Genomic DNA, 55,807 nt, shown 5'->3' on the forward strand with positions numbered 1-55,807 from the left:
GTTTTGTCTCGCTCATGCTGTTTCCCATCAGTCCAACGCGTCCGGCGGAGCCCGCTTCACTCGTAGCAGGCCCGATCCGATTCACCAGCCGGCAAATGGCGCGTTGTGCGCAGGTCTCGACCGGGCTCGCACCGGCTGTCCGGCGGTTATCGACTGCTTAACGGCATTGCATACAACAGCGATCGATCGCTCACAAAATAGGCAAATCGATCTCAATCGGCTTCCGAGCGTTCCGGGACCGATCACCATTCTCACGTACATTCAATCATTTACGGAAGACTGATCGCCAAACATGCTCTGGCATGAAGCTTGCGACACTTCCCCCAAGCTCCGCCGTCAGGCGGCTGCGACAGGGACAGGCGGGCCGGACCCGCCGGAGGGAGCGAGCGATGGATTTTGGCAGGATTTCAAGAAGGCATTTATTGCAGGGCAGCGCCGCACTGGCGCTCGGCAGCACGCTCGGCATTCGGGGCGCGGCGGCAGCGGAAACCACGATCGGCTTCATCTATGTCGGGTCGCGCGACGACTACGGCTACAACCAGGCGCACGCGCAAGGAGCCGCGGCGGTGAAGAAGCTTCCCGGCATCAAGGTGGTCGAGGAAGAAAAGGTGCCGGAGACCGATGCAGTCGAGAAGACCATCGAGTCCATGATCAATCTCGACGGCGCCACGCTCATGTTCCCGACCTCGTTCGGCTACTACAACCCGCACGTCCTCAAGATGGCGGGCAAGTTTCCAAAACTGCGCTTCGAGCACTGCGGCGGCCTGTGGTCCGACAAGGACCCGAAGAACGCCGGCAGCTATTTCGGCTATATCGACGAGGCGCAATACATCTCCGGCATCGTGGCCGGCTATTCGACCAAGAGCGGCAAGCTCGGCTTCGTCGCCGCCAAGCCGATCCCGCAGGTGCTGCGCAACATCAACGCGTTCACGCTCGGCGCCCGGCTCGCCAATCCGAAGGCGACCACCCAGGTGATCTTCACCGGCGACTGGTCGATGCCGGTCAAGGAAGCCGAGGCTACCAACAGCCTGATCGACCAGGGCGTCGACGTGCTGACCTGCCATGTCGACGGACCAAAGACGATGGTCGAGAACGCCGCGCGCCGCGGCGCTCTCGTATGCGGCTATCACGTCAACCAGTCGCCGCTGGCGCCGAAGGCCTATCTCACCGGCGCCGAGTGGAATTGGGAGGCGCTCTACCCGAAATTCGTCAAGATGATCACCGCCGGCGAAGCGATCCCGAACTTCTATCGCGGCGGCCTCAAGGAAGAGATCGTCAAGGTGTCGCCCTATGGCGAGATGGTGTCCGCCGAGGCGCGCAAGCACGCCGACGACGTCAAGGCCAAGTTCATGGCCGGCGAGTTTACGATCTTCAAAGGCCCGCTCGTCGACAACAAGGGCAAGACGGTGATCGCGTCCGGCACCGATCGCGGCCAGCAGGATCCCGAGCTCGAGAAGATGGACTATCTCGTCGAGGGCGTGATCGGAGCCACCGCGTGACGACGGAAACGGCGGAATCGGTGGAGGCGGCCGGCATCGCTCCGGCCGCCGATCCCGGATTCCTCCAGCGCCACGGCGCGAGCATCGAATACATCCTGATCCCGGCCGCGGCGCTGGTCGGCGCGCTCGCGGTGTTCGGCAGCTTTGTCGCGCTCTACGGCAAGAACCCGCTCGATCTGTATTTCTACATGTATTACGGCGCGTTCGGCACCGCCTTCTCCTGGCAGAACACGCTGACCCGCGCCGCGCCGCTGATCCTGACCGCGCTGTGCACGGCGCTGCCGGCACAGCTCGGCATGGTGATCATCGGTGGCGAAGGCGCCCTTCTGATCGGCGCACTGTCGGCGACCGCGGCGGCGCTGGCGCTGCAGGGCGCGGCGCCGATCGTGGTGCAGATCGCCATGGTGATCGCGGGCATGATCGGCGGCGGCCTCTGGATCACGCTGTCGGGCGGCCTGCGGCAATATCGCGGGGTCAACGAGACGATCTCGAGCCTGCTGCTGGTCTATATCGCGCTTGCCATCCTCAACCATCTGGTCGAGGGGCCGATGCGCGATCCGGCGAGCCTCAACAAGCCGTCGACGCGCGAGATCGGCGCCGCCAACATGATCGGCACCATTCCCGGCACCGACGTGCATTGGGGCCTGGTGTTCGGCCTCGTCGCCGCCATCGCCGCCTACATCCTGATCTATCACACCACCTTCGGCTTCGCCGCGCGCGTCGCCGGAGGCAACATCCGCGCCGCCAAGATCGTCGGCCTCAGTGTCGGCAAACTGATCCTGACCGTGTGCTTCCTCGCCGGCAGCTGTGCCGGGCTGGCCGGCATGATCGAGGTCGCGGCCGTGCAGGGCCGCACCAACGCCAACCTCGCGGCGGGCTACGGCTTCACCGGCATCCTGGTTGCGTTCCTGGCGCGGCAGAATCCGCTGGCGATCATTCCGGTGGCGATCCTGCTCGGCGGCATCTCGGCCTCCGGCGGCCTGTTGCAACGCCGGCTCGGCCTGCCCGACGCCTCCGTGCTGGTGCTGCAAGGCATCATCTTCGTGTTCGTGCTGGCCAGCGACGCGCTCTACGGGCGCATCGGCTTCCTGAAGGGAAAGTCCTGACATGGCGGACGCATCGCTCGGCCTCTGGACCGTCCCGCTCGCCGTGTTCGGCGGCGCCATCCGCGTCTCGACGCCGTTCCTGTTCGTCAGCCTCGGCGAGTGCATCACCGAGCGAAGTGGCCGCATCAATCTCGGCCTCGAGGGCACGCTGGTGATGGGCGCGATGAGCGCCTACGGCATCTCCTATCTGTCGGGCTCGCCGTGGCTCGGGGTGCTCGCGGCCGGCATCACCGGCGCGTTGTTCGGCGCGCTGCATGCCGGCATCTGCTCGCTGCCGCGCGTCAACGACATCGCGGTCGGCATCGCGCTCATGCTGCTCGGCACGGGGCTCGCGTTCTTCCTCGGCAAGCCGCTGATCGAGCCGACGGCAGCCCGGCTGCCGGCGATCGATTTCGGCTGGTGGAGCGACATCCCGCAGGTCCGCGCGGCGCTGCGCATCAACGTGCTGTTCCTGATCGGCGTCGCGATCGCGCCGCTGCTCTATTGGGCCTTCAGGACCACGCGCTGGGGCCTCTTGATCCGCACCGCCGGCGAGAGCGCCGATGCGGCGCGCGCGATGGGCCATTCGGTGCTCTTGATCCGGTTGCGCGCCACCATGGTCGGCGGTTTCCTCGCCGGCATCGGCGGCTCGTTCCTGTCGCTGTTCTATCCCGGCAGCTGGAACGAGGGCCTTTCCTCGGGACAGGGCATCACGGCGGTGGCGCTGGTGATCTTCGCGCGCTGGGACCCGATGCTGTGCCTGTGGGCCTCGCTCGCCTTCGGCGGCGCGGCCGCACTCGGGCCCGCGCTGCAATCGGTCGGCATCACCTCCGGCTATCATTTGTTCAACGCCGCGCCCTACATCCTGACGCTCGCGATCATGATCATCACCTGCTCGCCGAAGCGCACGCTGACCGGCGCGCCCGCCGAATTGTCCATCACCCGATAGCATCTCGAAAGATCATTTCATGCCCGAGCGCTTCATCAAGTCCGAGCCCTACGCCTGGCCCTACAATGGCGATCTGCGGCCGCAGAATACCGCGCTCATCATCATCGACATGCAGACCGATTTCTGCGGCGTCGGCGGCTATGTCGACAAGATGGGCTACGACCTCTCGCTGACCCGGGCGCCGATCGAGCCGATCAGGAAGCTGCTCGCGGTGATGCGCGCGCAGGGCTTTCACATCATCCATACGCGGGAGGGGCACCGCCCCGACCTTGCCGACCTGCCCGCCAACAAGCGCTGGCGCTCGCGCCAGATCGGCGCCGGCATCGGCGACCCCGGCCCCTGCGGCCGCATCCTGGTGCGCGGCGAACCCGGCTGGGAGATCATTCCCGACCTCGCGCCGCTGCCGGGCGAACCTGTTATCGACAAGCCCGGAAAAGGCTCGTTCTGCGCCACCGACCTCGAACTGATGCTGCGGCTGCGCGGCATCGAGAACATCGTGCTGACCGGCATCACCACCGATGTCTGCGTTCACACCACGATGCGCGAGGCCAACGATCGCGGCTTCGAATGCGTGCTGGTCGAGGACTGTTGCGGCGCGACCGACAAGGGCAATCACGACCACGCGCTGAAGATGATCAAGATGCAGGGCGGCGTGTTCGGCGCGGTGACCAAATCCGCCGACCTGATCGGGGCGCTGTCGTGATCATCGGCGAGCCGCCCGCACCATCAGGCGCGTTCGGCGTCGACGCCATCGCCATGACGATGCGGTTCGGCGATTTTACAGCGCTCGACAATGTCGAGCTCAAGGTGCGTCCCGGCTCGTTCCACGCCCTGCTCGGTGAGAATGGCGCGGGCAAGAGCACGCTCGTCAAATGCATCATGGGCTATTACCACGCCACCGAAGGCGACATCCTCGTCGGCGGCCGCCAGCAGGCCATTGCCAATCCGAAGGACGCGCATGCGCTCGGGCTCGGCATGGTCTACCAGCACTTTACACTAGTGCCGGCGATGACGGTCGCCGAGAATTTGGTGCTGGCGCGCGACGACGTGCCTGCCGTGGTCGACTGGCGCAAGGAGAAGAAGGAGCTGGAGGCCTTCCTGGCGCGGATGCCGTTCAAGGTGCCGCTCGATGCAAAGGTCTCCGACATCTCCGCCGGCGAACGGCAGAAATGCGAGATCCTCAAGCAGCTGTACCTGAAGCGCCGCTTCCTGATCCTGGACGAGCCGACCTCGGTGCTGACGCCGGGCGAAGCCGACGAGGTGCTCGGCATGCTGCGCGCGATGGTGGTCGCGGGCGAGCTCACCATCCTGATGATCACGCACAAGTTCCGCGAGGTGATGGCCTTTGCCGACGAGGTGACCATCCTGCGTCGCGGCAAGCTTGCCGGCAGCGGCCGGGTCGCCGAGCTGACGCCGGACGAGATGGCCCGCACCATGATCGGCGCCGAACAGCTGACGGTACAACCGCCGCGCACCGGCGAGACCGGAGCGGCCCGGCTCGAGCTCGACAAGCTCACCGCGCTTGACGATGCCGGCGCGATTGCCGTGCACGGCGTATCGCTGACCGTGAAAAGCGGCGAGATCGTCGGCATTGCCGGCGTCTCCGGCAACGGCCAGCGCCAGCTCGTGGAGGTCCTGGCCGGCCAGCGCGAGGCCGAGAGCGGCGTGATCCGCGTCCAGGGCGAGACCTATGCGGCGAGCCGCGCGGAGATGCGGCGTTACAGGATGTCGCTGTTGCCGGAAGAGCCGCTGAAGAACGCCTGCGTCGGCGGCATGAGCGTCGCCGACAACATCGCATTCCGCGAGTTCGATCGCGCCCCGTTCGCGCGCGGCGGCTGGTGGCTGAACCGTGCCGCCTTCCGCAACGACGCCGAGCGCAAGATCAACCGCTACAAGATCAAGACCCGCACGCCGGAGACGCCGATCGCGGCGCTGTCGGGCGGCAATGTGCAGCGCGCGGTGCTGGCGCGCGAGCTTTCGGGCGACGTCGAGGTGCTGATCGCCGCCAATCCCTGCTTCGGGCTCGACTTCGCGGCGGTGGCGCAAATCCACGCCGAGATCATGGCCGCCCGCAACCGAGGCGCGGCGGTGCTCTTGGTCAGTGAGGACCTCGACGAGCTGCTGGAGCTGTCGGACCGGCTGGTCGTGATGTTCCACGGCGCGTTCGTGCATGAGGCCCGCGCCAGCGAGGCCGACCTCACCGAGATCGGCCGGCGCATGGCCGGCCACTAGAGCAAATCACGGATCAGTTGCGCGCCGGCGCCGCCGCGCGCTGCCGTGCCGGCGCGCCGCGCAGGAACGCCCGGCCGAAATCATCGACCGCGGGCGCCAGGATCGCCCGATCGCGCGGCAGCGCGTCTGGCATCTCGTCACGGATGAACGCCAGCAGCTTCTCGCGGATCTCGCAACGCAGGTCCCAGGATTGCGGTGCATTCCGTGCACTGATCAGCGCGCGCAGCTCGATGGTGCGCGGGTGGGTGTCGATCACCTGCAGATTGACCACCGCGCCGTCCCAGAGCCGCGACTCCTTCGCCGCCTGCTCCAGCCTTTTGCGGATCGCCGGCACGTCGGCGCTATAATCAACATGCAGCGCAATCGCACCGATCAGGGATTGCGCGTCGCGCGTCCAGTTCTGGAACGGGCGCTCGATGAAATAGGACAGCGGTACCACCATGCGCCGCCAGTCCCACAGCCGGATCACGACATAGGTTGAGGCGATATCCTCGACCCAGCCCCATTCGTTTTCGATGATGACCGCGTCCTCGATCCGGATCGGCTGGGTCACGGCGATCTGCACGCCGGCGATCAGATTGCTCAGCAACGGCCTTGCGGCAAGACCGACGATCAGGCCGGCGGCGCCGGCGGAGGCGAACAGGCTGACGCCGTATTGCCTGACCGAGTCGAACGTCATCAGCGCGGTGGAGACCGCGATGATGACGATCAGCGTGTCGGTGACCCGCTTGAAGACGCGCACCTGGGTGACGTGCTTACGTGCCAGGAAATTCTCGGCAACGTCGAGGCGAAATTTATCGAGATATCTAGCCGACGCCATGTCGACGGCGCGGATCGAGATCCAGCCGATCAGCGCGATGACGGCGACGCCGAAGAAATGGCTGAGTGTCAGCCGCAGCAGATCGTTGAGCGGCGCCAATGGCAACACCAGCGCGAGGGCGGCAAGACACAGCGCCAGCCGTGACGGACCGGCTGTCCGGTCAAGCAGCATCGGCGCGACGGAATTCTTTGGTCCCACCATGCGAAGGACGATGCGTTGCGCGATGGAGTGAACGACGAGCGCAACGGCGATCGCAGCCGTGATCAGGACGAGGCCGACCACCCAATCCGGAACCCAGCGAAATGTGTGTTCCAATCCGGTTACGATCTCCTGGACGTCTTGCATGAAACCCGCCTGCTCCCGCATTGCAGGCTGCTAACGCGTGGAATCCGGGATCGCTTCTGACGTCTGTGCAACGCAGCAATTCACCCGATGCAATTCGAATGCGCAGGATGTTGCGTCAATTCGGCTGGAGTGGCACCGCTAGCCGATCTCAAACGCTTCCGCGGCGAGATGCTTCATATTGGCGTGCCAATGCTCGGCGATCTGAAGCCGGGTCGGCGCCCAGACGTGCTCGTGCTTCTGGATGTAGTCGAGAAAGCGCATCAGCGCGGCGGCGCGGCCGGGACGCCCGACGACGCGGCAATGCAGACCGATCGACATCATCTTCGGTGAGGTTGCGCCCTCGGCATAGAGCACGTCGAAACTGTCCTTCAGGTAGGTGTAGAACTCCTCGCCGCCGCCGAAGCCCTGCGCGTTGATGAAGCGCATGTCGTTGGCATCGAGCGTATAGGGGATCACGAGATGCGGCTCGGTGCCGGCTGCCTTGATCCAGTACGGCAGATCGTCGGCATAGGAATCGCAGAGATAGCGCAGGCCGCCCGCCTCCATTAGAAGCCGCAGCGTGTTGATCGAGGAGCGGCCGGTGTACCAGCCGAGCGGCCGCGCGCCGGTCGCCTCGGCGTGCACGGCAATGGCGCGGGCGATCTCCTCGCGCTCCTCGTCCTCCGACATGTCCTTGTGCTCGACCCAGCGCAGGCTGTGGCTCGCGATGTCCCAGCCCGCCTCCTGCATCGCGGCGACGACGTCCGGATTGCGCTTCAGCGCCATCGCGACGCCGAACACCGTGGCCGGCAGCTTCCGCTCGGTGAATATCCGCCACAGCCGCCAGAAGCCGGCGCGCGCGCCATATTCGAACATCGTCTCGATATTGGCGTGCCGCCGGCCGACCCAGGGCTGCGCGCCGAGCACGTCGGACAGAAACGCTTCCGAGGCGCGATCACCGTGCAGGATGTTGTTCTCCCCGCCCTCCTCGAAATTGACCACGAATTGCACGGCGATGCGCGCCGCGTCGGGCCATTTCGGATCGGGCGGATTGCGGCCGTAGCCGCGGAGATCGCGCGGATAGCGGGCCTCGGTCACATCAGATTTCCTCGAAGCGGATGTTCTGCGCGCCCTTCCACAACACGGTCTTGCCGAACGCGGTGAGGTTCTCCAGCCCCGAGGTCAGCGTGATGAAGTGATTGCCGGCGAGCTGGCCCATCTTGCTGGCGAAGTGCACGCCGCCATAGGCGAGCAGGATCTCGGTCTCGCTGATGCCGCCCGGATAGAGGATGATCTGGCCCGGCGCCGGATAGCTGGTGTGGTTCTCGTAGGACACGCCGAAGTCGAGATCGCCGAGCGGCATCCAGACGCCCTCGCCGCTCCAGCGCACGTGGATCGCCTGGCTCTCGAACGGCATCGCCTTGCGGAACGCGGCGACCGTCTTCGGCGCCAGCTGCTCCTCGAAACGGGCGTCAAAGGTGAACTCGCCGGCGCGGACAATCAGTTTGCTCATCGATCTCTCGTGGGTGGGCTAAGAAGTGATGTCCCAACCATTGCCGCCGGCCCGGGCCGGACGCAAGGCCGATTCCGGCCCCGGAAGCCGGTTTTTCGCCGCGCGGCGGCCTCCAACGCAGATTTGAGCAGAGTTGCATTGCGCCGCGCCTTCCCGTTTGCGAGCCTGCGAGGGTACGTCGAACAGGGTGACCCTGATGACAACAAGCAGTCTGCACGGACATGTGGCGCTGGTGACCGGCGGATCGCGCGGCATCGGCGCGGCGATCGTCAAGATGCTGGCGGATGCCGGCGCAGCCGTCGCCATCAATTATCGCGAGCGCTCGGCCGAGGCGGAGACGCTAGCGAAGGGCATCATTGCCGCCGGCGGCCGCGCCGTCGCGATCGCCGCCGACGTCTCGGAAGCTGCCGCCGTCACCGCGCTGGTCCAGCGCGCCAAATCCGAGCTCGGCCCGGTCGACATCCTCGTCAACAATGCCGGGATCGCGATCGTCAGGGGTGTCGACGACCTCACCGAGGAGGATTTCGACCGCACCATCACGGTCAATCTCAAATCGGCGTTTCTCTGCACGCAAGCGGTGCTGCCGATGATGCGCACCCGGAAATGGGGCCGCATCGTCAACATCTCCTCCGGCGCGGCGCGCGGCGCCGGCTCGATCGGGCCGCACTACAACGCATCCAAGGCGGCGATGGAGGGGATGACCCGCGGCTATGCCGCACGCCTTGTCAAGGAAGGCATCACCGTCAACGCCGTGGCGCCGTCGCTGATCGAGACCGATATGATGAGGGGACAGAGCGAGCTGGTCAGCCGCATCCCGGTCGGCCGTTTCGGCACCGCCGAGGAGGTCGCGCAAGCCGTGATGCTGCTGGTCAACAATCCCTACATGACCGGACAGACCATCGCGATGAGCGGCGGCATGGCGTTCAACTAGGGCACGTACCATAAACACAGTGGCGTCATGCGATGAAGCTTACGTCCGCGTTGTCCTTGTAGCGGTCATTTGTGCAGCATCGGAACATGTCGCGATGGGCCATTTCCGGACTCTTGCATGGCAAGAGTCCCGCAAGATGACGGGCCAATTCAAATGTCCGCCCGGAGTGGTGCCTGCTACTTGCAACCGCGGCAAATCGTAAGCTTGCCCTTTAGTTTGTCATCGTCCCCGGGATCGACCGATTGCTGCCGAGAGACACGATCCGCTTCTTGATCGAGCTTGGGCTGCTTTGCCCGGTGTGACCTGACGGGTCGCGTCGTCCGGCTTGACGTGTCGTCGTCGATGCCGACGCTAAAACCATCGTAATCGGGGACCGGTCCAGCCGACGGCGGCGACCTGTCGATCACTTGTGCTGGCGAAGCGCTGCCTGACTCTACCGGCGTGTGTTCGACAGTGGCAGATCGTGGGGCAGTGGAGCGTGGCAAAGACTCCTTGGCGGCTCGGGGCAGTACCGAACTCTTAGCGGTCGCCGTCGGCGGCCAGACGCGGTTGGTTGCAGCCGGCGATGCCGATCCCTCGTCCGACGGCGGCGGCGCAAGCGAAAGCGGAGGGGAAAGCGAGGTCTGACATCTCGCGCTGTCTTGTGACCAAACTCCCGCCGTCAATAAACCAAGGGCAAGCAGTGTTGCGTTCTTCATTACTCGTCCTGCAAATCACCTGGAATGAAAGCATTGATCGCGTGACTCCTATCGCCACGCTTCGACAAGAATTTCCACATCTGACATGGCGATCAAAAATTGACGGAAGTTGGGAGCCATGGGCGGATACATGCGCGCTTTGGTCCACCCTCGTTACTGGCCCCACTGCCCACTTCGGGTCCAATCGCGACCGTTTGGCCCGGTCTCGGCAAGATCCGGTATGCACCTCACAGCGGACCGTTTGGCGGTCGGGTGCATTGATCGCGATGGGCCATCAGCGGTGGTTCAGCCTTGCCTCATCCCGGTAGCCCTCAAAACCAGGGCTCGACAGGCCTCCGGGCTACCAGGCTCCGGCCCAATTCGCGGGACCAACAACCCGGTGACGAAATACCCAAACCGGCATAGCATCCGCGCATTGGAGGCGATCATGTTCAACCCAACTCAAATTGTCATCCAAGCGTTTGTCGATCAGCTTAAGGGTACATACGGCCAAATCTACGGAATCCTCGAGCCCGCCTATCCGGACATCATCGGTTTCGTTGGGCGCCTCGCGTTGGAGAATATTGCCAATAGCGATGCGGCCTACCACGACATGAACCACACCATCATGGTGACGTTGGTCGGACAGAACATTTTACTCGGGAAGCATACGAGCGAAGGCGGCGTCAGGCCGCGCGACTGGCTCCATTTCATGATTTCGCTCTTATGCCACGACATCGGCTATGTACGCGGGGTATGTCGAGGCGACCGGGACGGACTTTATGTTTGTAACGAAAACGGTGATCGCGTCCGGATATCTGCTGGAGCCACGGACGCATCCTTGACCCCCTATCATGTGACACGATCCAAGCTCTTTGTCCGCGAGCGTTTCGGCAAGGTGAGCCTGACCTCCATCGACACAAAGGAAATCGAGGCGAACATCGAGCACACGCGCTTTCCGGTACCGGGGGAAGAAGAACATACCAGTACGGCGGATTATCCCGGCCTGCTTCGTGCCGCGGATTTGATCGGCCAATTGGCCGACATTGACTATTTGCGGAAGACGTCAGCCTTGTTTGCCGAATTTCGGGAGACTGGCGCAAGCGAGAAACTCGGATATCAGACCCCCGATGATCTACGTGCAGCGTACCCTGCTTTCTTCTGGAAGGCCGTCTGCCCCTATATCGGCGACGCACTTCGATATCTGCGGGTCACGCAGGAAGGTAAGCAATGGATCGCCAACCTTTACGCGCACGTGTTCTCGGAGGAGCACAGGGGAGCGATTACTCGAGCATAACCGGGTGGAAGAATAACTGGCTATGCCGTCTTGACCGGCTCGTTCGATTGCCTTACGCCTCACGCCATGAACCGCTCGATCCTGATCGCCAATCTCTGGTGGCTCGCCGACTGACAGGCGGGCCGAACGCGTTCATGCATTTCGGGGGCCGCCGCATTGGGCGGCCTTTTTCTTTCACCTCATCCAGCCCGCATGCGGTGTCCCCATTCAAACGAATGGAGATAAGCCGTGACCAAACCGATCATCCTCACCGGCGACCGCACCACCGGGCCGCTGCATCTCGGCCATTACGTCGGCTCGCTCAGAAGCCGTCTCGCGTTTCAGGACAGCCATGAGCAATACCTGCTGCTCGCCGACATGCAGGCGCTGACCGACAACGCGCACGACATCGGCAAGGTCCGCGGCAACGTCATCGAGGTCGCACTGGATTATCTCGCCGTCGGAATCGATCCCGAACGGACCTCGATCTGCCTGCAGTCGCAGCTTCCGGCGCTCGCGGAATTGTCGATGCTCTATCTCAACCTCGTCACCGTCGCGCGGCTGGAGCGCAATCCCACCATCAAGGACGAGATCCGCGCCCGCGGATTCGGACGCGACATCCCGGCGGGCTTCCTGTGCTACCCGGTGGCGCAGGCCGCCGACATCACCGCGTTTCGGGCCACCGTCGTGCCGGTCGGCGAGGACCAGGCTCCCCTGATCGAGCAGACCAACGAGATCATCAGGCGCGTCAACGCGCTCGCCGGCCGTGCGCTCCTGCAGGAGGCGGTGGCCGTCATACCGCGCGCGGGACGGCTGCCGGGCGTCGACGGGCGCGCGAAGATGAGCAAATCCGCCGGCAATGCGATTGCGCTCTCGGCCTCGCCCGGTGACATCACGGCCGCGGTGCGCGCGATGTTCACCGATCCCGACCATCTGCGTGTCGGCGACCCCGGCAAGATCGAGGGCAATGTCGTCTTCAGCTATCTCGACGCGTTCGACGACGATCACCATGCCGTCGAGGAATTGAAGGCGCGCTATCGGCGCGGCGGTCTCGGCGACGCAGCGGTCAAGCGGCGGCTGGAGGACATCCTGCAAGCCCTGATCGCGCCGATCCGGGCCCGGCGCGCCGAGCTGGCAGGCAATCGCGACCATGTCGCTGACGTGATCAGGCGCGGAACCTCGAAAGCCCGGGAGATCACCGAGCGCACCAAGCGCGATGTGATGGCGGGACTCGGCGTGTTCCAGCTCTGAATGCGCTGTCATCAAACCAAGGCAGGAACTGTGCTTGCCTGTAAGGGTTGTCCGCTTGGCGAAAACCGGATTTGGAGCCTGTCGTGATCGATCCGAAAACGCTTCTCGAACGCGCCGCGCAATTGACCGATCAGGCCAAAGGCGAGGAAGATGCCGGCATCCGCGAGCGGCTGCTCCGCATGGCCGAACATTACCGCGACCTGGCCGCGCATGAGGCCTGGGCGAACGAGAACCCGCCATCGGTCGGCGCGATCACCAGTGCACTCAGCCCCCGCACCCATTGACCTGTTCTTTCGTCAGCTCACGCGGATGCGATAGCCCAGTGACTGCCGCGCGCCCGGCGCGATGTGCATCAAGCCGGGCTTGCCGGCGAGTTCGTCATCGTATGCGACCGGGCTGGCGAAACCGTGCCACGGCTCGATGCAGAGGAACGGCGCGCCGCCGACCTTCGACCAGATGCCAAGTTCGCGAAAGCCGCGCCACGACACCTCGATCGCAGGCCCCTGCGCAGCAGCAAAGCGGACCGATGCGCTCGCGACCTGATCGAGGATCATGGCGTCGTCGTCGAACAACTGCTCCGACAACGCCAGCACGCTGCCCTTGATCGGACTCGGCTCGGCTTGCGGCCGCATCAGTCCCTCCGTCAGCCGGCGGATCGGCGCCGGCTCATCCTTCGCGAAGGTCAACGCGTACGCCTCCTTTGCCAATCCCGGAAGCAGCGGCCAGTTGAAGGCAGGATGACCGCCGAGAGAGGCCGACAGCGTCTCGGCGCCGGTGTTGACGATGTCGAAGGCGACATCGAGATCGGCGCCATCAACGGTATAGGTGACCTCGAGACTGAACGCGAAGGGATAGCGCGCACGCGTCTCCGTATCGTCGGTGAGCGCAAGCTTGCAGGATCGGGGCCCCTGCTCCACCCAGGCAAAGCGGCGATCCCGCGCGAAGCCGTGCTGCGTCATCGGATAGGTCTTGCCGTTGTGGCGCAGCGTATCGTTCTTCAAGCGGCCGACGATCGGGAACAGGATGGGGGCATGGCGCGGCCATTGCGGGCCGGCCTGCCACAACAGTTCGGTCCCGTCGGCATTTCTGAGCGACGACAATTCGGCGCCCTGCGCCGAAATGGTCGCGGCGATTCCTTCGCCGCGCAGCGTGTGACTGTCGCTCATGCCTCGCCTCGCCGGGTTGCGCTATGCCCCGACAGGAGATGTTCGAAGCCGGCGAGGCCGTCAACCCCAAAGCAATAGCGCCGCCCACGCGTGGCGGCCCACGCTCCGGACCTAACCGGTAATCTTGGAGAAATCGGGCTGGCGACGCTCGGCAAAGGCGGCAAAGGCCTCGCGTGCTTCCGCACTCATCAGTCGCTCCTGGAAGATCTCGCCCTCGCGCGCCATTTGCGCGCTGATCCTGGCGGGGTCGCGCATCAGCGCCTTGGTGTGCTGGAGCGAGCCGAACGGCCGCTTCGCCAGCGCGTCCGCCGCCGCGCGTGCCTTGGCGCGCAGGTCCGCGAGCGGCACAACCGCGTTGGCGAGGCCGATCGAGACCGCCGTCTCCGCCTCGACCGGTTCGCCGAGCGCGAACATCGCATAGGCCCGCGCATAGCCGATGCGCTGCGGCAGCAGATAGGTCGAGGCCGCCTCCGGCACCAGCGCCAGATTGACGAACGGCGTGATCAGCCGCGCAGTCGGCGCGAGGTAGACGAGGTCGCAATGCAGCAGCATAGTGGTGCCGATGCCGACCGCATTGCCCTGCACGGCGGCAACCAGCGGCCGCGTCGCCTTGGCAAGTCCGGCGAGGAAGCGCGTCACGTGGCGCTCGCCCTGCACGCCGCGCGACACCGCCGCGAAGTCGGCGAGATCGTTGCCGGCGGTAAAGCTGTCGCCGTCGCCCTGCAGCAGCACGGCGCGGATCGCGGAATCGCCCTCCGCGCGCTCGAGCGCATCGGCCATCGCGCCATACATCGCGTTGGTGATCGCATTCTTCTTGTCCGGGCGCGCCATCGTCACGGTGAGGACACCGCCGTCCAGCGCTACGACCACTTCACTCATGCTTCACTCCTGTTGCTCGCTTCCTGCTTGACGCGTCTTCTTCACGCGAACCGGTAGCCACTTCGCTTGAAGACGCTCTAGCTGTCCTTGCCTTTCGGAAACTTGTCTTGCAGGCTGGTCAGCCAGCGCGACACCACGTCGATCTCCGCGTCCGAGAACCCGTCCATCAGACGGTTGTTGATCGCCCTGGTCCGCGTCGCGGCGCGTTTGCCGAACTCCTGCCCCGCCGCGGTCAGATGGAGCCGCTGGCTGCGGCCGTCCTCGCCATCGCGGCGGCGCTTCACGAGGCCTGCACGTTCCATCCGGTCGGCGAGCCCGCTCATCGCCGACGGCACGATGTCGAGCGCCTGCGAGACGTCGCCGATCAGCGCGCCGTCATTGCGCCCGAGAAAGAACAGCACGCCGGCCTGGGCCGACGTCAGATCGTGCGTGGCCGTCTCCTGCTCGATGGCGCGTTGCAACCGGCGATAGGCCACGGTCAGAAGAAAGATCAGCCGGTGTTCCGCTTTCATGCCGTCCGTTATATATTTCGTACGCGAAATATCAAGATACTTCGTGCACGAAATATCTGGTGCTGCAGCGAAGTCCGCTGGCTGGTTTTGCGGCGTGCTCGAAACCATGGTGTTCCCTCAAAAGCCCGGCCTGCATATCGACTGGAATGAGCTCCCGCCGACGGGTTGATTGCGACATTTTGATCCTGTTGCTGGATCGTCGCACTGCGGCCCAGCAGAAAATCCTTGATCGACATCGATCAAACGGGAAATCTTCCCACCCGAAAGCCGCCCGGTTGCGTTGCGGCACCGGCGGGGTCACGAGAGTGTCATGACGTTAGCGGCAAGTCCGGCCAAGGAGCGTGTTGTCCGCCCAAAGCGGCCGCGCCATCTAAGCGAAGCCATGCGCTGTGAGACCGCGTTTCGCCTGATCCTGTCCGAATGCCTCGAGGAAGTCGCCACCAATCACGAGGCCATAAGTTCCGGCGATTCCGCCGCGCTGCACCAGACCCGTATCGCGCTGACGCGGCTGAAGGCGGCGATCGCCTTCTATGGGCCGATGGTGGCGGACACCGAATGGACGCGACTGAAATCCGAGTTGAGATGGCTGAGCGCCCATCTCGGCGCCACGCGCGACCTCGACGTCGCGATCGAGAACAGCAAGGGCCTGCCTGAAGAAGGCATGCTCCAGACGGCGCGAACCGACGCGTTCGAGGCGCTCAAGGAGGCGTTGCAAAGCGATCGATACTGGCGATGGTTCGACGGCATGTGGGACTGGGTCGGCAGCGGCCCCTGGACCACGCGGCAGGACCCTCGCGCCGCGCAGCGGCGAGCCGTGCCGGTCGCGGTGTTTCACGCGCGGCGGCTGGCGCGGTGGCATGGCAAGCTGTGCCAGAAGAGTCGCGGGCTGCAAGGCATGGGCAAGAACAAGCGCCACCGCGTCCGTCTCGCCAGCAAGCGGCTGCGTTACGCGATCGAGTTCTCGGAGGGCGGTTTGCCCCCCGACGAATACGCGTCATGGCGGATCATCCTGAAGCATCTGCGCAAGGGACAGCAATTGCTCGGCGAATTGAACGATGACGAGGTGCGTCGCGGGCTGCTCGAGAGCGTCGATGCACCCGCGCAACGCGCCCACGAGCGCAAGGCCAAGCACCAGCGCGTGCACGAACGAAAGCGCAAGAGCCGGCTGCTGCGCCACGCCGCGGCGGTCTATCGAAAAATCTCCGACTGAACGCGCATCAGCGCAACTCCGTCGGCGTGCGGATACCGCTCGCGTTGAGGACCGCGCCTAGGAATGATGTATAAAACATCATTTATTGCTCTTGTGCCATCATTACTTGATGTGCATAAATGACATTCAAATAGACGCGACTCTCAAATCGACGGCCATCAATCGATGATCACCGCGGCGCAGCTACGAGCGGCCAGAGCCTTGCTCGGCATCGACCAACGGCAGCTCGCCGAACTGTCCGGACTTTCGGTGCCAACCATCCAGCGGATGGAGGCGAGCGAAGGAACCATTCGCGGCAACGTCGACTCGCTCGTGAAACTGATCGACGCGCTCGGCACAGCCGGCGTCGAGGTCATCAATGAGGGCGCCGTCAGCAACGGCGGCGGCCGCGGGGTGCGATTGAAGGCCGGATCGGGCTCACCGAAGGTGCAGACATGATCCCGGCGGTCACTCAGCAGATCTGGTGTGTAGCCGCCCTGCTGGGAACGACCGCTCTCGCGATTACAACGAGCAGATCGCGCCAATCGACAGCCATCGTCTACGGCGCGACTTTCGCGATTTCGCTGATCGCGCTGGCCGGGGCCATGATTTCGCTCATCTCCCGTACCAGCGCGACGGAACTGGCCCTGCCGATCGGGTTGCCCTGGCTGGGATCGCATTTCCGCCTCGATGCGCTCGCCGCATTCTTTCTCGTCGTGGTCAATCTCGGCGGTGCGGCCGCAAGTCTCTATGGCCTCGGTTACGGCAGCCACGAATCCGCGCCACAGCGCATCCTCCCCTTTTTCCCGGCGTTCCTGGCCGGCATGAATCTCGTCGTGCTCGCCGACGATGCGTTCACCTACCTCTTGTGCTGGGAATTCATGTCGCTCGCCTCGTGGGCGCTCGTCATGGCGCATCACCGTGACGCGGATAATGCCCGCGCAGGCTATGTCTATCTCGTGATGGCAAGCTTCGGAACGCTGGCTCTGTTGCTTGCCTTCGGCCTGCTGGCGGGAGCCGGCGGCAGCTACAGCTTTGCGGCCATCCGCGCTGCCCAGCACACTCCGTCCGAAGCCGCACTGGTGCTCGCGCTGATGCTGCTCGGCGCCGGGTCGAAAGCCGGCCTGATCCCGTTGCACGTGTGGCTGCCGCTGGCTCATCCCGCCGCGCCGAGCCATGTCTCGGCGCTGATGAGCGGCGTGATGACGAAGGTCGCGATCTACGGATTCATCCGGGTCGTGTTCGATCTGCTCGGGCCGCCAAGCTGGTCGGCGGGTGTCGCGGTTCTCATCCTCGGCGGCGCCACGGCCGTCATGGGGATCCTCTACGCGCTGATGGAGAAGGATCTCAAGCGCCTGCTCGCCTACAGCACGATCGAGAACATCGGCGTCATCTTCGCAAGCCTCGGCCTTGCGCTGGCATTTCAGGCGAACGGCCTTGGCCTCGCGGCCGCCCTCGCCTTCACGGCCGCATTGTTCCACGTGCTCAACCATTCGTTCTTCAAGAGCCTGTTGTTCTTCGGGGCCGGCGCGGTGCTGACGTCGACCGGCGAACGCGACATGGAGAAGCTGGGCGGCCTGATCCACCGCATGCCGCTCACGAGCTTCGTCTTTCTGGTCGGCTGCGTCGCGATCTCGGCGCTGCCGCCGTTCAACGGGTTCGTGTCGGAGTGGCTGATGTTTCAGGCCGTCCTGCAGAGCCCCGACCTGCCGCAATGGCTGCTGAAGATCATGGTGCCCGCGATCGGCGCCTTGCTGGCGCTGGCCGCGGCGCTGGCCGCTGCATGCTTCGTCAAGGCCTTCGGCATCACGTTCCTCGGCCGCGCGCGGAGCCCGGCCGCGGAAGCCGCCGGCGAAGTCGATCGCTATTCGCTCGCCGCGATGTTCAGCCTTGCCGCGCTCTGCTTCCTCGCCGGCATTCTGCCCGGCCTGGTGATCGACGCGCTTTCGCCGGTTGCGCAGACCGTGATCGGCCACCGGATGCCGCTTCAGGCGGACGATCCCTGGCTCTCAATCGTTCCGATCGAGGAGAGCCGCAGTTCCTACAACGGATTGCTCGTCTTTGCTTTCATCTCCGCCGCGGCGTCGCTCGCGGTGTACTTTATCCATCGCTTTGCGTCGCGCGCGATCCGGCACGGACCGGCCTGGGGTTGCGGCTTCTCCGACCCGACACCGGCGGCGCAGTATTCCGGCGTGAGCTTTGTGCAGCCGATCCGCCGCGTGTTCGGCACGCTGGTTTTCCAGGCCCGCGAGCATGTCGACATGCCCGCGCCGGGCGAACTGCGGCCGGCCCGCCTCAGGGTCGATATGCACGACCTGGTCTGGGAGCGGCTCTACACACCCGTGACTGAACTCGTGTGGTTCTTCGCCGATCGGCTGAACCAGCTCCAGTTCCTGACCATCCGCCGCTACCTCAGCCTGGTGTTCGCAACCCTCGTCACATTGCTGCTGGCGCTCGCGATATGGTCGTGATCTCGGACATCCTCGTTCAGCTCGGCCAGATGGCGCTCGTGCTGCTGCTCGCGCCGCTCCTGACCGGCGTCGTGCGCAAGATCAAGGCGCGGCTGTTGCGGCGAAAAGGACCGTCGATCATCCAGCCCTACCGCGACCTGCTGCGGCTGCTGCGCAAGGAGGTCGTGCTCGCCGAAAACGCGTCCTGGCTGTTCCGTGTCACGCCCTATGTGACGTTCGCGGCCATCTGGGTCGCGGCGGCGCTGGTCCCGACATTCGCGACCGGCCTGCAATTCAACTGGAGCGCCGACCTGATCGCGATCGTCGCCCTGCTCGGCAGCGCGCGCTTCTTTCTCGCGCTTGCCGGCATGGACGTCGGCACCAGCTTCGGCGGCATCGGCTCCAGCCGCGAAGTGATGATTGCCGCGCTCGCCGAGCCGGCCATGCTGTTGATGGTGTTCTGCGTCGCGCTGATTGCCGGCTCGACCCAGCTGTCGACGGTCGCGACCTTCATGGCGTCGTCGGAAGTCGGACTGCGCGTCTCGCTCGGCATGGCGATGATCGCCCTCATCATGGTGGCGCTCGCCGAAAACGCGCGCATCCCGGTCGACAACCCGGCGACTCATCTGGAGCTGACCATGGTGCACGAGGCGATGATCCTCGAATATTCCGGGCGTCACCTCGCCATGATCGAGTTCGGCGCCTTCCTCAAGCTGCTGCTCTACATCTCGCTGATCATCTGCGTGTTCTTCCCGTGGCAGATCACCACCGAAGGCGCGGGGCCGCTGTCCTATCTCGTCAGCGTCGCTGTCTACATCCTCAAGCTTGCGGTCGCGAGCTTCCTTCTTGCCGTGTTCGAGACCGCGACGGCCAAGATGCGTGTGTTCCGCGTCCCCGAATTCCTCGGCGCGGCGCTGATGCTCGGCCTGCTCGGCACGCTGCTTCGGTTCGTGTCACGGGGCTTCTGATGCACAACCTCGCCTTCGACATCGCCCATCTGCTCGCCGGCGGGCTCGTGCTGATCAGCTTCATGATGCTGTACCAGGATCGCCTGTATGCGCTGCTGAACATCTTCGCACTTCATGCCGTGGTGCTCGCAGCTTCCGTCGCCTGGCAGGCTTTCATCCAGAATGCGCCGCATCTCTACGTGACCGCGGCGATCGCACTGGTCTTCAAGGCGATCGTCATCCCGGTGGCGTTGCATCGGATCATCAAGCAGCTCGGCATTCATCGCGATATCGAGACCGCGGTGAGCATCGGTCCGACCATGCTTGCGGGCATGGGGCTCGTCGCCCTGTCCATGGTGCTGATGCTGCGCGTGACCGGCGCGGCCGATCCGCTGGCGCGGGAAGACCTTGCCTTCGCACTGTCGGTGGTGCTGCTGGGATTGCTCGTCATGGTGACGCGGCGCAACGCCGTCAGCCAGGTCGTCGGCTTCATGTCGCTGGAAAACGGCCTGGTGCTGGCCGCGACCGGCGCCAAGGGCATGCCGCTCGTCGTAGAGATCAGCGTCGCCTTCTCGATCCTGATCGCATTCATCGTGATCGGCGTGTTTTTGTTCCGCATTCGCGAGCGGTTCGACACCGTCGACGTCGGTGCGCTCGATGAATTCAGGGGGGAGCGCCAATGACTGCCGCGTCGGATGCCGTCACCTGGGTTTTGTTGATACCGATCACCGCCGCGGCGGTGCTGGCCGCGCTGCCCGGTTACCGGCTGACCGCGGGCCTCAATGTCCTGGCCAGTCTCGGCACCTTGCTGGCCGCGCTTTCGCTGCTCGTGGTCGAGCGCCCGCAACCCGGCCAGTACCTGCTGATCGACGATCTCAACATCGTCTTCATCGTGCTCAACACCTTCGTGGGATTCACCACGAGCGTGTTCAGCGCCAGCTATATCGCCCATGAACTCGAAACCGGACGGCTGACGCCGGGCTATCTGCGATTCTACCATGCCATGTATCAGGTGATGATGTTCGGCATGAACCTCGCATTCGTGTCGAACAATATCGGCCTGATCTGGGTCGCGGTCGAGGTCGCGACGCTCACCACCGTGCTGATGGTCGGCATCTACCGGACCCATGCGGCGCTGGAAGCGGCCTGGAAGTACTTCATCCTCGGCAGCGTCGGCATCGCGCTGGCGCTGTTCGGCACGATCCTGGTGTACATGGCCGCGCTGCCGGTGGTCGGCGAGGGTCAGGATGCCATGGTGTGGACGGTGTTGATCAACCGTGCGGCGACGTTCGACCCGGCATTGCTCAACGTGGCCTTCATCTTCCTGCTGCTCGGATACGGCACCAAGGTCGGCCTGGCGCCGCTGCACGCCTGGCTTCCGGATGCGCATGCCGAGGGCCCGACCCCGATTTCCGCCGTGCTCTCCGGCCTGCTGCTCAACGTCGCGCTCTACGCGGTGCTCCGCTTCAAGATCCTGCTCGCCGCCAATCCGGATGCGATATCGCCGGGCCCGCTGATGGTGACGATGGGGCTGACTTCGCTGTTGTTCGCGGCCTTCATGCTTTACCGCCGCCGCGACATCAAGCGGCTGTTCGCCTACTCTTCGATCGAGCATATGGGCATCATCGTGTTTGCGTTCGGCATGGGTGGCCCGCTCGCCAACTTTGCCGGCCTGCTGCACATGGTGATGCACAGCCTCACCAAGTCGGGAATCTTCTACGCGGTCGGCCACATTGCGCAGGTGAAGGGCACGCAGCGGATCGCCAACATTCGCGGCCTGACCGAGTCGCATCCGGCACTCGGCTGGAGTCTCGTGATCGGCGTGGTCGCGATCGCCGGCCTGCCGCCGCTCGGTATCTTCATGAGCGAATTTCTCATCGTCAGCTCCACCTTCGCGCGCCAGCCGCTGCTCGCCATCCCGCTGGTGTTCGGCCTGCTGCTCGCCTTCGGCGCGCTGATCCTGCGCCTGACCAGCCTTGCGTTCGGCGAGCCGCGCGGCAATGCCGCGCCGGCGGATGCGTCCTATTTGCCGATGTTCGCGCATTTCGCACTGGTGCTGACTGCGGGCATCTACCTTCCGGGACCGCTGGTCGTCTGGTTCCAGCACGTCGCCAACCTGCTGGGTTAGCGCGAGGGAGAGCAGGATATGCCGAGGTTGATCGATCTGATCCGGGCGGGCCACAGGATCGAACGACATCATCCATGGCCGCGCGCCGTGGTCGACGGCGATACCTGGCGCGCCGCCGCTCACGCGCTTGCGGATGGCGGCCTGAGCCTGCTCGGGCTGTGGGGCGAGCCCTCGCGCGTGCACATGGCCGTCCTCGACGACCGCACGTCCGATATCGGCGTGATCAGCCTGGATTGTCCCGATCGCCAATTTCCTTCGGTTGCGGCCCATCATCCGCCGGCGCTTCGATTGGAGCGCACCCTGCACGACCTCTTCGGATTGCAGGCGACAGACACACCGGATTCCCGTCCCTGGCTTGATCACGGCCGTTGGCAAACGCGCTTCCCGCTCGGCGAACATCGCGATGCATCGGCGGACGCAGCGCCTTATCAATTCCTTCCGGCCGAGGGGGACAGCCTGCATCAGATCGCAGTCGGTCCGGTGCATGCCGGCATCATCGAGCCCGGGCATTTCCGCTTTACCGCGAGCGGAGAGACGGTCGTCCGCCTCGAGCAGCGGCTCGGCTACACCCACAAGGGTGTCGAAGGGCTGATGACGGGCAGCACGATCGAGCAGGCCGCGCGGCTCGCCGGCCGGGTCTCCGGCGACAGCACAGTCGCCTATGGGCTGGCGTTCGCGCAAGCCGTCGAGGCCGCGCAGCGGATTGCCGTGCCGCCGCGCGCATTGCTGTTGCGCGCGCTGATGGCCGAGCTCGAGCGGCTGGCCAATCATCTCGGCGATATCGGCGCGATCTGCAACGATGCGTCGTTTGCGCTGATGCAGGCGCATTGCGCCGTGCTACGCGAATCCGTGCTGCGCGCGGCCGACGCTGCATTCGGCCACCGCCTGATGCGCGACCTCATCGTTCCCGGCGGCGTCGCGCGCGATATCGCCGGCCATGGAGCCGACGCGATCCGGGCCGCGCTCGACCAGATCCGCCGGCATTTCCCTGCGCTGGTCGAGCTCTATGACAACACTGCCTCGTTGCAGGACCGCACCGTCAGCACCGGCATCGTTGCTCCAACGCTCGCCCGGCAATTCGCCGCCGGGGGCTATGTCGGGCGCGCGAGCGGCCGCGATCATGATGCCCGACGCAAGCCCGGCTATCTCCCCTATGATGGCCTCCGCTTCGAAGTCCCCGTCCTGAGCGACGGCGACGTCAACGCCCGGGTCTGGATCCGGATCCGCGAGGTTGAGCAGAGTCTCGCGCTGGCGTACCAGATCCTGATCGGCCTCGAGGCCGGCCCGGTGCAAGTGCCACTGCACAATACGGCGGAGCCTTGCGAAGGCATGGCGCTCGTCGAAGGTTTCCGCGGCGACATCCTGGCCTGGCTGCGCCTGAACGGCGATCGGATCGAGCGATGCCATCTGCGCGATCCGTCGTGGTTTCAGTGGCCGCTGCTCGAGGCGGCCATCGAAGGCAACATCGTGGCGGACTTCCCACTCTGCAATAAGTCGTTCAACTGCTCCTATTCCGGGCAGGATCTCTGAGGGCTTGAGGCGATGCGCAAACTTCTGTTCCAGAGCCTGTTTCGCCAGCCATTGACGGAGCAGGCGCCGCGCCCGGACGACGCTGCGCTTGCGGAGCTCGCGGCCATGGTCGGCCGCACCGCACGACGACGCCTCGGCCGCAGCCTCTCGATCCGCGAGGTTGATGCAGGCTCCTGCAACGGATGCGAGCTGGAAATACACGCGTTAAGCAATGCGTATTACGACGTAGAACGATTTGGAATCCGGTTCGTCGCCTCGCCCCGTCACGCCGACGTGCTGCTGGTCACGGGTCCGGTCACCAAGAATATGCGCGAGGCGCTGGAGCGCACATACCGTGCGACGCCAGATCCCAAATGGGTTGTCGCCGCGGGCGATTGCGCCAGGGATGGCGGATGCTTCGCCGGCAGCTATGCCGTGGTTGGCGGAGTCTCCGCGGTTGTTCCGGTCGATCTTCATATTCCGGGTTGCCCGCCTTCGCCGATCGCCATCCTGCGGGGCCTCGTGACCTTGCTCGAGGCGGTCGACGCCGGGGTCGCGGCAAGGTGAAGGCACGGAAAGAAACGAGCACCTCCGTCCGCACCGTGGGCGAGGCGCGCTAGTGTCCCGAATCCGAAGTTCGCATCATTTGCCGCACCTTCGGAGCGAACTTCGGATTCGATAAGGACACTAGCAAACTTATGATTCTAGTGTGCTTTATGAATGCGAAGTTCGTGAAAGTGGCTGCCGCGAAATCGCACGAACTTCGCATTCAGCACACTAGCCGCTGTCGCGCAGCACCAGCTCGAAGCCGAGATCGACGCGGCGCTCGCCGCCGCGCTCCAGCGTCAGCGTCGCCGCGGTACGGCCGATCGCGTCGCCATGCACGCTGATCGTGCTCAGGGTCGGCGAGATCAGCTGGCCCATTTCGAGATCGCCAAGCCCGATCACGGCGACCGGCTGCGCCGATGCAGGCCCGTCGCGCAGCAGCCCGGCCTTGCGCAGCCCGGACATGAAGCCGATCGCATGCGCATCGTTGGCGGCGAACACCGCGTCGACACCAGGCAGGCGTGCATGCGCCGCCACGCTGCCGGAATCCTTGCGGTCCAGGATCAACCGGCGCGGCTCGGCAAGGCCGCCGGCCAGTGCCTCGTCCCTGAAGCCGAACCAGCGGCGCGTGCCGCGCGGATCGTCGCCGCCGATGAAGGCGAGCTGCTTGCGGCCCTGCGCGACCAGATGCTTCGCGACGGCGACACCGGCCTTGTAATTGTCGAAGCCCGCGACCGCGTCGATCGGGTTTGCCGGCAGATCCCAGGTCTCGACGATCGGGATGCGTGCATTGCGCAGCAGGCGGCTGCCCTCCTCGGTCGCCGGCGAGCCGACCATGATGATCGCCTCGGGCCGCCGCGACAGCAGCGCCGCCAGCATGCGGTCCTCGCGCGCCGCGTCATAGCGCGACTGCGCCAGGATCACGGAAAAGCCGAGCGGCTCGAGCTTGTCGGACAGGCCCTGCACCGTGTCGGCGAAGATCGAGTTGGCGATGGTCGGTACCAGCACGCCGACCGAATTGGTCCGCGCGCTCGCCAGCGCGCCCGCCACCAGGTTCGGGACATAGCCGAGATCGCGCATCGCCCGCTCGACCCGCGCCCGGGTCTCCGGCGCGACCAGGTCGGGCATCCGCACCACCCGGCTCACCGTGATCGAGGAAACGCCGGCGCGCTTGGCCACCTCTGAAAGGGTGGGCGCGGCACCGGCCGGGCCGGTCCCGGGGGCGGTCAGTTCGGAGCTCATGGGCCGAAGCCTGCACGATTCCGGGTTGCCAAGCCATGATGTTAGCGCTAGCATCACCTAATGTTAGCGCTAACATGGAACAAAAAGGGAGAAGCGGCATGATTTCGGACGAACAGGCCCAGGCTTACAAGCGCGACGGGGTGATCGTGGTCCCCGAGGTGCTCAACCAGGAAACCTTGGCGAAGGTGCGCACCGTACTCACGCAGCTCGTGGCCGGCGCCGCCAGCGTGAGCGAGCACACCGACGTCTACGACCTCGAGCCGGGCCATTCGCCTGACAATCCGCGCGTCCGCCGCATCAAGGCGCCGCACAAGGTGCACCCGATCTTCGACGAGATCGTGCGCAGCCCCGCCGTGATCTCGATCCTCACCAAGCTGATCGGCCCCGGCCTTCGCCTGCACGGCTCCAAGCTCAACATGAAGTCGGCGCAATACGGCTCGCCGGTTGAGTGGCATCAGGACTGGGCATTCTATCCGCACACCAATGACGACATCCTCGCGATCGGCGTGCTGCTCGACGATTGCGATATCGAGAACGGTCCGATGCTGGTGACGCCGAGGTCGCACACCGGCGCCACGATGTGGGATCATCACGGCGAGGACGGCCACTTCGCAGGCCTGATCGATCCGGACCAGATTCAGGACGACATCAAGCGCGCGGTGCCCTGCATGGGCAAGGCCGGCAGCATGTCGTTCCATCACGTGCGCGCGCTGCACGGCTCGGCAACCAACACGTCGAACCGGCCGCGCAACCTGCTGCTCTATGAAGTGGCCGCGAGCGACGCCTGGCCGCTGATGGGCGTCAAGGACTTCGACGAATTCAACAGCCGCCTGCTGGCGGGGCCGCCGGTGGTCGCGCCGCGGCTCACCGACGTACCGGTGCGGATGCCACTGCCGCCGGCGAAACGGCAGGGATCGATCTACGAGACACAGTCGGCGTCGAAGAAATCTTACTTCACGCGCGCCGCTTGAGACCTGAGACAATGCCCGCGGCCAAGCCGCGGGCATTGCTGCTTTCACGAGCACGATCCGCCGCGACAACGCAGCACGCGTTTGCGCGGAGATCGTGCCCGATCAAGACGACCATAAAAACCAAAACAACGGGGAAACGAATGACCGAGATGGCAAGAGATGGCGCTCGCACATCGCGCCTGCGTGTGATCCTGGCCGCAAGCATCGGCTCCGCGCTCGAATGGTACGACTTCTTCCTGTACGGCACCGCCGCCGCGCTGGTGTTCGGCGAATTGTTCTTTCCGAAGAGCGATCCGGTGGTCGGCACGCTGTTGTCGTTCCTGACCTTCGGCGTCGGCTTCGTGGTGCGGCCGTTCGGCGGCCTTTTGTTCGGCATCCTCGGCGATCGCTATGGCCGCAAGCCGGTGCTGGTCTCCACGCTCCTGATGATCGGCATCGGCACCACCGCGATCGGCTTCCTGCCGACTTATGGGCAGATCGGGATCTGGGCGCCGATCCTCCTGGTCGCGATGCGCGTCATCCAGGGCCTTGGCGCCGGCGCCGAATATGGCGGCGCGGTGATCTATCTGGTCGAGAACGCACCGCCGAAGCATCGCGGCTTCTGGGGCGGCTTCGCGCCGCTCGGCGTCTCCGTCGGCAACCTGCTTGCGGCCGGCGCCTTCGCGCTGGTGACCATGCTGCCGCGCGAGGATTTGATGAGCTGGGGCTGGCGCCTGCCCTTCCTGGCGAGCTTCCTCCTGATCGTGGTCGGCATCTTCGTCCGCATGCGCATCACCGAGACGCCGGTCTACACCGAGGCGGTGGTCGCGCGCGGCAAGGTCGAGAGCAATCCGGCGATGGAGGCATTGCGCCGGCATCCGCGCAACTTCTTCGTCGTGCTCGGCGCCCGCATGGCCGAGAACGGGCTCGGCTATTTCTTCCCGGTGTTTGGCCTCAGCTACGTGATCACCACGCTCGGCGTGCCGAAAGCCGAGGCGCTCAGCGCGCTGATGCTGGCATTCACGGTCGAACTGTTTGCGATCCTCGGCTTCGCGGCATTGTCGGACCGGATCGGACGGCGGCCGGTCTACATGTTCGGCGCGCTGGCCGGCGTGGCGCTCGCCTTCCCGTTCTTCTGGATGGTCGGCACCAAGGAGTGGATCATGATCGCGCTCGCCTTCATCCTGGCGCGCGCCGTGGTGACGGCGGCGATGTTCGGGCCGCAGGCGGCGTATTTCGCCGAGCTGTTCCCGCCGCAACGCCGCTTCGCGGGCTTTGCCTTCGCCCGCGAGCTCGGCTCGCTGCTGTCGGGTGGTCCGGCGCCGTTCGTCGCCACCGCACTGGTGGCGGCCTATGGCACCTGGTGGCCGGTCGCCTGCTACGCGATGTTCCTGTCCGCCTGCACCGTCGTCGCGATCTGGATCGGGCCCGAGACCTACCAGGAGAACATCGCCGCCGACGAAGGCGAACAGGCCGAGCTTCCCGCGGCGATCCCGGCGCGGGCCTGATCGGTGGCGCAGCAACTGCGCGTCCTGCAGTCGCTCTGGGCGATGGAGCGACGGCTGGCCGATCAGGACGAATGGCCGCTGCAAACCCAGCTCGCCATGATCCGCGATGCTGGCTTTGACGGCGCCGGCGTGCGCTTCATCGATCCTGTCTTTGCGCGCGAGGCGACGAGCTTCCTTCGCGCGCATGGCATGATCTGGCAGGCGCAATGCTACCCGAAGAGCGTCGGCGACCTGAAACCGGTGCTCGAGCTGGTCGCCCGGCTCGGCGCCGATCATGTCAACCTGCAGCCGGACGTTCGGCCGCGTCGGCTCGCAGATTGCATTCCGCTGCTCGAAGGCTGGCGGCGGCTTGCCGCCGAGGCCGGCGTTGCCGTGCATGTCGAGACCCATCGCGACCGCATGACGACTGACCTGTTCTTCATGCTCGACCTGCTCGACTGCTTTCCCGATCTGCGGCTCACCGCCGATCTCTCGCATTATCTGGTCGGCCGCGAATTCGCCTGGCCGGTCGACGACGTCAACCACGCGATGATCCATCGCATCCTCGACAATGCCTGGGGCATCCATGGCCGTATCGCGAGCCGCGAGCAGGTGCAGATCTCGCTCGGCTTTCCGCAACACCAGGGCTGGGTGTCGCTGTTCATGGGCTGGTGGGACTACGGTATCCGCTCCTGGCGCAAGCGCGCCGGTCCCGACGCGACCCTGACCTTCCTGTGCGAGCTCGGTCCCCCGCCCTATGCCATCACCGGGCCCGACGGCAGGGAACTGTCCGACCGCTGGCAGGATGCGCTGGTCATGAAGGACATGATCCGCGCGCTGTGGGATCGTATCGCGAACGAGCCGCAAGGCGCGCTCCCGCATTGATTCAAGCAAGCCACGGCGGCATCCTGAACGCCACAATCCGGAACGCCGCGAGGACTTGTGCGCGACCGCTGGGCTTATCCGCTTCGATGCCTCGCCGCCGTCTCGGCCATGGCAGCCTTCGCGCATACGAAAGCGGCCGCGGCAGAGCTCGCCCTGAATCTCGCGACCCTGCCGCGCGTCGCGACCATCGACCCGCGTTTTCAGTCCTACAACATCGAGATGGTCGAGGTGACCGGCGGACGGTTCTGGAAGCCCTATGCAACCGCCGCCACGCGTCGGCGTGCAGAGACGGAGCGGTTCGCAGCTCGCACTCCGATCGACCTGCACGATGGCAGGCTGCGCAAGCTCGCCGCCGAGCTCTCCCCTGCCTATCTGCGCGTCAGCGGGACCTGGGCCAACAGCACGTTCTTTGCAGATTCCGAAACGCCACCGGCTGCACCGCCGGCCGGCTTCAACGGCGTGCTGACGCGACGGCAGTGGCGGGACGTGATCGAGTTCTCGCGTGCCGTCGACGCTCCGATCGTCACGTCCTTTGCGATCAGCGCGGGCGCGCGTGACGCCGAGGGGCAATGGAGCCCCGGGCAGGCCCGGCAACTTCTCGCTTTCACGCGATCGGCCGGCGGGCGTATCGCCGCAGCCGAGTTCATGAATGAGCCCGATCTGCCGACCATCGGCAGCGCCCCTAACCGCTACGATGCTGCGGCCTACGGCCGGGATTTTGCAGCGTTCCGCGCCTTCATGAAGGACACCGCGCCCGACGTGACGATCCTCGGCCCCGGCACGATCGGCACCGGCGCTGAGGCCCAAGCGCTTTTCGCCGTATCGGCAGCCGGCGTCGACGCGGTCTCCTATCATCACTATGGCGCGCTGTCGGCGCGATGCGGCGGTGATCGCAGGGCAAGGCATGCATTGTCGGACGAATGGCTGGCGCGAACCGGCGAGAGCCTCGCCCTCTACGAGACGCTGCGCGACCAGCTTGCGCCGGGCAAGCCGATCTGGCTGACCGAGACGGCCGAGACCGCATGCGGCGGCAATCGCCTGGCCGCAACCTTCGCCGACACGTTCCGTTACCTCGATCAACTCGGACGGCTGGCCAAGGCCGGCGTCCAGGTGGTGATGCACAACACGCTTGCGGCGAGCGACTACGGGCTGCTGGACGAGCGAACTCATCTGCCGCGGCCGAACTATTGGGCTGCGCTGCTGTGGCGGCGGTTGATGGGCACCATTGTGCTCGATGCCGGTATCGCGGAGCGTCACGGCTTCCATGTCTATGCGCATTGCGCGCGCGACATGCCTGATGGAATAGCCCTGCTCGTCATCAACAATGACCGGCGGATGCGGCACAAGCTCACGCTCTCAGCCGCCTCGCAACGTTACACGCTCGCGAGCGAAAAGCCTGCCGACGGCAACGTTCAGCTCAATGGCGCGACGCTCTTGCTCGGGACCTCTGACCGTATCCCCGCCCTCAACAGCGACGCGGCTGTCGCCGGAACGATCGTCTTCGCACCCAGAACGATCACGTTCCTGATCGTCGCCGACGCCGGCAACGCCAATTGCCGGTAGCGGCCCGACGTCGCCTTACGCCGCGTCGCGGCTGGCGTCGGAGGATTCCGGCGGGCGCGCCACCAGATGGCCGAGCATGATGGCAGTCATCAGCCGCTCCATCTCGAGCCGCGCGGTGACATGCGACATGGTCGGCCGGCTACCGAGTGCGAGCTGGCTGACGTCGTCGATCGCCGTCAGTCCGCGCGGATAGAATTCGCGGAAGATCACGCGTTCGGCCAGGCCATCGACCAGGCGGAAATTCAGCGTCTTGGCCAATTCGCTCAAGGCTTCGCCGACCAAGCGCTTGTTGCGTGACCCAAGCGTGGAGAGGCGGTTGCGCAGCACCACCCACTCGAATGCCGGCTGATCGTGTGTGCTGCGCTGGCGCCGCGCCTCCTCCACCATCTTCGAATAGTGGCTGATGCCGGTCACCTTGAACTCGTTCGGATCGACGGTGCCGAGCACGTCGAAATCGAGGAAGCTGTCGTTGAGCGGCGTGATCAACGTGTTCGCCAGCGAATGCGTGAACGTCGTCAGATAGGTGTCATGGCCGGGACAGTCGATGACGACGAAATCGTGCGACCGGCCGAGCCGCTCGACGATCTCGGCAAGCGCGCTGCGCCCGAGCGTCTCGACCTCGCCGCTCCTGCCGCTCACCGTCTCGAAGCACATATGCGCGGGAACGCCGAGATCCAGCGAGGTTTCCCGCGCCCAGTCCCGCCGGTTCTCGACGTAGTGCGTCAGCGACTTCTGCTTGTTATCGAGATCGATGGTAGCGACGCGCTGACCCGCCTTGATCAGCGCGATGGCGATATGCATGGCAATTGTCGACTTGCCCGAGCCGCCCTTGTTATTTCCGACAACTATTACTCGTGCGTTTGTCATGGGAATCCATACCGGACGCTTGAGTGAAAGCAGGACGAAACAGAATTTAATGAATGGATCGAATCTCCCTGATTCGATGAATCTCGACAAGAGTCGCTGCTACATTGTCGTGATCGAAATCAAGAAGCTGCGACATCATTGTCACAGCTTCTTCGAGCACGTATCGTGAACGCAACTAGCGTCCCTGAAACACCGCGGCGCGGCGCTCAATGAACGACTTGATACCCTCGGCCGCATCTGATGTGTTGAGCACACGTTCGCGGATCTGCGGAATGATCGCGATTGCCGCCTGCTCGCCGGCTTCGATGAACTTGCGGCCCGCCTCCTTGGTCACCTGGATTCCAAGCGGCGCATTGCGCGCGATGATCTCCGCGAGCGCCATCGCGCGCTCGATCTGCTGGCCCGCCGGCACGACTTCCTGCACGAGACCGATCCGATGCGCCTCGGCGGCGGTGAACTCGTCGCACAGCAACAGGTGATACATCGCATCGCCCCACCCGGCGCGGCTGATATAGCGGAAATGCGCGCCCGCCAGCGGCGCGATGCCGCGCTTGGCTTCCATCTGGCAGAAGCGGCTGTCGTCCGCGGCGATCACGATATCGCCGGCCAGCATCATCTCGATGCCGACGGTGAACACGATACCCTGCACCGCCGTGACGATCGGCTTCCGGCAGCGCTTCGACAATCCGAACGGGTCGACGTTGCCCTCCGGCAGCGGCTTGCGCGTCGCCGTCGGACCGAAGAATTTCGGCATGTCGAGACCCGCGGTGAAACTGCCGCCGGCGGCGCAGAGCACCCCGACCCAGAGGCCGTCGTCATTGTCGAGCAGCGTCAGCGCGTCGGAAAGCTCAGCCATCATCTCCGGACTGAAGGCATTCTTCTTCGCGGGATTGTCGATGATGATCTTGAGGATGTGGTCGTGCCGCTCGTGGCGGACCCGCCCTTCGCTCGCGCTGCCGGACATCAGTTCCTCCCTGCTTTGTGACTGGATAATTTCTGAATGATGGTTGTCATCCAGATGCATGATGGTCATAATCCAGAAAGAGAGTCAAACAGGGGCGAGGCGAGATGGGCCATTCCCAGGCCGACAAGGCCAGGAGCCGTGAGCGTATTCTGAACGAGGCTGCGACGCAGATCCGCGACAAGGGCCTCGACGCGCTCAGCATCGGCGGCCTGATGCAGCAGGTGAAGCTGACCCATGGCGGTTTCTATGGGCACTTCGCCTCGCGTTCCGACCTGATCGCCGCGGCTCTGGAACAAGCGCTGCATGCAGGCGAAGCGTCGGCTCACGCGGCGCGCGATCCCGACAAGCCGGGCAATATCAACACACTGGTGCGGAGCTATCTCAGCCGCGCCCATCGCGACTCGCCCAAGTCGGGCTGCGCGATCGGCGCGCTGATCTCGGATGTCGGTCGCGCCGATGCGCAGTGCCGCGCGGTGATGGAGCCGCACATCGAATCCTTCATCGCCAAGGTCGCCGAGACGTTCGGCGACGATGACGACGGCAACGCAATCCTCGCGGTGAGTGCGATGGTCGGGGCGCTGGCGATCTCGCGCGTCCTCACCGACCAGAAGCGGTCCGATGCCGTCCTGCGCACCGTGCGCGACAGCATCATCGCGATGGCGTCCGACGAATGATTTCGCCCGCGCCGCGGGCACCTTGATGGAGCAAGCCATGAACGACCGATCCGCCCTCGAGCCGACCGCCGTACAAGGAAGCGTGCTGATTGCCGGCGTCGGCGCGTCGAACGGCCTCGGCGCCGCGATTGCGCGTCGCTTTGCCGCCGGCGGCTATCCCGTCGCGATCGCCGGCCGCAACGCCGACAAGCTCGCCGCGACCGCGGCCGAGCTGGCCGCAAGCGGCGCAACGGTCGCGCATGTGGTCGGCGACGCCTCCACGACGGCCGACGTCGCGCGCTTCGTCGCGGCGGCCGAGCGGCTCGCACCGCTCGCGATGGCTGTGCACAATGCAGGCTCCAACCGGCCGGCACCGTTTCTGAAGGTCAGCGAGCAGCGCTTCGAGGAGCACTGGCGCGAACACGCGCTCGGCGGTTTCCAGCTGGCACAGGCCGCGATCCCCGCTTTGCTTGCGCGCGGCGGCGGCACGCTGGTCTTTACGGGCGCCAGCGGTTCGCTGCGCGGCAAGGCCAACTACTCACCGTTCGCCGCCGCCAAGGCCGCGCTGCGCGCGCTGGCGCAGAGCGTGGCGCGGGAATTCGGGCCGCAGGGCATCCATGTCGGCCATGTCGTGGTCGATGGCGGGATCGAGGGCGACCGCCTGCTGAACATGCGTCCGCAATTGAAGGACGAGCGCGGGCCGGACGGCATGCTCAACATCGCGGCCATCGCCGACGCCTATTGGGTGCTGCATCACCAGCATCGCAGCGCCTGGACGCTGGAGCTCGACCTGCGGCCGTGGGCGGAGCAGTTCTGAACGCGCTGCGCCGCCCTCTCGCCCGTGAATATAGGTTGCGATCGGCCGGAATCTTGTCAGCTTATGCGGCAAGGTCCGTCGAGATCGCACCCTGTCCCGGGAGAAGGCCATGTCGCAGCCCACGCCGATCCTGCACCATTTCGATCAATCGCCGTTCTCCGAGAAGATCCGCATCATCTTCGGATTCAAGAAGCTCGCCTGGAGCTCGGTGCGGATCTCGCGGATCATGCCGCGGCCGGACCTGATGCCGATGACCGGCGGCTATCGCCGCACGCCAACGATGCAGATCGGCGCCGACATCTATTGTGACACCCAGATCGTCATCCGCGAGCTGGAGCGGCGCTACCCGACGCCGACGCTGTTTCCGGCCGGCAATGCCGGCATGCCCTGGGCGCTCGGCATGTGGGCCGACCGGCCGTTCTTCCAGAACACGGTCAACCTCGTGTTCGGCTTCATCGGCGACAAGGTCCCGCGGGATTTCATCGAGGATCGCGAGAAGTTGCGCGGCGGCAAGTTCGACGTCGCCGCCATGACCGCGGCGCTGCCGCAGATGCGCGACCAGTTCCGCGCCAATATCGACTGGATCGAGGCGCAACTCGGCGACGGCCGGCCGTGGCTGTTCGGCGAGTTCAGCCTCGCGGACGTCAGCGCCTACATGAACGTGTGGTATGCGCGGCAGAGCCTCGCCACGATGGACGAGATCATGAATTCCTTTCCGCGCGTTGTGGCATGGGAGGAGCGCATCCGCGCCATCGGCCACGGCACGCGCACCGAGATGTCGTCGGCCGACGCGCTCGAGATCGCGGCGAAGGCGCGGCCGGAGTCGCCCGTGTTCGGCGACCCCACCGACCCGAACGGTCGCAAGCCCGGCGACGTCGTTGCCGTGATGCCGGATGACTACGGCAAGATCCCGGTGCGTGGCGAGATCGTTTCGCTGTCGGCGCAACACATCGCGATCCGCCGGTCGGATGAGCGCGTCGGCGAGGTTGTGGTGCATTTCCCGCGCGCCGGCTTCCTGGTGGTCCCGGGCTGATTGGCGCAGGCTGCTCCGAAAGCGGGCCTGGAAACGCTGCGTTTCGCGGCGTGACCTTGCCGGCCCGCTGAACCGGCAATAGTTCCCATCTATCTCCAACCCAAGGCTCCACAGCGCAGGCTTGCGGATCGATCCGCAGCAACCCGACCTTTCGGCCTGCGTGCGATGGGTGGCCCGTGGCGGATGCTCCGCCACGCCGACAACCGGACTGACCATGACGACCTCCGTCGAATTCGGGCTTGATACGTTTGGCGACGTCACCAACGACGCCGCCGGCACGCCGCTGCCCCATGCCCAGGTGATCCGCAACGTCGTCGACGAAGCGGTGCTGGCCGATCAGCTCGGGATCGATTTCATCGGGCTCGGCGAGCACCACCGCGCCGATTTTGCGATCTCCTCGCCCGAGACCGTGCTGGCGGCAATCGCGGCACGCACCCAAAACATCCGCCTCGGCTCGGCGGTGACCGTGCTGAGCTCGGACGATCCGATCCGCGTCTTCCAGCGCTTCGCCACGGTCGACGCGGTCTCGAACGGCCGCGCCGAGGTGATCCTCGGCCGGGGCTCCTTCACCGAGTCGTTCCCGCTGTTCGGCTTCGACCTCAGGCAATACAACGAGCTGTTCGAGGAGAAGCTCGATCTGTTCACCGAACTGCTCAAGCAGGAGCCGGTGACCTGGCAGGGCAAGCTGCGGCCACCGCTCAAGAACCAGTCGGTCTATCCGCCGGTCGAGCACGGCCGGCTGAAGACCTGGATCGGCGTCGGCGGCAGTCCCGAATCGGTGGTGCGCGCGGCGCATTACGACCTGCCGCTGATGCTTGCCATCATCGGCGGCGATCCCAAGCGCTTTGCACCTTATGTCGACCTGCACCAGCGGGCCTACCAGCAGTTCGGCCGCGAACCGAAGCCGATCGGCGTGCACTCGCCGGGCTATGTCGCCGAGACGGACGCGCAGGCACGCGAGGAGCTGTGGCCGGACTACAAGGTCATGCGCGACCGTATCGGCAAGGAGCGCGGCTGGCCGCCGATGGGCCGCGACGAGTTCGTGGCCGAGGCCGAGCACGGCTCGCTCTATGTCGGCGCGCCGGAAACCGTTGCTCGCAAGATCGCGGCGACCGTCAAGGCGCTCGGCGCGGCGCGCTTCCAGCTGAAATACTCGGCGGGCCCGCTGCCGCACGACAAGCTGATGAAGAGCATCGAGCTCTATGGCCGCGAGGTGGCGCCGATGGTGCGCGAGATGCTGGCCGCGTGACGCGCCAGAACCGGCATGACAAAGCAAAACCCCCGGCGTTTTCGCGCCGGGGGCTCTGTTAGATCGCAATCAGATCAACCGGTATTACCAGTTGCGCTGAGCGCGGAGCAGCAACATGTAGGTGTTCTGGTCCTTCAGCTCGTAGATTGCGCCGGGCTTGCCGATCGTCGGGCTGCCGGGGAAGGCGACCGTACCGGCGAAGCTCTGGTCCAGACGGGTGTAGGTGAAGTCGGCCGAGAAGGTCAGGTTCTTCACCGGGGTCCACTGGGTCTGCGTGCCGAGCTGCGCGATGCTGTAGTCGGGGTTGCAGGACGTCAGAGCCGAACCAGCACCGAAGAAGTTGCTGAGCGAGCCACCCACGCCGTTGCCGGCCGGACCGCAGATGTAGCCCTTGGCCGTGCTGTTGTAGTTAACCTGGGCCCAGGCACCGTAGATGCTGGTGTTCCAGTTCGGGTTCCAGTTGTGCACGTAGGCACCGCGGAAGCCGTAGGTCGTGATCAGCTGCTGCTGACCGCCGGTCACGAAGATCGAGTCCGGCGCGATGCCGAAGCCGATGCTCTGATAGGCGCCCGGAACGTTGGTTCCGCCGAAGATGGTGTTGCCACCAGCCGAACCGGCGAGGTCCTGGATGTTGTAGCGGGTTGCACCGTTGGTGTAGACACCCTGCAAGTTGATGGTGTCGCCAGGTCCGGTCGGGATGTTCTTGATCGACAAGGCCAACGCACCAGCCCAGCCCCACTTGTCGTCCGGATGACCGGTCAACTCGGTGCCGCCGTAGTAGGCCGCGTGGTTGTTATGCGCGGCGAACGATGCCTGGAACAGACCCCAGGCCTGATCGACGCGCAGCATCGCGACGAGATCCGGAGCGATCGTGCCGGCGTAGTCGCTGATACCGAACACGTTGGTGTTGCCGGGAACGCCGAAGGTGACCGGCGCGCCGAGGTTGACCACGCCAGCCTGATAGTAAGCCGTCTGGTCCTGAGCCGACAAAGACAGCGACACGCCGTTGCCGAACTGCGCTGTGTAGGTGAACTGGTTCACACCAGTGATCGTGCCGCCGCCGCCGACGAGACCGTCGTAGCTGTTGCCCGGGTAGTTGGCCCACGGAGCCGAGAACTGCGAGACCGCCTTACCGATGGTGAAGCCGGCGAACTGAATGAATGCGTAGTAGACACCGACCGTACCAGCGGCGACGTTACCAGAGCCGGCATTGTTCGGAGCCGCAGACGTACCGATCGGCGAGTAAACGGTCGAGCCGTTGCCCAGACCGGCATAGTTGTCTGTCGTCCAGGAGAACGTCGCATCGAAGAAGGTGCGGACCACGCCGTATTCGGTCGCGGTGCGCGTATCGATGTTCAGATCTTCACGCGAACGCCAGGTGTAGCCGTTGGTGAAGCGGTTGTTCGCACCACCAGCACCCGAGGTGTTGCCGGTGTGGTCCGAGTTGGTGTTCGCCAGAACGTCGACGCGCAGGTAGCCGCCCAGCTTGATACAAGTGTCGGTGCCCGGGATGTAGTAGAAACCGGGACCATACAGGGAGCAAACCTTCACGTACTCGACCGCTTTGGCCTTGACGGGAAGATCGGCCGCCTGAGCTCCGCCGACCGCGACGAGAGCCGCCGCCGAGCCGAGGATAAGGCTCTTAACCATCTTCATGTTAAACCTCCAAGTTGCTCTATCTCAGGGAAGGTTCCGGATCCGCCGGGTAAAACACCCTCAGGTTGGTTCCCTTGTCCCTTAAATCCCCGCTTAGTCGCTTCGCGTCTTCGGACACACCCGCATGAACGCGAGGGACTTAAGCGAACCACCTAGAACGGGACGACCTCGGGATGCCCCCCTCCGTCGTAGTTCCATATGAGACAGAAGGCCCCCGATCACGCAACAAAAGACCGCTCGGTTTGGGGCGAGTTGCGGCTGTTTTCGGGCAAATGTTGCACAAATATCACGGACTTTTGAATTGCGGCGTTTCCGCAAGCCATTGAAACAAAATACGAATATTTCAGTTACCGCTATCGGGCACAAGATTGGGCAACACCACGCGGAACGGTGTGCAAAACGCGTAGTCCTACTGAGAAAGCGATTGCTGAAGCCGGCTTCGGCAGCGCTGATTCCGGTATCCGGGCACGACGTTTCGGCCCAAAACGCCGCGATTTGAATAACATAACCCGCCCTGAATACCGTCGACTCGCGCCTGGAAGGGCTTTCCGATGGCTCGGAGCAGGCCGAATGACGGCGGGCGGTTCGCCACGCATGTGCAGTAACGATGCTACATGTCACTGGGATGTCAGCGCGCAGAATCGGTCGATTTGTTCTCCGCAGCTCCGGCGCGCTGAAATATCTCTACTGCGCGCGGCGCACCCGCAAGGCTCGTCTCCGACGGAGCCGCGTCGCCCTCACTCGTCCAAAATGTCCAGGAGATCCTCGATCCGCTCGAAAGGCGGCTCGTGTATGTTGTCCGAATAGAACACGCGATCGCCGTCGCGCTGGAGCGAACGTGCTCTGGATTTGGGCAGCCTCCCGGGAAGGAACGTCGCCGCGACGGCCTCCGGGCCGACATCGAGCCTCACGATCCCTCGCCGCTTGCAATCGATCCTGAGCCTCGCCGCGGCGAAGAAGTCCCGCCCCGCCGACGGCAGCCTGCCGAAGCGGCGCGAGGTCTCTTCCTCGAGATCCTCCAGATCGTCTTCGCTCCGGCACCTCGCGGCACGGCCATAGATTTCAAGCCGCACGGATTCCGATTGCACATAGCTCCTGGGCAGCAGATCCGCGAGCGGAAGGTTGAGATCGGGCACCCACATATCGGCGGACCGGTCGTTGGTCTTCTCCGAGGCTTGCTTCAGAAGGTGGCTGTAGAGCACCGGACCGAAAACCTGCACGTGGCCGGATTGCCGCTCCGAAAGCAGATCCCCGGCGCCTCTGAGGTCGAGATCCCGCTCGCTGATCGCAAAACCGGCGCCCGGTCTGCTGAACTCCTCCAGAACGGCCAAACGCCTCCCGGATTGTTCCGAACTGGATTCGGTCAGCATGTATGCGAAGGCTCGTGTCCCGCCGCGTCCCACCCGGCCTCTGAGCTGGTGGAGCTGTGCCAGACCGAACTTTTCCGGCCAGCAGACCACGATGGTGTTCGCCCGGGGGATGTCGAGACCGCTTTCCACGATGTTGGTCGCCAGGAGGACGTCCGCCTCGCCTTCGACGAAGCTCATCATTCGATCGTCGATTTCGTCGACGGGTAGCTTGCCATGCAGGCAGACGATGCGGAGCTCCGGGGCCATCGACTGCACGCGCGCCAGCATCGGATCCAGATCCTGGATGCGCGGACAGATCAGAAAGCTTTGCCCGTGACGTCGCTGCTCGCGCAGCAATGCTGCGGCGATGGCGGCGTCCGAGAGCGGAGCGATCTTGGTCGCGACCGGAAGCCGATGAACGGGCGGGGATGCGATCACGCTCAGCTCCCTGAATCCCGCAAGGCCCGCCGCAAGTGTGCGCGGAATCGGCGTGGCACTCATCCACAGCGTATGGGCGCCCTTCGCCAGCCCTGAAAGCTTCGCCTTCTCGGCCGCGCCGAAGTGCTGCTCTTCGTCGACAATGACCAGGCTCAGCTTGGCGAACCTCACGTCCTTCGATGCGATCGCCTGCGTGCCGACCACGACCTTCATCTTGCCGCTTCGCAGGCCCTCCTTGGTCTCCTTCATCTCCGGAGCCGACGTCGCCCGCGACAGGCTTCCCACTTCGATGCCAAGCGGAGCAAACCGTTTGCGGAAGGTTGCAACGTGCTGCCTTGCCAGAACAGTCGTCGGCACGACGACGGCGACCTGCTTGCCCGACAGCGCAACGGCCGCCGCCGCGCGCAATGCCACCTCGGTCTTGCCAAACCCGACGTCGCCGCAGACGACCCGATCCATCGGATGACCGGACGCCAGATCATCGAGGACGTCGCGAATTGCCTTCGCCTGGTCGACGGTCGTGAAATACGGAAAGCGCGCGACGAACCGCTCATAGGCGGGACCGGGAGCGACCAGCTTGGGAGCGCGCCGGCGGCGCCGTTGCGCGATGTGTTTGGCAAGCGCCTTGGCGGCAGTCTGGATTTCCCGCTCCGCCTTGCCACGCCGCGTCCACCACGTACTGCCATCGGCCCTGTCCAATGCCAGCTTGCCGAGCTCCGCGGCATACGGCCAGATCAGCGCAAGATCGGCTGGCGGAACGAGGACGGCATCATCCCCCGCGAATGCCAGCCTGATCATCTCGCGCGATGATCCCTTCCCCATATCGAAGGTCTGCAAGCCATCGAGCACGGCCAGCCCGCGCTGCAGATGCACGACGACCGCGCCGCGCTCCGGCACGTCGGGATGATCGAAAGCCGAGCTCCAGGCTCGCGCCATGGGCTGCGGATGATGCGCCCTGCTGCCGAGCACGTCGGTCGCCGTCACGACGACGAGCGGCTTGCGCCCTGAGCCGATGAAGCCGGTGTCGAAGTCGGCCAGCAGCGCGCCTTCGCCGCCCCGCCCCTTCGCCGCCTCGTTCCAGTCGGCGAAGCGTTCCGCCTTGATCCCGCTCATTCGCTCCATCGCGCGCAGGTCATCTTCGACCGCCGCGACAAACAGCAGCCGCGATCCGGCGCGCTCGGTGTCGGCGACAAATGCGCGAAGAGCCTTCCGCGATGAGGCGACCTTCGAGAAATCAGGCGTGGCGGTGAAAGCTGCCTTTCGGGGCAGCGAGCTCATCCGTTTGGTCAGCCGTTTCCAGTCAGCGGGCCCCAGATACTCGCGCTCCGCCTCCCTGCGGCCGGCCGCCTCCTTGATCGTGCTCAGCCAGCTATCGGCGTGGCCCGAAACGCCGGCGTCCGCGATCCAGCGCGCGCGCTGACAATAATCCGGCAGCGCCGCCCGCTGTGCCCGCTTGCCTCCCAACGCGATCCGTTCGGACATCGGGTCGATGTGCAGTTCCTCCGCGTCGAACACGACGTCGTGCTCGTCTGGATCGACACCGGCGATTCTGCGGATCACGCCACCGGAATGCTCAATTCTGAACGGCCCCAGCGCGCCCGCGGGAAATACCTCGAACGTCATTCCGTGGAACAGAGCGCTGCCGGGATAATCCGCCTCTTCGTCGAGATCGTATCCCAGAGCTTCCAGACGATCCTTGAGTTCCTGCTCGGAATAGCCCGCCCCCACCTTCAGGCTGATGCTGAGGCGCGCCGAGCTGGCGGGCAACGGCAACCGCTCCATGATCGCCTCGGCCGTCGACACCAGGAAGACCGGCTTCTTGCTCCGGGCGAGGCGCCTCAACACCGAACTGCGCCGGCCGGCGATCTCTCGTGACGGCTCCAGCCCGTCAAAGGGCAAGGTATTCAGCCTCGGGAACACCAGCACCTCGAGCGAGGGATCGAGCGAATGCAGCACGCTGCCCAGGCGCTCTGCCCTGTTCTCGCTTTCCGCAAGGAAAACGATGCCGTCCCGCCCGGATTTCTTCCATTGCTCGAGAAGATGAAGCGCCAGCATGCCAAGCGGTGAGGAAGACGAGATCCCGGAACGCGCCGATCCCTTGCTTTTCTTCTTCGCGCCAGCAGCAGCGCGGGCCTTCTTGGTATTCGCCACGTCAGATCCGTCGTTATGTCGTGATTACGATCGCCCGTTGACCTGGATCTCCGGGCGACTCGGGGCTTGTCGCCCGCCGCCATGGAAGCGAAAGCGGCACAGATTTCCAGCCAAGCCGGCCCAATCCGCCCGAAATGGCGGCGGGGGCGGCCGGCAAAAAAACGATTCCTCTCTTGAAATCAACGGCTTGCTTGCTGGCTGGGGCGGGAGGGATCGAACCTCCGAATGGCGGAATCAAAATCCGCTGCCTTACCGCTTGGCTACGCCCCAACGCGCCGATCGAAGGCCACGTCGGTCTATAGGGTGAGTCCCGCCATTTCAACAGGGCGGCGATCGAAAAGGCACGAAAGCCGCAGGATGATGACGGTACTCTTTATAAGGCGACGCCGCGGTGGCCGAAACAGACCGTGCGATGTCCGTTCGGACTGTTGAGAGGGCGCCGGTTTCATGGGATGACAATTTGCAAACGCCTCGTCGGGAGTAACGCCATGACCTACCGTGCGCCGATCAACGATATCTTGCTGTCCCTCAATCACGGTGCGGGGCTCGCTGCCGCCGTGGAGGCCGGCCATTACGGCGATTTCGACGGCGACATCACCGCTGCGGTGCTAGAAGAAGCCGGCAAGTTCGCCTCCGACGTGCTGGCGCCGCTGAATCGTGTCGGCGACGAGCACGGCATCAAGCTCGACAACGGCAAGGTGACGACCGCGCCGGGCTGGCCCGACGCCTACCACCGCTGGACCGCCGCGGGCTGGAACGCGGTCTCAGGGCCGGAAGCATTCGGCGGCCAGGGCCTGCCGCTCGCGGTCAACGCCGCCTGCACCGAGATCTGGAGCGCGTCGAACGTCGCCTTCGGCCTCTGCCCGCTGCTGACGCTGTCGGCAATCGAGGCGCTCGATGCCCATGGCAGCGCCGAGCTGAAGAAGACCTATCTCGAGAAGCTGGTCACCGGCGAGTGGACCGGCACGATGCAGCTCACCGAGCCCAATGCCGGCTCCGACGTCGGCGCGCTGCGCACCCGCGCCGAACGCGCCCCCGACGGCACCTACCGCATCAAGGGCACCAAGATCTTCATCACCTATGGCGAGCACGACATGACCGACAACATCGTGCATTTCGTGCTTGCACGATTGCCCGATGCCCCCTCGGGCACCAAGGGAATCTCGCTATTCCTGGTTCCGAAATTCCTGGTCAATGCCGACGGCTCGCTCGGCGAGCGCAACGACATCCATGCCAGCGGCGTCGAGCACAAGCTCGGCATGCACGCCTCGCCGACCTGCACCATGACGATGGGCGATAAGGGCGGCGCGATCGGTTATCTGATCGGCGAGGAAAACCAGGGCATGCGCTGCATGTTCACGATGATGAACCAGGCCCGCCTCGGCGTCGGCCTCGAAGGCGTCGGCATTGCCGACCGCGCCTATCAGCAGGCGCTGGCCTATGCGCAGGAGCGAAGGCAAGGCAAGGCGATCGGCCACAAGGGCGACGGGATGGATCCGATCATCGTGCATCCCGACGTCAAGCGCATGCTGATGCAGATGCGCAGCATGACGGCGGCGGCGCGCACGATCTGCTACGCCACCGCGGTCGCGCTCGACGTTTCGGTGCGCGCCAGGGACGCCAAGGTGCGCGCCGAGGCCGCGGCCCGCGGCGCGCTGCTGACCCCGATCGCCAAGGCCTTCTCCACCGACATCGGCAACGAGGTCGCCTATCTCGGCGTGCAGATCCACGGCGGCATGGGCTTCATCGAGGAGACCGGCGCCGCGCAGCATTATCGCGACGCCCGCATCACCTCGATCTACGAGGGCACCAACGGCATCCAGTCGATCGACCTCGTCACCCGCAAGCTCGGCGCCAATGGCGGCGCCTCGGTCTGGGCGCTGCTGGACGAGCTCGCTGCCGTCATCAAGCAGGTCGAGACCTCCAACGATCCGGCGTTCGGCACCACGGGCGCCAAGCTGCGCGACGCGCACGCCGCGCTGGAGCGCACCAGCAAATGGCTGCTCGAGCGCCTCGCCTCGGCGCCGAACGAGGCACTGGCCGGCGCAACGCCCTATCTGCGGCTGTTCGCCGCAACGCTCGGCGGCTGCATGCTCGCCGGCGAAGCGCTGGCCGCCAAGGCGAACGGCGAAGCCGAGCCGCAGCGCTATGTCGCGCTGGCGCGCTTCTTCGCCGAGAACATCGCCGTGCAGGCGCCGTCGCTGGAAAAGACCGTGACCGAAAGCGCCGAGGCGGTGACCGGCGCGGATGCGGTGCTGGCGGGATAAGATACCTTCCACCGTCATTGCGAGGTCAGAGGGCCCAAAGCGCTGTGCTCGCCAAAGGCCCTCCTCGCTCGTTTGATGCACATGACGTGCCGCATCACAACTGTCGTCCCTGCGAAAGCACTAGGTGGTGTGGACATTTATCGCATCCATAAGACGATGGCTGCGAGAGTAACGACGGCCAGGTAATTTCGGGCGGTCTTTTCGAAGCGGGTTGCGACGCGGCGGAACTGCTTGAGTTTTGAGAAGCAGCATTCGACGAGATGACGCTGGGCATAGAGGTGCTTGTCCAGCGGATATTTGAGCGCACGTGACGGGTTGTTGGGGATGACGGCGAGCGCGCCTTTGGCAGCGATCGCCTGGCGCAAGTGATCGGCGTCATAAGCCGTATCCGCCATGACGACCTGGGCAGGTAATCCCTCGATCAATTCGGCGGCTTGCGGTACGTCGCTCTTCTGACCTGCGGTGAGCTTGAACCGTACGGGACATCCCAGGCCGCGAACGGCCATATGTATCTTGGTGCTCAGGCCACCGCGCGAGCGACCGATCGCCTGATCTTCAGACCCCCTTTTTTCGCCCCAGCGGCGTGCTGGTGCGCCCGGACGATGGTGGAGTCGACGATCAGATACTCGAAGTCCGGATCACCGGACATCGCTTCGAATATGCGCCACCAGACCCCCTTGATGCTCCATCGACTGAAGCGCCGAAACACGCTGTTCCAGTCTCCAAACACCTCCGGAAGATCACGCCAGGGAGAGCCAGTGCGCACGATCCAAAGTACGCCCTCCACAAACATCCGGTTGTCCCGTCCGGTCGAACCCTTCTGGTCAGGCCGGCCGATGATCAGCGGCGCCATCCGCTCCCATGTCGCGTCGCTCAATACCAAGCGGTCCATCACACCCAAGGCGGCCTCCCCAAAAGCAGCCTTGAATCTGATTTGCGCCTAAAAGGGAATCCTTAGAGTCCACACCACCTAGTGCATCTACACGTTTGTCGGGCCATTTGCGAGGATTTGGAAGCGGGCCATTCCGGTGTGGAAGGTGATTGGTCCAGGTGGACGGTGGGAGGCGTAGCCGGTCCATCCGCCGAGTTTTGCGATGATCCATGCCGCCCAAGCAAGAGTGTTGGGGCGATGGTGGTTTTTCTGAAGCTCGGTGCGACCTTTCATGGTTTTGTTGATGGCCCTGAGCGTCTCGATCTCTTCTGCGGTGAAGACAAATTCAGCCGGCAATTCTTCGCCACTGTTGCGGGCCTGAACGAGTTGAATGACGATACATGCCGCTCTGGTGGCGACCGCCACGAGCTTGATCAGGCCTTCGGCGCTCTCGATCTGACTATCCTCGATGCGCAAACCCTGGCTCTTCAGCGAGCGAAAGAGTTGCTCAATGATCCAGCGCTGGCGGTACCAGGAGACGATCTGCCAGGCGTCTTTAACGGTGGCGACCGGATGAGTGGTCAGGAGCAGCCAGCGAATGGGCTCCGCACCTCTCGGCGGATGCAACTCGACCACTTCTACGAAGCTGAGTTTGATGCCCTCCGCCAAGTCGGTGACGCCGGGCCTCTGCGGCCGCTTGAGCACGACGGTTCCGAAGCGCATCGAGAGATGGGCCTGCCGGCCGCGCCGATCCATTCGCTGCGGCAGATCGATCACCGCGTTGTCGCAGAAGCGGCTCCGCTCGACCGCCTGATAAAGTGTGTCGCCATCGACCAGCGCATGGTCGTGCATGGCACGCGACAGAAGATGGACATTCTCGGCTGGCGTCAGCGCCCAGTGAGCAAAGAAATCCCCCTCGCGGTCGTTGACGACGGTGATCATGCGGGCATCTGCCAGGACGTCGCGGCCTTGCTCGGCGGCCGTCACCCAGCGCGCCGACTCCTTGTCGGCCAAGGCGCGCCGCTCATGCGGGATTTTTACCTTGCCTTTGCGCGTCCAAACGTTGCCGCCAGTAAGGCCAAGACAGACCCCGCTGTCGGCATCCACCGCCATCATCGCATGCAACAGCACGCCGCGAGCATTGCCCTTGCCGACTTTGCCCAGCCCGCGCCGCCGTCCCGCCTGGGTCTGGAACTTGACCTCGCTCGTATCCTGGATCGCCAGCACATGACGCCCGCTGACCGCAGTCCGCGTCTGCGCGCTCCAGCCCTCAATCAATTTATCGATCGTGACTTGGGGGTTGTTCACAAACCGCCAGAACGCCATATTGGCAGCCCAATCGCCCCGGGCCATCTGGCGCAAGCAGACGCTGCGCGTGCAAAGCATAGCCCGGAGAAGCGTCGCCCCCTTTTGTCGAGACGAACGTCCCCGAACTCACCCAAAGACAAATCCGGCTGCATCGCTGGCGCTCCTTCGAATCAAAGCGCCAGTGAGAGAATCATACAACATGCTCCAGAGACGCCACTTCTTGCTGCACCGAGTCAATCTGTCGCGCCCCAAAACCGTGTAGACACGCTAGGACCGATCGACATTCAGGATTCCCAAGCGGTTTGATCGCTGATTCATAGAGTTCCGTGATTCGAGACACGGAGCAGATGGTGGCGGCGAAACGATATGAGCTGACGGAGGCGCAATGGGCGAGGATTGCGCCACTGCTGCCGGGGAAAGCTGGCGACCCGGGACGTACGGCTGCGGACAATCGACTGTTCGTCAACGGATGTTTGTGGGTTTTGCGATCGGGCGCACACTGGAGCGACCTGCCGGAACGGTACGGCAAGTGGAAAACGGTGCATCAGCGCTTCAGCCGCTGGTGCCATGCCGGCGTCTGGGAGTGCGTGTTCGCTGCTCTGACCGCCGATCGCGACAACCAGTATCTGATGATCGACAGCACCATCGTTCGCGCCCACCAGCAGGCGACGAGCGGAAAAGGGGGGCCAAAGATCAGGCGCTGGGGCGTTCCCGAGGTGGACTGACCACCAAGATCCACATGCTGGCTGATGCGCTCGGCCGTCCGCTCCGCTTCATCGTCACGGCTGGGCAAGTTAATGACATCACCCAGGCGCCGGCACTGCTCCACGGCCAAAGCGGCGATGCCGTGCTCGCCGACAAGGCCTATGACAGCAACGCCCTGCGTGCGATCATCGCGGAAATCGGCGCAACGGCGGTGATCCCGTCAAACCGCACCCGCAGGATCATCATTCCGCACGACGCCGACGCATACAAACAGCGCAACCGCATCGAGCGCTGCTTTTGCCAGCTCAAACACTTCCGACGCTTGGCAACCCGTTATGACAGGCGATCTGACAACTTTACCGGCTTCATCCATCTCGCTGCCGCAATGATCTGGATGCAATGAATGTCGATCGGTCCTAGTGCGAAAGCAGGGACCCATAACCACAGCCTTCCGTTTTGAAACGAGCTGTGGCTCCAGCGTTGCAAACCAATCGGCACTTGTGGTTATGGGTCCCGGGTCGCGCTTCGCTTGCCCGGGACGGCATCGAGTTTTGCGCCTACCGCCGAATCATACGTTTCGTCAGCGATCCGCGCGAAACGCGCGAAATTCCTCCGGGCCGTCGAGCAAGTCACGCTTGCGCGCGGCCTGATCGAACTGGCTGGCGGAATGATCTGCCATTGCGTTGATGGCCGTGCCGGCCAAGTTCTGCGCGCGTCGCCGTTGATCGTCGTGCCTCGACCGAATATCCCGATCCACGGCTCGCCGACGACAGATCTCATCGGAGAGACGTTCCTGGAGGCATCCGTTGCCTCGATAAGATCGCTGCGTCATCTTGCACGATCCTTCCAGCAGGATCGGTACGGGCTAGGTCTCCCGTGTGCTGCCTGCTTGCTGTGGCGATTGTGGTGATTGCCTTGGCGCCGAAGGTTTGGACGCCGGGAATTTGGGTTTCCGCGGAGGCGCCGCGATCAATCCATCCCGTATCGCTTGCTTGCGGGCAAGCTTGCGGGCTCGCCGCACGGCCTCGGATTTCTCTCGAGCCCTTTTTTCCGATGGCTTTTCGAACGATCTGCGGCGCTTCATCTCTCTAAAGACGCCCTCGCGCTGCAACCTCTTCTTTAGAACTCGAAGCGCCTGGTCGATGTTGTTGTCCCTGACAAGAACTTGCAACGGATCACCTCTCTCGCGGTACAACGCACTTTGAATGAACAAGACCAGAGCCCGCTCTATCAATGACAGAGCGGGCCGCACTGCCATTCCAGTACATCCGTGGAACGGCAGCCGACCGACAACGTCGCGGAAGCTTCAGCCGCGGTGCTACAAGCACGCGTCCTCGCTTTCATCCGACGATGTCTTTGGAAAAAGGTCCTGGGACCGATCTACAAGGCTCAAGGCCAGTCGATCTAGTACAGTTATGCACTCATCTCAGCTATGCAAGACACAATCGCAGACCGTGAGAATTATATCCGACGGTTCAGCCACGGCGAGATCATGGCTGAACGGCGATGGCGGCTTGACCGCGAACGCGAAAAGCGGTTCCCCAAAAATCTCCATCGTTGCCGAGTAGCAAATTCGCTCCAACAGGCGCAGAGTACGGCGCTGCCGGACGACTGTTGAGCGCCGGCACCTGAGAGCCTGGGCAGCTCCCGCCACCAAAGGGAGCCGAAGATGGCAACCCGCTTCTATTTCGATATCCGCAACGGCGAGCAACTCTATGCCGACAAACAGGGCATCGAGCTACGCGACGAGGAAACTGCCGCGCACGAAGCGATGCAGTCATTGCTCAGCATAGCCAAGGAGAACCTGCCTTTGGATAAACACAGGCTGCTGGCGTTTGAGGTCCGGACGGACGAAGGGCCGCTGTTTCAGGTCAGTCTCAGTCTGGGTATCACAAGGTGCTAACTGCCGCGCTGCGCAGCCAAACTCAAGAATCCAGCCGGCAACTGCGCCAAGCGATAGACACCTCAAGCACGGGCCCGTCGCCGTCCCGGACCTCGATGGCAATCTGATGGAAATTGTGACCGCGAAAGGAATCCCGAATGACGTCGGCCAAGGCGCGCGCAGCCTCCTCCTGAACCGCACCGAAGTTGGACATCTCCATGCCCTCTTCGTCGATCGCCAGGCCGCCGCCGTCAAGATCGAAATAATAGCGCGTCATCGGCATGGTAATTTACCCCGGCTCTCGATTGTTCCTGCGAAGACCGGGGAATGTGGCCGGTGAGGACAGTGGCGCGCGAGCCGTCCGGGTGAGTCATGACCGCAAAAGCGAGAGAGTTCCTTGATTTCTGGATTGAAAACAGCGTCCACGCTGCCGAGCAATATGGAACGCCGGGTGCCTCGCAGGACGTTGCCGAGTTGGCGCGCCGGTGCATCGAGATGGCGGGACAGCAAGGCCTGACGGAACAGGATCTGCGTGATGCGGCCGGCGATATCACTGACTACATCAGGATCAGACTGAAGGCGGCGAACAGGAAGGAAGCCGATCGTCCCAAATAGTTCGGGCCACGGCCTGGCTTCGCGGCCTGAACTGGCGGCCGAGGCCGCGAAACAACAGGTCCGCTTCAGCAACGTATCAGCGACGGACTCGACGTGCGTGATTGCGCGGCTTAACGCACGATGCGCTTGACCCGTTTGGTTCTCTTGGCAGCCACAGATGCCGTGCCAGCGGGTGCAGAGCCAGCCTGCGCGGCGGCCGCCTCGGCGTCACGCGCTTCACGGAGAGCCCGCAGACGCACCATGTTCTTGCGCACGGCGATCGCATCGCGCTCGACTTCAGCGATTGCCTGCGCACCGGCCTCGGCGGCAAGCCGCTGGCGTTGGGCCTTGGCCAGGCGCTCGGCAGAGAGTTCTTCCGGCTTCTTGGCCATGAGCGAATGAGCCCTTTGAAAAGCAGCGAGACCCGCTCAACCCATCAGAGGATCGAGCGGGCCGTGGCTGTCATCCCAGTACATCCGTGGAATAACAGATCGATTCAAGCCAGCCGAAGATCTTCGGCGCTGGTCTTGCCACGCATCTTGTCGACCTTGAGTTCGAACGACAGCTTCTGGCCCTCGGCGAGACCGCCAAGTCCGGCCCGCTCGACAGCGCTGATGTGAACGAACACGTCATTCGTGCCATCATCGGGCTGAATGAAACCGAAGCCCTTCTGGCCATTGAACCACTTCACAGTACCTGTAGGCATTTGTCTTCTCCAAAGCGGACGCACGTGAATTCGCGCCTGGTTCCGCATCATCCTTCAACCGACGATGTTCTTTGGAAAAGGGCCGCTTTGACCATTCAACAAGGCACAACGGCAAATCGAACGCTGCAAGCATACACACTTAATCCGCTAGGGCAAGCTCGGAAGCGCCGTCGATGGGGGCGAGCGGAGCTTCACCGAGCTGCCGTTCCGATAAACCGAACCATGTTTCGCGTAAGGGCTTGCGCCGCCGCGCAACTCGGTGATCGGTGACGCGGACGCAAATCGCGATATTCAACCGCCCGAACTTTTCGCCTTGCGTGGAACTCGCTTGGCGCGCGTCTGAACACTTGCTTTTGCCGCTGCCGGTTCCGTCGGGCGCGTGATCGGAAACGTCTCCCGCATATGCGCTGCCAGCATTGCACAGTAATCGGTCGCGAAACGAGGCAACGGACGCCGCTTGTCCCATGAGATGGTCAGAGGCTCCTGCAACACGCGGCGCCTGTGCGTGAGACCAACAATCCTTAATTCGTAGCGCCAGCACTGAAGCTGGGAGGGAACGATCGCGACGCCGTGCCCCGCCTCGGCCAGTGCCAGCAAGGTGTGCGGACTGCGACTCTCGAACGTGATCTTCGGTTTCAGCCCCGCCATACGGCTTGCGGCATCGAAAGCACGCCGAAATCCGAACCCGCTGTCCAGCAGCAGCAACGGAAGTTCGGCGAGGTCAGCGATCTCGATTGTGCAACGGGGACCAAGCGGCATCGACGGATGACAAGCAGCCAGTAACTGTACGGATCCAAGCGGAAGGCTGCCGAAGTGCTGCTCGTTCAGTCTGACGGCGTGCAGCAAATTTTGGCCGAGGTGAACTTCCCCGCGTTCCAGCATCGCCAATATCTCGCTGCCCGTCCCCTCCCTGATCCTGATCTCGACCCTGGGATATCGCTCCGCGTACCGGTGGAGAAAATCTGACAGCACGCTCTCGATGTGTTGCGGCGAGCCGGCGATCCTCAAGACCCCGGTATCTCCTTGGCGAAGCAGCTGAGCCTGCTCTTTCAGCGAATTGACGCTGTTGAGCAGCAGACGGCAGCCCGCAATCAACTGCTCGCCTTCGCCAGTCAATAGAAGCCGGCGCCCGACGCGGTCGAAGAGCTGCAAGCCGAGCTCCCGTTCGAGACCGATGATTTGCCTGGACAGGGCGGGTTGCGCGACACGCAACCGCAATGCGGCCTTTGAGACCGTGCCGAGCTCGGCCACCGTCAAGAACGTGAGGGCCTGTTGAAGGTTCATGCCCGCTTATACCATTCGAGCATAAGGTTCGAGAAAATATATGTATTGGACGTATTTCGAAGCCTCGTGAAGAGTCCTGTCAGGCTGCGGCTTGCCGCACAGGCACGGCACCGGAGGAGGCTCCCATGAATTCTGGAGGCAAGATGGCTCTGGTCATGTTGAGTTGTACCGCTATCGGCGCTCTTGGCAGCGAAGCGCTGCATGGCGAAGCCAGGCCGCCCGCCTATTTGATCGGCCAAATCGAGGTCACCGATCCCGATGGCTATGCCAGGGAATATCTCCCGAAGGCGAAGGAGATCATCAGGGCACATGGCGGCAAGTTGATTGCGGCTGCCGGCGCGGCGGCAACCGGGTCGCAGGTCGTTGCCGTCGATGGAGATCCACCCAAGCGCGTCGTCGTCTACATGTATCCGAGCATGGAGGCGCTTTGGGCCTGGCGACACGATCCGGCCTACGTGCAGGTTCGGGCCGTCGGCGAGAAATACGCGAGGTACCACACATTTGCAGTTGAGGGCTCTGTCGCCAATTAGCGCTGACCACGCCGTCGATCGCTGCGACCTGCAACGTGTGCCACCTAGTTGCGAAACACCAGGCAGCGACCGCCGACTGCCTCCAACCGGGCGCACAGCTGGTTAGCTCGCTCACGGGTCGTCTCGGCGACCCGGAGCAGATACCAGGTGGCCGAGCCTGGCCCGGCCATGCGCGATCTCAGAACGAGCGGTGCGCGATCGCCGAGCACGGATGCAAATCGTTTCTGAAGTTGCTGGTAGTCGGCGAGTACGCGCGATTGCGACGGGCCGCCGGCCAATTGAAGTCCCCAGGGCCCCCACGCAGCTTGCTGCGCGATTGTCACGGACTCTCTTGGGCCCGCAGGAAGCGCCCGAACGAGCATGCCGCGCACGATGTCACCGCAGGCCATGGCCGCGTCGGTGTGGACCCGATCCTCAAGCGAACCCTGCGCCCATTCCTCGGCGGACCTGCCGGTGATGATCCTGACATAAGCGCGCGTTTCGCCCGGCAGGCTTCCACGTCCCGCCAACCAATCCTGAACCCGCCGTGGACCACCATTATAGGCGGCCGCCGCAAGGCCGAGATTGCCGAACTGCGCGCGCAGCTCGCGGAGCCAGCGCGCGGATTCCTGCAAGGCAGGCAATGGCTCGAACGGGTCGGCCAGACCGCGCCACCGCGCAGTACCGGGCATGAACTGGGCGATCCCCTGGGCACCGGCCGAACTGACCGAGTTGGGATCGAAATTGCTTTCCTGCCAGATCAGCCGGACGAAGAAATCCGGCGGCAAGCCGTTCTCCAATGCAGCCTCCTCCAACGCCTTGCAGTACTGCTGCGGCCCATCGAGCTTTGGACGCAAAGCTGTCGGCGCCGGCGACGGAACGGATGACGATTGCTGATCGGACGCCGACCGATCGGCCTCAGCGTTGCGCACTGCGGCGTTGGTATCCGGACGAGACGTTTCTGTTTGCGATGTTTCTGTCTGCGCCAGCTCTGCGCGCTGCGCGGAGGGCGTTACCGCTGGATTGCCGGGAGGTTGGGCGTTTGCGACGGGGACGAACAGCAGCAGGCAAGCCGAGCCGATAGCCGCTGGCAAAATCGATCGATGAACCCGCCGCGGCCCGAAAATCGACTGCATAAAGCGATCATCAAATTGGATGCATTCGCAGAATCATATCATCGGTGCCGACCGGGCGGCCAGAAAATTTGCTGCCTAGCGGTTGGACAGGCTTCCAACGATCGATGCGCGGCGGGACAGTTCGATCCAGTTGCCATCGGGATCGAGGATCATGGAGATCCGTGCGACCTCGCCGAGCGTCACCGGCGCAAGGCCTTCCCGCACGCCCTTGGCGCGCAACTCGTCATGCACGGCGTCGATGTCGGCGACCTGCAGCGTGATGTAGCGCCAGCCGCGCGCACCCCGAACCGGATCGATGGTTGCGGCGCGATCTTCCCTGAGCAGGATCAGACTGTCGCCGAGGCGAAACGCCGGACCATCAGACCATGACTGCTCGGTGAAGCCTAGGATGTCGCCGTAGAACCTGCGATGCGCGGCAAGGTCGCGCACCGCCATCGTGACGGCGATCTGGGTGATGCCGTCATGTCCGGGCGCAACCAGGCAAACGCTGTTGCCGTCGGGGTCGGCCATGCGTTGCGGTGCGTCGACGCCCGCGCGCGCAATGATCAGTTCGCGATAGCCGCTCGGCGCCGCATCCGGCAGCGGCTCGACATGATGGTTGAGCTTGATGACCGAACCTTGCGCGTCGTGCCGGTACTGCTTTTGCCCGCGGCGGATCGGCTGCACACGATCGAAGCGAAGTCCGGCCTCCTGCTGCCAGAACCGCAGCATCGGTTCGAGATCGTTGAAGGAAAGGCCGACGTCGATCACGTTCTTTGCCAGTTGCATCTGCTCCCGCCTTCGGATGAAGTGCACCACGATGGATTAGCTATGCGAGGATCAAGTCACCAACGCAAGCACCACGATCACTGTCGCGGGTCGGCCGGTGCACCTGCCTGAAACAGTCAATCCAGTGAGGACCGATATGCAAGCAGGCCTCGTTCAGACCTTTCGCGCTTTTGCGTACAATAATGCCTGGGCCAATCACCGCCTGCTCAAGGCCTGCGCCGGTCTCAGCCAGGCGGAGTTCGCCGCCGCGCGGACCGGGTTCTTCCCGAGCCTGCAGGCGACGCTCAACCACATTCATGTCATCGATCTCTTCTACATTGATGCGCTCGAGGGCGGCTGGCTCGGGCCGAAGGCGTGGGCCAACGAGGTGCCCTACCCGTCAGTCGCCGCGCTGAAAGACGCCCAGCGCGCGATCGATCAGCGGTTGATCGTGCACTGCGATGCGCTGACGGCTGAGCGGCTCGATGATGTGGTGAAGATCAATCGCGACACGAGCGTGCAGACCGAGCGGCGCGACCGCCTCTTGATGCATCTGTTCCAGCACCAGATTCATCATCGCGGCCAGGCCCATGCGATGCTCTCGGAGACCACGGTGAAGCCGCCGCAGCTCGACGAATTCTTTGCCGCCGGCGAAGCCCCGCTCCGGGCAGCCGAGTTCAGGGATCTCGGCTGGAGCGAAGCCACCGTGTGGGACGGCTGATGGTTCCGCCCGCCATCGGCGATGCGATTCCTGATCCGGAACGAGGTCTTGAAACCCGGCGCCTCCACGCTCACCTCTGGTAAAACGTGGGGAACTCTATCCGATGCCATTCGCCAATCACCGGGGCCAGCGTATCCATTACACCGTCGAGGGATCCGGGCCGCTGATCGTGCTGCAGCACGGTCTCTTGCTCGACGCCGCGAGCTGGAAACAATGCGGCGTGGTCGACGCGCTTGCCGATCGCTTTCGCGTCGTCTGCGTCGATTCGCTCGGACATGGCCTGAGCGACAAGCCCGCCGATCCGGCGCTCTATAATCAGGCGCAGCGTGCCGGCGACATCGTCGCCGTGATCGACGATCTCGGCGACGAGCGCGCCCACGTGGTGGGACATTCGATGGGCGGCTGGGTCGCGGTCGGTGTCGCCCGGTTTTTCCCGGCACGGCTGGCGTCGCTGGCGATCGGCGGCTGGGACTTTCTCACCGGACTGCCGCGCGGCAACGCCGGCCCGCTGACCTATGGTGCCTTCATCACCTTTGCCCGCCGCACGGTGCCGGAGCTCGCCGAATGGGTGACGCCGGATCTCGAAGGCGGCGTGCGCGCCTGCTTCAATGCGCTCGGACAGGTCGATGGCGCCAAGGACGCGGTGCTGTCCTCGCGCGTGCCGGTGCTGCTTTGGAACGGACAGGACGACGGGCCGCATGCGCCGATGCAGCGCTTCGCCGCGGAGAACGGCCTCGATGCGATGTCGGTGCCCGGCGATCACCTCGGCGCGCTGTTTCAGCACGGCGCCGCGATCGGCCGGGGCATCGGCTCGTTCGTCGGTCGCGGTTAGAGCGTTTAGGTAGAACAGCGCCCCCGACTCCGCTGTGCTCCCTCTCCCCGTTCTTCACCCGCTTGCGGGGCGAGGTGAAGCGTCCCGCGCTACGCCGGCTCCGGCATCCCTGCCAGCAACTTGTCGAGCGTGATCGGATAGTCGCGCACCCGCACGCCGGTCGCATTGTGGACCGCATTGGCGACCGCGGCGGCGACGCCGCAGATGCCGAGTTCGGCGACGCCCTTGGCCTTCATCGGCGATGAGATCGGATCGATCTCGTCGAGGAAGATCATCTCCTGATGCGGGATGTCGGCATGGACCGGCACCTCATAGGCAGCAAGGTCGTGATTGATGAACAGGCCATGACGCCTGTCGACGACGAGATCTTCCATCAGCGCCGCGCCGACACCCATGGTCATCGCGCCGATCACTTGGCTGCGCGCCGCCTTCGGATTGAGGATGCGGCCCGCCGCGCAGACCGCAAGCATCCGCCGCACCCGGATTTCAGCCGTGTCGGCGTCGACGCCGACCTCGACGAAATGCGCGCCGAAGGTCGACTGCTGGTAGGTTTTCGCGAGATCGCCGTATTCGATGGCATCCTCCGCCACGAGGTCGCCGCCGCCGGCGGCCTGCGCCAGCGGCACGCTGCGATTGCCGGAGCGGACCACGCCGTCGGCAAAAACCGCCTCCTCGGAATTGAAGCCGAGCTTCTGCGTAATGGCCTCGCGCAGCTTGGTGCAGGCGGCATAGACGCCGGCGGTGGAATTGTTGCCGCCCCACTGCCCGCCCGAGCCGCAGGACACCGGGAAGTCGGAATCGCCGAGCCGCACCGCGACCTTCTCGAGCGGCACGCCCATCATCTCGGCCGCGGTCTGCGCGATGATGGTGTAGGAGCCGGTGCCGATGTCGGTCATGTCGGTCTCGACGGTCACGATGCCGTTCTGGTCGAGACGAACGCGTGCCGCCGACTTGGTCACGAGATTGTTGCGGAACGCCGCGGCGACGCCCATTCCCACCAGCCAGCGCCCGTCACGGACGGCGCCGGGTTTCGGATTGCGCTTGTCCCAACCGAACCG

The 55,807-nt window shown here is 64.4% G+C and carries 55 protein-coding genes, 1 tRNA gene and 1 pseudogene (2 of these 57 only partly in view); 33 read left to right on the plus strand and 24 right to left on the minus strand.

What is annotated here, in order from left to right:
• On the minus strand, window positions 1-16 hold the beginning of the coding sequence (locus ACVWZM_RS06590; RefSeq protein ID WP_456852244.1) for an allantoate amidohydrolase. The gene continues 1,256 nt to the left of window position 1, outside the view; only the first 16 of its 1,272 coding nucleotides appear in the window; the start codon lies at window positions 14-16; its stop codon lies off the left edge, out of view.
• A 373-nt stretch (window positions 17-389) separates the two neighbouring features.
• Between ACVWZM_RS06590 and ACVWZM_RS06595 the strand changes: the two genes are divergently transcribed.
• The 5 genes from ACVWZM_RS06595 to ACVWZM_RS06615 are packed head-to-tail and all read left to right on the plus strand — an operon-like array spanning window position 390 to window position 5,765.
• Window positions 390-1,499: a BMP family ABC transporter substrate-binding protein gene (locus tag ACVWZM_RS06595; RefSeq protein WP_057015255.1), complete on the plus strand. Its 1,110-nt coding sequence runs from the start codon at window positions 390-392 to the stop codon at window positions 1,497-1,499.
• Entirely contained in the window at window positions 1,496-2,605 is a 1,110-nt protein-coding gene (locus ACVWZM_RS06600) for an ABC transporter permease (RefSeq protein WP_456852246.1), read from the plus strand. The genes ACVWZM_RS06595 and ACVWZM_RS06600 overlap by 4 nt, the downstream gene beginning before the upstream one ends.
• Before the next feature lies 1 nt (window position 2,606).
• Entirely contained in the window at window positions 2,607-3,533 is a 927-nt protein-coding gene (locus ACVWZM_RS06605) for an ABC transporter permease (protein ID WP_018270387.1), read from the plus strand.
• 19 nt (window positions 3,534-3,552) lie between these two features.
• Window positions 3,553-4,236, plus strand: coding sequence for a biuret amidohydrolase (gene biuH, locus ACVWZM_RS06610; protein WP_057015253.1), 684 nt, complete (start codon window positions 3,553-3,555; stop codon window positions 4,234-4,236).
• Complete coding sequence (locus ACVWZM_RS06615; RefSeq protein WP_456852248.1) at window positions 4,233-5,765, plus strand: ABC transporter ATP-binding protein; 1,533 nt, start codon at window positions 4,233-4,235, stop codon at window positions 5,763-5,765. The genes biuH and ACVWZM_RS06615 overlap by 4 nt, the downstream gene beginning before the upstream one ends.
• 13 nt (window positions 5,766-5,778) lie before the next feature.
• Here the strand turns inward: ACVWZM_RS06615 and ACVWZM_RS06620 are convergent, their stop codons facing one another.
• From ACVWZM_RS06620 to ACVWZM_RS06630, 3 genes are all read right to left on the minus strand, one after another.
• Window positions 5,779-6,930, minus strand: a complete 1,152-nt coding sequence (locus ACVWZM_RS06620; RefSeq protein WP_456852250.1) for a mechanosensitive ion channel family protein — start codon at window positions 6,928-6,930, stop codon at window positions 5,779-5,781.
• 138 nt (window positions 6,931-7,068) lie between these two features.
• On the minus strand, window positions 7,069-8,007 hold the full coding sequence (gene puuE / locus ACVWZM_RS06625) for an allantoinase PuuE (protein WP_057015251.1): 939 nt from the start codon (window positions 8,005-8,007) through the stop codon (window positions 7,069-7,071).
• A 1-nt stretch (window position 8,008) separates the two neighbouring features.
• Window positions 8,009-8,422 carry a DUF3830 family protein gene (locus tag ACVWZM_RS06630; RefSeq protein ID WP_016843084.1) on the minus strand — a complete coding sequence of 138 codons (414 nt, stop codon included), beginning with the start codon at window positions 8,420-8,422 and terminating at the stop codon, window positions 8,009-8,011.
• Between the two features lie 196 nt (window positions 8,423-8,618).
• Here ACVWZM_RS06630 and ACVWZM_RS06635 point away from each other — a divergent pair, with 196 nt between their 5' ends.
• From ACVWZM_RS06635 to ACVWZM_RS06650, 4 genes are all read left to right on the plus strand, one after another.
• Window positions 8,619-9,353, plus strand: a complete 735-nt coding sequence (locus ACVWZM_RS06635; protein WP_253587517.1) for an SDR family NAD(P)-dependent oxidoreductase — start codon at window positions 8,619-8,621, stop codon at window positions 9,351-9,353.
• A gap of 1,125 nt (window positions 9,354-10,478) precedes the next feature.
• Complete coding sequence (locus ACVWZM_RS06640; protein WP_076824479.1) at window positions 10,479-11,327, plus strand: Npun_R2479 family HD domain-containing metalloprotein; 849 nt, start codon at window positions 10,479-10,481, stop codon at window positions 11,325-11,327.
• 228 nt (window positions 11,328-11,555) lie between these two features.
• On the plus strand, window positions 11,556-12,557 hold the full coding sequence (gene trpS, locus ACVWZM_RS06645) for a tryptophan--tRNA ligase (RefSeq protein ID WP_456852252.1): 1,002 nt from the start codon (window positions 11,556-11,558) through the stop codon (window positions 12,555-12,557).
• An 83-nt stretch (window positions 12,558-12,640) separates the two neighbouring features.
• Window positions 12,641-12,841, plus strand: a complete 201-nt coding sequence (locus tag ACVWZM_RS06650; RefSeq protein WP_057015248.1) for a hypothetical protein — start codon at window positions 12,641-12,643, stop codon at window positions 12,839-12,841.
• A 12-nt stretch (window positions 12,842-12,853) separates the two neighbouring features.
• Here ACVWZM_RS06650 and ACVWZM_RS06655 read toward each other — a convergent pair whose 3' ends face one another.
• The 3 genes from ACVWZM_RS06655 to ACVWZM_RS06665 all read right to left on the minus strand — a co-directional run bounded on the left by ACVWZM_RS06655 (window position 12,854) and on the right by ACVWZM_RS06665 (window position 15,114).
• Window positions 12,854-13,723 (minus strand): aldose 1-epimerase family protein, encoded by an 870-nt coding sequence (locus tag ACVWZM_RS06655; RefSeq protein WP_456852254.1) that lies wholly within the window; start codon window positions 13,721-13,723, stop codon window positions 12,854-12,856.
• Between the two features lie 111 nt (window positions 13,724-13,834).
• Window positions 13,835-14,602: an enoyl-CoA hydratase-related protein gene (locus tag ACVWZM_RS06660; protein WP_076824424.1), complete on the minus strand. Its 768-nt coding sequence runs from the start codon at window positions 14,600-14,602 to the stop codon at window positions 13,835-13,837.
• Window positions 14,603-14,679: 77 nt separating this feature from the next.
• Window positions 14,680-15,114, minus strand: a complete 435-nt coding sequence (locus tag ACVWZM_RS06665; RefSeq protein ID WP_057015246.1) for a MarR family winged helix-turn-helix transcriptional regulator — start codon at window positions 15,112-15,114, stop codon at window positions 14,680-14,682.
• Window positions 15,115-15,496: 382 nt separating this feature from the next.
• Here ACVWZM_RS06665 and ACVWZM_RS06670 point away from each other — a divergent pair, with 382 nt between their 5' ends.
• From ACVWZM_RS06670 to ACVWZM_RS06705, 8 genes are all read left to right on the plus strand, one after another.
• The gene (locus ACVWZM_RS06670; RefSeq protein WP_057015245.1) at window positions 15,497-16,324 is read left to right on the plus strand and encodes a CHAD domain-containing protein; all 828 of its coding nucleotides are present in this window, start codon (window positions 15,497-15,499) and stop codon (window positions 16,322-16,324) included.
• A 165-nt stretch (window positions 16,325-16,489) separates the two neighbouring features.
• On the plus strand, window positions 16,490-16,762 hold the full coding sequence (locus ACVWZM_RS06675; protein ID WP_456852256.1) for a helix-turn-helix domain-containing protein: 273 nt from the start codon (window positions 16,490-16,492) through the stop codon (window positions 16,760-16,762).
• Entirely contained in the window at window positions 16,759-18,774 is a 2,016-nt protein-coding gene (hyfB, locus tag ACVWZM_RS06680) for a hydrogenase 4 subunit B (RefSeq protein ID WP_456852259.1), read from the plus strand. The genes ACVWZM_RS06675 and hyfB overlap by 4 nt, the downstream gene beginning before the upstream one ends.
• Window positions 18,765-19,721: a respiratory chain complex I subunit 1 family protein gene (locus tag ACVWZM_RS06685; RefSeq protein ID WP_456852261.1), complete on the plus strand. Its 957-nt coding sequence runs from the start codon at window positions 18,765-18,767 to the stop codon at window positions 19,719-19,721. Before hyfB ends, ACVWZM_RS06685 begins: the two co-directional genes overlap by 10 nt.
• The gene (locus tag ACVWZM_RS06690) at window positions 19,721-20,383 is read left to right on the plus strand and encodes a hydrogenase-4 component E (RefSeq protein WP_229192882.1); all 663 of its coding nucleotides are present in this window, start codon (window positions 19,721-19,723) and stop codon (window positions 20,381-20,383) included. Before ACVWZM_RS06685 ends, ACVWZM_RS06690 begins: the two co-directional genes overlap by 1 nt.
• Window positions 20,380-21,828, plus strand: coding sequence for a hydrogenase 4 subunit F (locus ACVWZM_RS06695; protein WP_057015242.1), 1,449 nt, complete (start codon window positions 20,380-20,382; stop codon window positions 21,826-21,828). Before ACVWZM_RS06690 ends, ACVWZM_RS06695 begins: the two co-directional genes overlap by 4 nt.
• An 18-nt stretch (window positions 21,829-21,846) precedes the next feature.
• Entirely contained in the window at window positions 21,847-23,358 is a 1,512-nt protein-coding gene (locus tag ACVWZM_RS06700; RefSeq protein ID WP_456852263.1) for a hydrogenase large subunit, read from the plus strand.
• Between the two features lie 12 nt (window positions 23,359-23,370).
• Entirely contained in the window at window positions 23,371-23,904 is a 534-nt protein-coding gene (locus ACVWZM_RS06705; RefSeq protein WP_057015240.1) for an NADH-quinone oxidoreductase subunit B family protein, read from the plus strand.
• A gap of 210 nt (window positions 23,905-24,114) precedes the next feature.
• Here ACVWZM_RS06705 and ACVWZM_RS06710 read toward each other — a convergent pair whose 3' ends face one another.
• Window positions 24,115-25,125, minus strand: a complete 1,011-nt coding sequence (locus tag ACVWZM_RS06710) for a LacI family DNA-binding transcriptional regulator (RefSeq protein ID WP_076824410.1) — start codon at window positions 25,123-25,125, stop codon at window positions 24,115-24,117.
• A 98-nt stretch (window positions 25,126-25,223) separates the two neighbouring features.
• On the opposite strand from ACVWZM_RS06710, the gene ACVWZM_RS06715 reads away from it, so the two are divergent.
• From ACVWZM_RS06715 to ACVWZM_RS06730, 4 genes are all read left to right on the plus strand, one after another.
• Window positions 25,224-26,096 (plus strand): phytanoyl-CoA dioxygenase family protein, encoded by an 873-nt coding sequence (locus ACVWZM_RS06715; protein ID WP_456852265.1) that lies wholly within the window; start codon window positions 25,224-25,226, stop codon window positions 26,094-26,096.
• Window positions 26,097-26,236: 140 nt separating this feature from the next.
• Window positions 26,237-27,583, plus strand: coding sequence for an MFS transporter (locus tag ACVWZM_RS06720; RefSeq protein ID WP_057015237.1), 1,347 nt, complete (start codon window positions 26,237-26,239; stop codon window positions 27,581-27,583).
• Between the two features lie 3 nt (window positions 27,584-27,586).
• A complete protein-coding gene (locus ACVWZM_RS06725) occupies window positions 27,587-28,447 on the plus strand; it encodes a sugar phosphate isomerase/epimerase family protein (RefSeq protein WP_057015236.1) in 861 nt (286 codons plus the stop codon).
• A 57-nt stretch (window positions 28,448-28,504) separates the two neighbouring features.
• Entirely contained in the window at window positions 28,505-30,010 is a 1,506-nt protein-coding gene (locus ACVWZM_RS06730; RefSeq protein ID WP_456852267.1) for a hypothetical protein, read from the plus strand.
• Between the two features lie 15 nt (window positions 30,011-30,025).
• Here ACVWZM_RS06730 and ACVWZM_RS06735 read toward each other — a convergent pair whose 3' ends face one another.
• Window positions 30,026-30,811: a division plane positioning ATPase MipZ gene (locus ACVWZM_RS06735; RefSeq protein ID WP_057015235.1), complete on the minus strand. Its 786-nt coding sequence runs from the start codon at window positions 30,809-30,811 to the stop codon at window positions 30,026-30,028.
• On the opposite strand from ACVWZM_RS06735, the gene ACVWZM_RS06740 reads away from it, so the two are divergent.
• On the plus strand, window positions 30,810-31,046 hold the full coding sequence (locus ACVWZM_RS06740; protein WP_168857948.1) for a hypothetical protein: 237 nt from the start codon (window positions 30,810-30,812) through the stop codon (window positions 31,044-31,046). The genes ACVWZM_RS06735 and ACVWZM_RS06740 overlap by 2 nt on opposite strands.
• Window positions 31,047-31,052: 6 nt before the next feature.
• Here the strand turns inward: ACVWZM_RS06740 and ACVWZM_RS06745 are convergent, their stop codons facing one another.
• Entirely contained in the window at window positions 31,053-31,841 is a 789-nt protein-coding gene (locus ACVWZM_RS06745; protein ID WP_456852269.1) for a crotonase/enoyl-CoA hydratase family protein, read from the minus strand.
• Between the two features lie 104 nt (window positions 31,842-31,945).
• On the opposite strand from ACVWZM_RS06745, the gene ACVWZM_RS06750 reads away from it, so the two are divergent.
• The 4 genes from ACVWZM_RS06750 (at window position 31,946) to ACVWZM_RS06765 (ending at window position 35,593) form a co-directional block, all read left to right on the plus strand.
• Complete coding sequence (locus ACVWZM_RS06750; RefSeq protein WP_057015234.1) at window positions 31,946-32,515, plus strand: TetR/AcrR family transcriptional regulator; 570 nt, start codon at window positions 31,946-31,948, stop codon at window positions 32,513-32,515.
• Between the two features lie 37 nt (window positions 32,516-32,552).
• Window positions 32,553-33,311, plus strand: coding sequence for an SDR family NAD(P)-dependent oxidoreductase (locus ACVWZM_RS06755; RefSeq protein ID WP_456852271.1), 759 nt, complete (start codon window positions 32,553-32,555; stop codon window positions 33,309-33,311).
• A gap of 109 nt (window positions 33,312-33,420) precedes the next feature.
• Entirely contained in the window at window positions 33,421-34,344 is a 924-nt protein-coding gene (locus ACVWZM_RS06760; protein ID WP_456852273.1) for a glutathione S-transferase family protein, read from the plus strand.
• A gap of 214 nt (window positions 34,345-34,558) precedes the next feature.
• Complete coding sequence (locus ACVWZM_RS06765) at window positions 34,559-35,593, plus strand: LLM class flavin-dependent oxidoreductase (protein ID WP_229190598.1); 1,035 nt, start codon at window positions 34,559-34,561, stop codon at window positions 35,591-35,593.
• Between the two features lie 84 nt (window positions 35,594-35,677).
• On the opposite strand, the gene ACVWZM_RS06770 is transcribed toward ACVWZM_RS06765, so the two are convergent.
• The 3 genes from ACVWZM_RS06770 to ACVWZM_RS06780 form a co-directional block, all read right to left on the minus strand.
• The gene (locus ACVWZM_RS06770; protein ID WP_057015232.1) at window positions 35,678-37,249 is read right to left on the minus strand and encodes a porin; all 1,572 of its coding nucleotides are present in this window, start codon (window positions 37,247-37,249) and stop codon (window positions 35,678-35,680) included.
• Between the two features lie 737 nt (window positions 37,250-37,986).
• Window positions 37,987-41,091: a DEAD/DEAH box helicase gene (locus ACVWZM_RS06775; RefSeq protein ID WP_456856631.1), complete on the minus strand. Its 3,105-nt coding sequence runs from the start codon at window positions 41,089-41,091 to the stop codon at window positions 37,987-37,989.
• Window positions 41,092-41,382: 291 nt separating this feature from the next.
• Window positions 41,383-41,457, minus strand: a tRNA-Gln gene (locus ACVWZM_RS06780).
• A gap of 218 nt (window positions 41,458-41,675) precedes the next feature.
• Here ACVWZM_RS06780 and ACVWZM_RS06785 point away from each other — a divergent pair.
• Window positions 41,676-43,454 (plus strand): acyl-CoA dehydrogenase, encoded by a 1,779-nt coding sequence (locus ACVWZM_RS06785; RefSeq protein WP_057015231.1) that lies wholly within the window; start codon window positions 41,676-41,678, stop codon window positions 43,452-43,454.
• A gap of 137 nt (window positions 43,455-43,591) precedes the next feature.
• On the opposite strand, the gene ACVWZM_RS06790 is transcribed toward ACVWZM_RS06785, so the two are convergent.
• Window positions 43,592-44,355 (minus strand): IS5 family transposase gene (locus ACVWZM_RS06790; protein ID WP_139481326.1). Its coding sequence is split into 2 segments (ribosomal slippage): window positions 43,592-44,017 and window positions 44,020-44,355, totalling 762 coding nucleotides; the frame shifts between segments, so codons are not numbered across the junction.
• A gap of 78 nt (window positions 44,356-44,433) precedes the next feature.
• Window positions 44,434-45,651, minus strand: coding sequence for an IS4 family transposase (locus ACVWZM_RS06795; RefSeq protein ID WP_438071829.1), 1,218 nt, complete (start codon window positions 45,649-45,651; stop codon window positions 44,434-44,436).
• A 329-nt stretch (window positions 45,652-45,980) separates the two neighbouring features.
• Here ACVWZM_RS06795 and ACVWZM_RS06800 point away from each other — a divergent pair.
• Window positions 45,981-46,741 (plus strand): annotated as a pseudogene (locus ACVWZM_RS06800) (IS5 family transposase).
• A gap of 177 nt (window positions 46,742-46,918) precedes the next feature.
• Here ACVWZM_RS06800 and ACVWZM_RS06805 read toward each other — a convergent pair.
• Entirely contained in the window at window positions 46,919-47,041 is a 123-nt protein-coding gene (locus ACVWZM_RS06805) for a hypothetical protein (RefSeq protein WP_256520744.1), read from the minus strand.
• A gap of 162 nt (window positions 47,042-47,203) precedes the next feature.
• Window positions 47,204-47,509, minus strand: coding sequence for a 30S ribosomal protein S21 (gene rpsU, locus ACVWZM_RS06810; RefSeq protein ID WP_076829105.1), 306 nt, complete (start codon window positions 47,507-47,509; stop codon window positions 47,204-47,206).
• A gap of 498 nt (window positions 47,510-48,007) precedes the next feature.
• Between rpsU and ACVWZM_RS06815 the strand changes: the two genes are divergently transcribed.
• A complete protein-coding gene (locus ACVWZM_RS06815; protein ID WP_057015230.1) occupies window positions 48,008-48,241 on the plus strand; it encodes a DUF6894 family protein in 234 nt (77 codons plus the stop codon).
• A gap of 22 nt (window positions 48,242-48,263) precedes the next feature.
• On the opposite strand, the gene ACVWZM_RS06820 is transcribed toward ACVWZM_RS06815, so the two are convergent.
• Window positions 48,264-48,503, minus strand: coding sequence for a DUF6894 family protein (locus ACVWZM_RS06820; RefSeq protein WP_456852275.1), 240 nt, complete (start codon window positions 48,501-48,503; stop codon window positions 48,264-48,266).
• 89 nt (window positions 48,504-48,592) lie between these two features.
• Here ACVWZM_RS06820 and ACVWZM_RS06825 point away from each other — a divergent pair, with 89 nt between their 5' ends.
• The gene (locus tag ACVWZM_RS06825; protein ID WP_057015229.1) at window positions 48,593-48,835 is read left to right on the plus strand and encodes a hypothetical protein; all 243 of its coding nucleotides are present in this window, start codon (window positions 48,593-48,595) and stop codon (window positions 48,833-48,835) included.
• A 110-nt stretch (window positions 48,836-48,945) separates the two neighbouring features.
• On the opposite strand, the gene ACVWZM_RS06830 is transcribed toward ACVWZM_RS06825, so the two are convergent.
• From ACVWZM_RS06830 to ACVWZM_RS06840, 3 genes are all read right to left on the minus strand, one after another.
• A complete protein-coding gene (locus tag ACVWZM_RS06830; protein WP_057015228.1) occupies window positions 48,946-49,206 on the minus strand; it encodes a hypothetical protein in 261 nt (86 codons plus the stop codon).
• Window positions 49,207-49,310: 104 nt separating this feature from the next.
• The gene (locus ACVWZM_RS06835; protein ID WP_028339489.1) at window positions 49,311-49,520 is read right to left on the minus strand and encodes a cold-shock protein; all 210 of its coding nucleotides are present in this window, start codon (window positions 49,518-49,520) and stop codon (window positions 49,311-49,313) included.
• A 291-nt stretch (window positions 49,521-49,811) separates the two neighbouring features.
• Window positions 49,812-50,804, minus strand: a complete 993-nt coding sequence (locus tag ACVWZM_RS06840; RefSeq protein WP_057015227.1) for a LysR family transcriptional regulator — start codon at window positions 50,802-50,804, stop codon at window positions 49,812-49,814.
• Window positions 50,805-50,929: 125 nt separating this feature from the next.
• Here ACVWZM_RS06840 and ACVWZM_RS06845 point away from each other — a divergent pair, with 125 nt between their 5' ends.
• The gene (locus ACVWZM_RS06845; protein ID WP_229191173.1) at window positions 50,930-51,334 is read left to right on the plus strand and encodes a DUF1330 domain-containing protein; all 405 of its coding nucleotides are present in this window, start codon (window positions 50,930-50,932) and stop codon (window positions 51,332-51,334) included.
• A gap of 44 nt (window positions 51,335-51,378) precedes the next feature.
• On the opposite strand, the gene ACVWZM_RS06850 is transcribed toward ACVWZM_RS06845, so the two are convergent.
• Together ACVWZM_RS06850 and ACVWZM_RS06855 are read right to left on the minus strand one after the other, a co-directional pair.
• Window positions 51,379-52,449: a lytic transglycosylase domain-containing protein gene (locus tag ACVWZM_RS06850; protein WP_456852277.1), complete on the minus strand. Its 1,071-nt coding sequence runs from the start codon at window positions 52,447-52,449 to the stop codon at window positions 51,379-51,381.
• A 75-nt stretch (window positions 52,450-52,524) separates the two neighbouring features.
• Window positions 52,525-53,217, minus strand: a complete 693-nt coding sequence (locus ACVWZM_RS06855; RefSeq protein WP_168857187.1) for a VOC family protein — start codon at window positions 53,215-53,217, stop codon at window positions 52,525-52,527.
• A 136-nt stretch (window positions 53,218-53,353) separates the two neighbouring features.
• Between ACVWZM_RS06855 and ACVWZM_RS06860 the strand changes: the two genes are divergently transcribed.
• Together ACVWZM_RS06860 and ACVWZM_RS06865 are read left to right on the plus strand one after the other, a co-directional pair.
• The gene (locus ACVWZM_RS06860) at window positions 53,354-53,917 is read left to right on the plus strand and encodes a DinB family protein (protein ID WP_168857188.1); all 564 of its coding nucleotides are present in this window, start codon (window positions 53,354-53,356) and stop codon (window positions 53,915-53,917) included.
• A 103-nt stretch (window positions 53,918-54,020) separates the two neighbouring features.
• Window positions 54,021-54,749: an alpha/beta fold hydrolase gene (locus ACVWZM_RS06865; protein ID WP_028334486.1), complete on the plus strand. Its 729-nt coding sequence runs from the start codon at window positions 54,021-54,023 to the stop codon at window positions 54,747-54,749.
• Window positions 54,750-54,838: 89 nt separating this feature from the next.
• On the opposite strand, the gene paoC is transcribed toward ACVWZM_RS06865, so the two are convergent.
• Window positions 54,839-55,807: the 3' end of an aldehyde oxidoreductase molybdenum-binding subunit PaoC gene (gene paoC, locus ACVWZM_RS06870; protein WP_076828974.1), read on the minus strand. It continues 1,239 nt past the right edge of the window; 969 of the gene's 2,208 nt are visible here — the last part of the coding sequence; the start codon falls outside the window, past its right edge; the stop codon is at window positions 54,839-54,841.

The sequence above is a fragment of the Bradyrhizobium sp. USDA 4501 genome (assembly GCF_054062115.1).

Bases quoted from the DNA above. Each gene is read 5' to 3' on its own strand.
- ACVWZM_RS06595 (WP_057015255.1), top strand. From the start codon at position 390: ATGGATTTTGGCAGGATTTCAAGAAGGCATTTATTGCAGGGCAGCGCC.
- ACVWZM_RS06605 (WP_018270387.1), top strand. From the start codon at position 2,607: ATGGCGGACGCATCGCTCGGCCTCTGGACCGTCCCGCTCGCCGTGTTC.
- biuH (WP_057015253.1), top strand. From the start codon at position 3,553: ATGCCCGAGCGCTTCATCAAGTCCGAGCCCTACGCCTGGCCCTACAAT.
- ACVWZM_RS06620 (WP_456852250.1), bottom strand. From the start codon at position 6,930: ATGCAAGACGTCCAGGAGATCGTAACCGGATTGGAACACACATTTCGC.
- ACVWZM_RS06630 (WP_016843084.1), bottom strand. From the start codon at position 8,422: ATGAGCAAACTGATTGTCCGCGCCGGCGAGTTCACCTTTGACGCCCGT.
- ACVWZM_RS06635 (WP_253587517.1), top strand. From the start codon at position 8,619: ATGACAACAAGCAGTCTGCACGGACATGTGGCGCTGGTGACCGGCGGA.
- ACVWZM_RS06640 (WP_076824479.1), top strand. From the start codon at position 10,479: ATGTTCAACCCAACTCAAATTGTCATCCAAGCGTTTGTCGATCAGCTT.
- ACVWZM_RS06655 (WP_456852254.1), bottom strand. From the start codon at position 13,723: ATGAGCGACAGTCACACGCTGCGCGGCGAAGGAATCGCCGCGACCATT.
- ACVWZM_RS06660 (WP_076824424.1), bottom strand. From the start codon at position 14,602: ATGAGTGAAGTGGTCGTAGCGCTGGACGGCGGTGTCCTCACCGTGACG.
- ACVWZM_RS06665 (WP_057015246.1), bottom strand. From the start codon at position 15,114: ATGAAAGCGGAACACCGGCTGATCTTTCTTCTGACCGTGGCCTATCGC.
- ACVWZM_RS06670 (WP_057015245.1), top strand. From the start codon at position 15,497: ATGCGCTGTGAGACCGCGTTTCGCCTGATCCTGTCCGAATGCCTCGAG.
- ACVWZM_RS06675 (WP_456852256.1), top strand. From the start codon at position 16,490: ATGATCACCGCGGCGCAGCTACGAGCGGCCAGAGCCTTGCTCGGCATC.
- hyfB (WP_456852259.1), top strand. From the start codon at position 16,759: ATGATCCCGGCGGTCACTCAGCAGATCTGGTGTGTAGCCGCCCTGCTG.
- ACVWZM_RS06685 (WP_456852261.1), top strand. From the start codon at position 18,765: ATGGTCGTGATCTCGGACATCCTCGTTCAGCTCGGCCAGATGGCGCTC.
- ACVWZM_RS06690 (WP_229192882.1), top strand. From the start codon at position 19,721: ATGCACAACCTCGCCTTCGACATCGCCCATCTGCTCGCCGGCGGGCTC.
- ACVWZM_RS06695 (WP_057015242.1), top strand. From the start codon at position 20,380: ATGACTGCCGCGTCGGATGCCGTCACCTGGGTTTTGTTGATACCGATC.
- ACVWZM_RS06700 (WP_456852263.1), top strand. From the start codon at position 21,847: ATGCCGAGGTTGATCGATCTGATCCGGGCGGGCCACAGGATCGAACGA.
- ACVWZM_RS06705 (WP_057015240.1), top strand. From the start codon at position 23,371: ATGCGCAAACTTCTGTTCCAGAGCCTGTTTCGCCAGCCATTGACGGAG.
- ACVWZM_RS06710 (WP_076824410.1), bottom strand. From the start codon at position 25,125: ATGAGCTCCGAACTGACCGCCCCCGGGACCGGCCCGGCCGGTGCCGCG.
- ACVWZM_RS06715 (WP_456852265.1), top strand. From the start codon at position 25,224: ATGATTTCGGACGAACAGGCCCAGGCTTACAAGCGCGACGGGGTGATC.
- ACVWZM_RS06720 (WP_057015237.1), top strand. From the start codon at position 26,237: ATGACCGAGATGGCAAGAGATGGCGCTCGCACATCGCGCCTGCGTGTG.
- ACVWZM_RS06740 (WP_168857948.1), top strand. From the start codon at position 30,810: ATGGCAATTGTCGACTTGCCCGAGCCGCCCTTGTTATTTCCGACAACT.
- ACVWZM_RS06735 (WP_057015235.1), bottom strand. From the start codon at position 30,811: ATGCATATCGCCATCGCGCTGATCAAGGCGGGTCAGCGCGTCGCTACC.
- ACVWZM_RS06745 (WP_456852269.1), bottom strand. From the start codon at position 31,841: ATGTCCGGCAGCGCGAGCGAAGGGCGGGTCCGCCACGAGCGGCACGAC.
- ACVWZM_RS06750 (WP_057015234.1), top strand. From the start codon at position 31,946: ATGGGCCATTCCCAGGCCGACAAGGCCAGGAGCCGTGAGCGTATTCTG.
- ACVWZM_RS06755 (WP_456852271.1), top strand. From the start codon at position 32,553: ATGAACGACCGATCCGCCCTCGAGCCGACCGCCGTACAAGGAAGCGTG.
- ACVWZM_RS06760 (WP_456852273.1), top strand. From the start codon at position 33,421: ATGTCGCAGCCCACGCCGATCCTGCACCATTTCGATCAATCGCCGTTC.
- ACVWZM_RS06765 (WP_229190598.1), top strand. From the start codon at position 34,559: ATGACGACCTCCGTCGAATTCGGGCTTGATACGTTTGGCGACGTCACC.
- ACVWZM_RS06770 (WP_057015232.1), bottom strand. From the start codon at position 37,249: ATGAAGATGGTTAAGAGCCTTATCCTCGGCTCGGCGGCGGCTCTCGTC.
- ACVWZM_RS06775 (WP_456856631.1), bottom strand. From the start codon at position 41,091: ATGCTGGCGCTTCATCTTCTCGAGCAATGGAAGAAATCCGGGCGGGAC.
- ACVWZM_RS06785 (WP_057015231.1), top strand. From the start codon at position 41,676: ATGACCTACCGTGCGCCGATCAACGATATCTTGCTGTCCCTCAATCAC.
- ACVWZM_RS06795 (WP_438071829.1), bottom strand. From the start codon at position 45,651: ATGGCGTTCTGGCGGTTTGTGAACAACCCCCAAGTCACGATCGATAAA.
- ACVWZM_RS06815 (WP_057015230.1), top strand. From the start codon at position 48,008: ATGGCAACCCGCTTCTATTTCGATATCCGCAACGGCGAGCAACTCTAT.
- ACVWZM_RS06820 (WP_456852275.1), bottom strand. From the start codon at position 48,503: ATGCCGATGACGCGCTATTATTTCGATCTTGACGGCGGCGGCCTGGCG.
- ACVWZM_RS06825 (WP_057015229.1), top strand. From the start codon at position 48,593: ATGACCGCAAAAGCGAGAGAGTTCCTTGATTTCTGGATTGAAAACAGC.
- ACVWZM_RS06830 (WP_057015228.1), bottom strand. From the start codon at position 49,206: ATGGCCAAGAAGCCGGAAGAACTCTCTGCCGAGCGCCTGGCCAAGGCC.
- ACVWZM_RS06835 (WP_028339489.1), bottom strand. From the start codon at position 49,520: ATGCCTACAGGTACTGTGAAGTGGTTCAATGGCCAGAAGGGCTTCGGT.
- ACVWZM_RS06840 (WP_057015227.1), bottom strand. From the start codon at position 50,804: ATGAACCTTCAACAGGCCCTCACGTTCTTGACGGTGGCCGAGCTCGGC.
- ACVWZM_RS06845 (WP_229191173.1), top strand. From the start codon at position 50,930: ATGAATTCTGGAGGCAAGATGGCTCTGGTCATGTTGAGTTGTACCGCT.
- ACVWZM_RS06850 (WP_456852277.1), bottom strand. From the start codon at position 52,449: ATGCAGTCGATTTTCGGGCCGCGGCGGGTTCATCGATCGATTTTGCCA.
- ACVWZM_RS06855 (WP_168857187.1), bottom strand. From the start codon at position 53,217: ATGCAACTGGCAAAGAACGTGATCGACGTCGGCCTTTCCTTCAACGAT.
- ACVWZM_RS06860 (WP_168857188.1), top strand. From the start codon at position 53,354: ATGCAAGCAGGCCTCGTTCAGACCTTTCGCGCTTTTGCGTACAATAAT.
- ACVWZM_RS06865 (WP_028334486.1), top strand. From the start codon at position 54,021: ATGCCATTCGCCAATCACCGGGGCCAGCGTATCCATTACACCGTCGAG.